The sequence below is a fragment of the Acidovorax sp. NB1 genome (genome assembly GCF_005405905.1).
Lineage (GTDB): Bacteria > Pseudomonadota > Gammaproteobacteria > Burkholderiales > Burkholderiaceae_C > Acidovorax.
Genome location: NZ_BJHU01000057.1, coordinates 1 through 56,012, shown reverse-complemented (window position 1 = coordinate 56,012; position 56,012 = coordinate 1). Strand labels below are relative to the sequence as shown.

General features: G+C 66.7%; 52 protein-coding genes (1 of these 52 running past the window's edge). 30 read left to right on the top strand and 22 right to left on the bottom strand.

The genetic code is table 11. The annotated features are described in order from the left end of the window. From AvAM_RS22960 to AvAM_RS22945, 4 genes are all read left to right on the top strand, one after another. Positions 1-1,168, top strand: partial view of a Re/Si-specific NAD(P)(+) transhydrogenase subunit alpha gene (locus AvAM_RS22960; RefSeq protein ID WP_137749228.1) — the 3' portion only. It extends 434 nt beyond the left edge of the window; 1,168 of the gene's 1,602 nt are visible here — the last part of the coding sequence; the start codon falls outside the window, past its left edge; it ends in the stop codon at positions 1,166-1,168. Positions 1,169-1,202: 34 nt separating this feature from the next. Next, positions 1,203-2,615 (top strand): Re/Si-specific NAD(P)(+) transhydrogenase subunit beta, encoded by a 1,413-nt coding sequence (gene pntB, locus AvAM_RS22955; RefSeq protein WP_137749227.1) that lies wholly within the window; start codon positions 1,203-1,205, stop codon positions 2,613-2,615. Between the two features lie 95 nt (positions 2,616-2,710). Continuing rightward, positions 2,711-4,390 (top strand): long-chain-fatty-acid--CoA ligase, encoded by a 1,680-nt coding sequence (locus tag AvAM_RS22950; RefSeq protein ID WP_137749226.1) that lies wholly within the window; start codon positions 2,711-2,713, stop codon positions 4,388-4,390. A 127-nt stretch (positions 4,391-4,517) separates the two neighbouring features. Next, positions 4,518-5,273 (top strand): 5'-methylthioadenosine/adenosylhomocysteine nucleosidase, encoded by a 756-nt coding sequence (locus tag AvAM_RS22945; RefSeq protein WP_137749225.1) that lies wholly within the window; start codon positions 4,518-4,520, stop codon positions 5,271-5,273. Between the two features lie 196 nt (positions 5,274-5,469). On the opposite strand, the gene corA is transcribed toward AvAM_RS22945, so the two are convergent. From corA to AvAM_RS22920, 5 genes are all read right to left on the bottom strand, one after another. Next, positions 5,470-6,456, bottom strand: coding sequence for a magnesium/cobalt transporter CorA (corA, locus tag AvAM_RS22940; protein WP_137749224.1), 987 nt, complete (start codon positions 6,454-6,456; stop codon positions 5,470-5,472). A gap of 186 nt (positions 6,457-6,642) precedes the next feature. Then, positions 6,643-7,404 carry a uracil-DNA glycosylase family protein gene (locus AvAM_RS22935; RefSeq protein WP_137749223.1) on the bottom strand — a complete coding sequence of 254 codons (762 nt, stop codon included), beginning with the start codon at positions 7,402-7,404 and terminating at the stop codon, positions 6,643-6,645. 58 nt (positions 7,405-7,462) lie between these two features. Then, positions 7,463-7,966, bottom strand: coding sequence for a ribosomal protein S18-alanine N-acetyltransferase (rimI, locus tag AvAM_RS22930; RefSeq protein WP_137749222.1), 504 nt, complete (start codon positions 7,964-7,966; stop codon positions 7,463-7,465). After that, on the bottom strand, positions 7,963-8,700 hold the full coding sequence (tsaB, locus tag AvAM_RS22925; RefSeq protein WP_137749221.1) for a tRNA (adenosine(37)-N6)-threonylcarbamoyltransferase complex dimerization subunit type 1 TsaB: 738 nt from the start codon (positions 8,698-8,700) through the stop codon (positions 7,963-7,965). Before tsaB ends, rimI begins: the two co-directional genes overlap by 4 nt. 47 nt (positions 8,701-8,747) lie before the next feature. Next, entirely contained in the window at positions 8,748-9,743 is a 996-nt protein-coding gene (locus AvAM_RS22920; protein WP_137749220.1) for a DMT family transporter, read from the bottom strand. A 76-nt stretch (positions 9,744-9,819) separates the two neighbouring features. Between AvAM_RS22920 and dacB the strand changes: the two genes are divergently transcribed. The 3 genes from dacB to AvAM_RS22905 all read left to right on the top strand — a co-directional run bounded on the left by dacB (position 9,820) and on the right by AvAM_RS22905 (position 13,032). Further along, positions 9,820-11,280: a D-alanyl-D-alanine carboxypeptidase/D-alanyl-D-alanine-endopeptidase gene (gene dacB / locus AvAM_RS22915; protein ID WP_137749219.1), complete on the top strand. Its 1,461-nt coding sequence runs from the start codon at positions 9,820-9,822 to the stop codon at positions 11,278-11,280. A gap of 53 nt (positions 11,281-11,333) precedes the next feature. After that, complete coding sequence (locus tag AvAM_RS22910; protein WP_137749218.1) at positions 11,334-11,603, top strand: SemiSWEET transporter; 270 nt, start codon at positions 11,334-11,336, stop codon at positions 11,601-11,603. A gap of 130 nt (positions 11,604-11,733) precedes the next feature. Beyond that, positions 11,734-13,032 carry a lipase family protein gene (locus tag AvAM_RS22905; RefSeq protein ID WP_137749217.1) on the top strand — a complete coding sequence of 433 codons (1,299 nt, stop codon included), beginning with the start codon at positions 11,734-11,736 and terminating at the stop codon, positions 13,030-13,032. Positions 13,033-13,154: 122 nt separating this feature from the next. Here the strand turns inward: AvAM_RS22905 and AvAM_RS22900 are convergent, their stop codons facing one another. The 4 genes from AvAM_RS22900 to purE form a co-directional block, all read right to left on the bottom strand. Then, complete coding sequence (locus AvAM_RS22900) at positions 13,155-14,108, bottom strand: SGNH/GDSL hydrolase family protein (protein ID WP_137749216.1); 954 nt, start codon at positions 14,106-14,108, stop codon at positions 13,155-13,157. 107 nt (positions 14,109-14,215) lie between these two features. After that, positions 14,216-15,232 carry an L-threonylcarbamoyladenylate synthase gene (locus AvAM_RS22895; RefSeq protein WP_137749215.1) on the bottom strand — a complete coding sequence of 339 codons (1,017 nt, stop codon included), beginning with the start codon at positions 15,230-15,232 and terminating at the stop codon, positions 14,216-14,218. A 2-nt stretch (positions 15,233-15,234) separates the two neighbouring features. After that, complete coding sequence (locus AvAM_RS22890; RefSeq protein ID WP_137749214.1) at positions 15,235-16,404, bottom strand: 5-(carboxyamino)imidazole ribonucleotide synthase; 1,170 nt, start codon at positions 16,402-16,404, stop codon at positions 15,235-15,237. Continuing rightward, on the bottom strand, positions 16,401-16,895 hold the full coding sequence (gene purE, locus AvAM_RS22885; protein ID WP_137749213.1) for a 5-(carboxyamino)imidazole ribonucleotide mutase: 495 nt from the start codon (positions 16,893-16,895) through the stop codon (positions 16,401-16,403). Before purE ends, AvAM_RS22890 begins: the two co-directional genes overlap by 4 nt. A gap of 149 nt (positions 16,896-17,044) precedes the next feature. On the opposite strand from purE, the gene trxA reads away from it, so the two are divergent. Together trxA and AvAM_RS22875 are read left to right on the top strand one after the other, a co-directional pair. Then, positions 17,045-17,953, top strand: coding sequence for a thioredoxin (trxA, locus tag AvAM_RS22880; RefSeq protein WP_137749212.1), 909 nt, complete (start codon positions 17,045-17,047; stop codon positions 17,951-17,953). Positions 17,954-17,984: 31 nt separating this feature from the next. Beyond that, positions 17,985-18,836, top strand: coding sequence for an META domain-containing protein (locus AvAM_RS22875; RefSeq protein ID WP_137749211.1), 852 nt, complete (start codon positions 17,985-17,987; stop codon positions 18,834-18,836). 96 nt (positions 18,837-18,932) lie between these two features. Here the strand turns inward: AvAM_RS22875 and AvAM_RS22870 are convergent, their stop codons facing one another. Next, positions 18,933-19,856: a phosphoribosylaminoimidazolesuccinocarboxamide synthase gene (locus tag AvAM_RS22870; protein ID WP_137749210.1), complete on the bottom strand. Its 924-nt coding sequence runs from the start codon at positions 19,854-19,856 to the stop codon at positions 18,933-18,935. A 243-nt stretch (positions 19,857-20,099) separates the two neighbouring features. On the opposite strand from AvAM_RS22870, the gene AvAM_RS22865 reads away from it, so the two are divergent. The 4 genes from AvAM_RS22865 (at position 20,100) to hprK (ending at position 23,662) form a co-directional block, all read left to right on the top strand. Then, a complete protein-coding gene (locus tag AvAM_RS22865) occupies positions 20,100-21,332 on the top strand; it encodes an MFS transporter (protein ID WP_137749209.1) in 1,233 nt (410 codons plus the stop codon). 244 nt (positions 21,333-21,576) lie between these two features. Beyond that, positions 21,577-21,912 (top strand): ribosome hibernation-promoting factor, HPF/YfiA family, encoded by a 336-nt coding sequence (gene hpf, locus AvAM_RS22860; RefSeq protein WP_137749208.1) that lies wholly within the window; start codon positions 21,577-21,579, stop codon positions 21,910-21,912. Between the two features lie 291 nt (positions 21,913-22,203). Continuing rightward, positions 22,204-22,671, top strand: coding sequence for a PTS sugar transporter subunit IIA (locus AvAM_RS22855; RefSeq protein ID WP_137749207.1), 468 nt, complete (start codon positions 22,204-22,206; stop codon positions 22,669-22,671). A gap of 34 nt (positions 22,672-22,705) precedes the next feature. Next, positions 22,706-23,662 (top strand): HPr(Ser) kinase/phosphatase, encoded by a 957-nt coding sequence (gene hprK, locus AvAM_RS22850; RefSeq protein ID WP_063461725.1) that lies wholly within the window; start codon positions 22,706-22,708, stop codon positions 23,660-23,662. A gap of 176 nt (positions 23,663-23,838) precedes the next feature. Here hprK and fur read toward each other — a convergent pair whose 3' ends face one another. Then, entirely contained in the window at positions 23,839-24,258 is a 420-nt protein-coding gene (fur, locus tag AvAM_RS22845) for a ferric iron uptake transcriptional regulator (RefSeq protein WP_137749206.1), read from the bottom strand. Between the two features lie 88 nt (positions 24,259-24,346). Between fur and AvAM_RS22840 the strand changes: the two genes are divergently transcribed. From AvAM_RS22840 to lptE, 6 genes are all read left to right on the top strand, one after another. After that, a complete protein-coding gene (locus tag AvAM_RS22840; RefSeq protein ID WP_137749205.1) occupies positions 24,347-24,910 on the top strand; it encodes an outer membrane protein assembly factor BamE in 564 nt (187 codons plus the stop codon). Positions 24,911-24,973: 63 nt separating this feature from the next. After that, positions 24,974-25,813 (top strand): 4-hydroxy-tetrahydrodipicolinate reductase, encoded by an 840-nt coding sequence (gene dapB / locus AvAM_RS22835; RefSeq protein WP_171012380.1) that lies wholly within the window; start codon positions 24,974-24,976, stop codon positions 25,811-25,813. Between the two features lie 13 nt (positions 25,814-25,826). Then, the gene (locus AvAM_RS22830; protein ID WP_137749203.1) at positions 25,827-26,594 is read left to right on the top strand and encodes a MotA/TolQ/ExbB proton channel family protein; all 768 of its coding nucleotides are present in this window, start codon (positions 25,827-25,829) and stop codon (positions 26,592-26,594) included. Then, on the top strand, positions 26,591-27,043 hold the full coding sequence (locus AvAM_RS22825; protein WP_137749202.1) for a biopolymer transporter ExbD: 453 nt from the start codon (positions 26,591-26,593) through the stop codon (positions 27,041-27,043). Before AvAM_RS22830 ends, AvAM_RS22825 begins: the two co-directional genes overlap by 4 nt. A gap of 97 nt (positions 27,044-27,140) precedes the next feature. After that, positions 27,141-29,864, top strand: coding sequence for a leucine--tRNA ligase (leuS, locus tag AvAM_RS22820; RefSeq protein WP_137749201.1), 2,724 nt, complete (start codon positions 27,141-27,143; stop codon positions 29,862-29,864). Between the two features lie 4 nt (positions 29,865-29,868). Continuing rightward, positions 29,869-30,372 (top strand): LPS assembly lipoprotein LptE, encoded by a 504-nt coding sequence (gene lptE, locus AvAM_RS22815; RefSeq protein WP_137749200.1) that lies wholly within the window; start codon positions 29,869-29,871, stop codon positions 30,370-30,372. 50 nt (positions 30,373-30,422) lie between these two features. Here the strand turns inward: lptE and AvAM_RS22810 are convergent, their stop codons facing one another. From AvAM_RS22810 to AvAM_RS22775, 8 genes are read right to left on the bottom strand one after another with little or no spacing between them, the layout of a single operon-like run. Continuing rightward, on the bottom strand, positions 30,423-31,940 hold the full coding sequence (locus AvAM_RS22810; protein WP_137749199.1) for an amidohydrolase family protein: 1,518 nt from the start codon (positions 31,938-31,940) through the stop codon (positions 30,423-30,425). A 1-nt stretch (position 31,941) separates the two neighbouring features. Further along, positions 31,942-32,904: a MurR/RpiR family transcriptional regulator gene (locus tag AvAM_RS22805; RefSeq protein ID WP_137749198.1), complete on the bottom strand. Its 963-nt coding sequence runs from the start codon at positions 32,902-32,904 to the stop codon at positions 31,942-31,944. Between the two features lie 2 nt (positions 32,905-32,906). Further along, positions 32,907-34,190, bottom strand: a complete 1,284-nt coding sequence (locus AvAM_RS22800) for an amino acid deaminase (protein WP_137749197.1) — start codon at positions 34,188-34,190, stop codon at positions 32,907-32,909. Beyond that, positions 34,187-35,209 (bottom strand): ABC transporter ATP-binding protein, encoded by a 1,023-nt coding sequence (locus AvAM_RS22795; RefSeq protein WP_171012379.1) that lies wholly within the window; start codon positions 35,207-35,209, stop codon positions 34,187-34,189. Before AvAM_RS22795 ends, AvAM_RS22800 begins: the two co-directional genes overlap by 4 nt. Further along, positions 35,206-36,270 (bottom strand): ABC transporter ATP-binding protein, encoded by a 1,065-nt coding sequence (locus tag AvAM_RS22790; protein WP_137749196.1) that lies wholly within the window; start codon positions 36,268-36,270, stop codon positions 35,206-35,208. The genes AvAM_RS22795 and AvAM_RS22790 overlap by 4 nt, the downstream gene beginning before the upstream one ends. Beyond that, complete coding sequence (locus tag AvAM_RS22785) at positions 36,267-37,130, bottom strand: ABC transporter permease (protein ID WP_137749195.1); 864 nt, start codon at positions 37,128-37,130, stop codon at positions 36,267-36,269. The genes AvAM_RS22790 and AvAM_RS22785 overlap by 4 nt, the downstream gene beginning before the upstream one ends. After that, positions 37,127-38,077: an ABC transporter permease gene (locus tag AvAM_RS22780; protein ID WP_137749194.1), complete on the bottom strand. Its 951-nt coding sequence runs from the start codon at positions 38,075-38,077 to the stop codon at positions 37,127-37,129. Before AvAM_RS22780 ends, AvAM_RS22785 begins: the two co-directional genes overlap by 4 nt. A gap of 18 nt (positions 38,078-38,095) precedes the next feature. Beyond that, entirely contained in the window at positions 38,096-39,706 is a 1,611-nt protein-coding gene (locus tag AvAM_RS22775; RefSeq protein ID WP_137749193.1) for an ABC transporter substrate-binding protein, read from the bottom strand. A 117-nt stretch (positions 39,707-39,823) separates the two neighbouring features. On the opposite strand from AvAM_RS22775, the gene AvAM_RS22770 reads away from it, so the two are divergent. After that, positions 39,824-40,213: a RidA family protein gene (locus tag AvAM_RS22770; protein ID WP_010466576.1), complete on the top strand. Its 390-nt coding sequence runs from the start codon at positions 39,824-39,826 to the stop codon at positions 40,211-40,213. Between the two features lie 3 nt (positions 40,214-40,216). Further along, entirely contained in the window at positions 40,217-41,176 is a 960-nt protein-coding gene (locus AvAM_RS22765; protein ID WP_137749192.1) for a sugar kinase, read from the top strand. A 156-nt stretch (positions 41,177-41,332) separates the two neighbouring features. Here AvAM_RS22765 and rocF read toward each other — a convergent pair whose 3' ends face one another. Then, positions 41,333-42,286, bottom strand: coding sequence for an arginase (gene rocF / locus AvAM_RS22760; protein WP_137749191.1), 954 nt, complete (start codon positions 42,284-42,286; stop codon positions 41,333-41,335). A gap of 209 nt (positions 42,287-42,495) precedes the next feature. Here rocF and holA point away from each other — a divergent pair, with 209 nt between their 5' ends. Continuing rightward, positions 42,496-43,551 (top strand): DNA polymerase III subunit delta, encoded by a 1,056-nt coding sequence (gene holA, locus AvAM_RS22755; protein ID WP_137749190.1) that lies wholly within the window; start codon positions 42,496-42,498, stop codon positions 43,549-43,551. Between the two features lie 44 nt (positions 43,552-43,595). Further along, positions 43,596-45,113: a caspase family protein gene (locus tag AvAM_RS22750; RefSeq protein WP_137749189.1), complete on the top strand. Its 1,518-nt coding sequence runs from the start codon at positions 43,596-43,598 to the stop codon at positions 45,111-45,113. A 72-nt stretch (positions 45,114-45,185) separates the two neighbouring features. Here the strand turns inward: AvAM_RS22750 and AvAM_RS22745 are convergent, their stop codons facing one another. Continuing rightward, entirely contained in the window at positions 45,186-45,470 is a 285-nt protein-coding gene (locus tag AvAM_RS22745; protein WP_137749188.1) for a hypothetical protein, read from the bottom strand. A gap of 63 nt (positions 45,471-45,533) precedes the next feature. Between AvAM_RS22745 and AvAM_RS22740 the strand changes: the two genes are divergently transcribed. From AvAM_RS22740 to gshB, 7 genes are all read left to right on the top strand, one after another. Continuing rightward, the gene (locus AvAM_RS22740; RefSeq protein WP_137749187.1) at positions 45,534-46,814 is read left to right on the top strand and encodes a glutamate-5-semialdehyde dehydrogenase; all 1,281 of its coding nucleotides are present in this window, start codon (positions 45,534-45,536) and stop codon (positions 46,812-46,814) included. A gap of 61 nt (positions 46,815-46,875) precedes the next feature. Continuing rightward, positions 46,876-48,330 (top strand): Trk system potassium transporter TrkA, encoded by a 1,455-nt coding sequence (gene trkA / locus AvAM_RS22735; protein ID WP_137749186.1) that lies wholly within the window; start codon positions 46,876-46,878, stop codon positions 48,328-48,330. Positions 48,331-48,529: 199 nt separating this feature from the next. After that, entirely contained in the window at positions 48,530-49,996 is a 1,467-nt protein-coding gene (locus AvAM_RS22730; protein WP_137749185.1) for a TrkH family potassium uptake protein, read from the top strand. A gap of 88 nt (positions 49,997-50,084) precedes the next feature. Then, positions 50,085-51,380, top strand: coding sequence for a glutamate--cysteine ligase (gshA, locus tag AvAM_RS22725; protein WP_063461747.1), 1,296 nt, complete (start codon positions 50,085-50,087; stop codon positions 51,378-51,380). A 212-nt stretch (positions 51,381-51,592) separates the two neighbouring features. Beyond that, on the top strand, positions 51,593-53,461 hold the full coding sequence (locus AvAM_RS22720; RefSeq protein ID WP_137749184.1) for a potassium transporter Kup: 1,869 nt from the start codon (positions 51,593-51,595) through the stop codon (positions 53,459-53,461). Between the two features lie 142 nt (positions 53,462-53,603). Continuing rightward, complete coding sequence (locus tag AvAM_RS22715) at positions 53,604-54,791, top strand: benzoate/H(+) symporter BenE family transporter (protein WP_137749183.1); 1,188 nt, start codon at positions 53,604-53,606, stop codon at positions 54,789-54,791. Positions 54,792-54,842: 51 nt separating this feature from the next. Next, positions 54,843-55,799, top strand: a complete 957-nt coding sequence (gene gshB, locus AvAM_RS22710) for a glutathione synthase (protein ID WP_137749182.1) — start codon at positions 54,843-54,845, stop codon at positions 55,797-55,799. Between the two features lie 26 nt (positions 55,800-55,825). On the opposite strand, the gene AvAM_RS25825 is transcribed toward gshB, so the two are convergent. After that, a partial coding sequence (locus AvAM_RS25825; RefSeq protein ID WP_212742298.1) for a hypothetical protein occupies positions 55,826-56,012 on the bottom strand: 187 nt, incomplete at its 5' end.

Below are 56,012 nucleotides of genomic sequence, written 5' to 3'. Positions count from 1 at the left end.
CGCAGGTGTCAGCGGTTACCGCGCCGTGATCGAGGCGGCCAATGCCTTCGGCCGTTTCTTTAACGGCCAGATCACGGCCGCAGGCAAGGTGCCACCGGCCAAGGTGTTCATTGCGGGCGCTGGCGTGGCGGGCCTCGCGGCCATTGGCACGGCGGCCAACCTGGGCGCCATCGTGCGTGCCAACGACACACGTGCCGAAGTGGCCGACCAGGTCAAGTCGCTGGGCGGTGAGTTCGTCAAGGTGGACTATGAGGAAGAAGGCTCGGGCGGTGGCGGCTACGCCAAGGTCATGAGCGAGGGCTTCCAGGCCGCGCAGCGCAAGATGTATGCGGATCAGGCCAAGGACGTGGACATCATCATCACCACCGCGCTGATCCCGGGCAAGCCTGCGCCCAAGCTCATCACCGCCGAGATGGTGCAGAGCATGAAGCCCGGCAGCGTGATCGTGGACATGGCCGCCGAGCAAGGCGGCAACTGCGAGCTGACCGTGCCCGGTGAGGCAGTGGTGCGCCATGGCGTGACCATCGTCGGCTACACCGACCTGGCCTCGCGCCTGGCCAAGCAATCGTCCACGCTGTACGCCACCAACCTGCTGCGCCTGACCGAAGAGCTGTGCAAGGCCAAGGACGGTATCGCCGTGGTCAACATGGAGGACGATGCGATTCGTGGCCTCACCGTGGTCAAGGATGGCGCCATCACCTGGCCCGCACCGCCACTCAAGCAGGCTCCACCGCCCGCTCCCAAGGCAGCAGCGGCACCCGTGGCCGCCAAGAAATCCAGCCATGGCCCGGGTGAACCCATGTCCGCCAAGGCGCTGACCATCGTGTTTGCCGTGCTGGCCGTGCTGTTCTGGACCATCGGTGCCTACGCGCCGGTGGCCTTCCTGGGGCACTTCACGGTGTTTGTGCTCGCCTGCTTTATCGGCTACATGGTGGTGTGGAACGTCACGCCAGCGCTGCACACGCCGCTGATGAGCGTGACGAACGCCATCTCCAGCATCATCGCCATCGGTGCGCTGGTACAGATCGCGCCGCCCGACGCAGGTGTGAACGGCCGACCTGACAGCCTCATCCTGTGGCTGGCGTTTGCGGCCCTGGTGCTCACGGCCATCAACATGTTCGGCGGCTTCGCGGTCACGCGCCGCATGCTCGCCATGTTCCGCAAATAAGACACAACGACAAGAACAACGAGGAGCACAGAACATGTCCCAAAGTCTCGCCACCGTCGCCTACCTGGGCGCGGCCATTTTGTTCATCCTGAGCCTGGGCGGGCTCTCCAACCCCGAAACCTCTCGCCGGGGCAACCTGTTTGGCATGGTCGGCATGGCGCTGGCCGTGCTGGCCACCGTGTTCGGCCCGCGCGTCAGCCCTTCGGGCATGGCCTGGATCGTTGGCGCGCTGGTGGTTGGCGGCGGCATTGGCCTGTATGCGGCCAAGGTCGTGAAGATGACCCAGATGCCCGAGCTGGTCGCGCTCATGCACAGCCTGGTGGGCCTGGCGGCCTGCCTGGTGGGTTTTGCCAGCTACGTCGATACCTCCATTCAGTTGCAGGGCGCCGAAAAAATCATCCACGAAGTGGAGATTTATGTGGGCATCCTGATCGGTGCCGTCACGTTCAGCGGCTCGCTGATCGCTTTCGGCAAGCTCAACGGCAAGATCGGCGGCAAGCCGCTGTTGCTGCCCGGCCGCCACTGGCTCAATCTGGCGGCGCTGCTGGTGGTGATCTGGTTCGGCCGTGAATTCCTGCGCGCCGAAACAGTGGAGCAAGGCATGGTGCCGCTGATGGTGATGACGGCGATTGCGCTGCTGTTCGGCGTCCACATGGTGATGGCCATCGGCGGCGCCGACATGCCGGTGGTGGTGTCCATGCTCAACAGCTACTCGGGCTGGGCCGCCGCCGCCACGGGCTTCATGCTCAGCAACGACCTGCTCATCGTGACCGGTGCGCTCGTGGGCTCTTCGGGCGCCATCCTGAGCTACATCATGTGCAATGCCATGAACCGCAACTTCATCAGCGTGATCGCGGGTGGTTTCGGCTCGGGGGCTGGCACACCGGCCAAGAAGGGCGAGGCCGCCGAACCCCAGGGCGAGGCCGTGCCTGTCAGCTCTGCCGAGACGGCCGAGCTGCTGCGCGAGGCCAAGAGCGTCATCATCGTGCCCGGCTACGGCATGGCCGTGGCCCAGGCGCAGCACACGGTCAACGAAATCACCCAGACCCTGCGCGAGAAGGGCGTCCAAGTGCGTTTTGGCATCCACCCGGTGGCCGGTCGCATGCCTGGCCACATGAACGTGCTGCTGGCCGAGGCCAAGGTGCCCTACGACATCGTGATGGAGATGGACGAGATCAACGAGGACTTTCCGGACACCGACGTGGCCATGGTCATCGGCGCCAACGACATCGTGAACCCCAGCGCGCTGGACGACCCCACCAGCCCCATTGCGGGCATGCCGGTGCTCGAAGTGTGGAAGGCCAAGACCTCGATCGTGATGAAGCGCTCCATGGCCTCGGGGTATGCGGGTGTGGACAACCCTCTGTTCTACAAGGACAACAACCGCATGCTCTTCGGCGATGCCAAGAAAATGCTTGACGAAGTGCTCGCCGCACTCAAGGGCTGACAGGCATAATTCATCTATGAAAAAAGCACGACCGTGCTGAAAATGGCGGCACGGTCCATTCACCGCCACTAAAAATTTACCAGGAGACAAAACACATGACCGACCGCCCATGGCTGGCCGCCTATCCGCAAGGGGTACCTGCCGACATTGACACCTCGCAGTACACCTCCCTTGTCGCCCTCATGGACGAGGCGTTCAAGAAGTACGCTGGCCGCGTGGCCTACAGCTTCATGGGCAAGGACGTGACCTATGCCCAGACCGACTCGCTCTCCAGCGCGTTTGCGGCCTACCTGCAGAGCCTGGGCCTGGTCAAGGGCGACCGCGTGGCGATCATGATGCCCAACGTGCCGCAGTACCCCGTTGCCGTGGCCGCCGTGCTGCGCGCGGGGTTTGTGGTGGTCAATGTGAACCCGCTGTACACCCCGCGCGAGCTGGAGCACCAGCTCAAGGACTCGGGTGCCAAAGCCATCGTCATCATCGAGAACTTCGCAGCCACGCTGGAGCAATGCATTGCGCACACGCCCGTCAAGCATGTGGTGCTGTGCGCCATGGGCGACCAGTTGGGCCTGCTCAAGGGCACGCTGGTCAACTACGTGGTGCGCAACGTCAAGAAGATGGTGCCCGCCTACAACCTGCCAGGGGCCGTGCGCTTCAACCAGGCCGTGGCCCAGGGCACGCGCAGCACGCTCAAGAAGCCCGACATCAAGCCCGATGACATCGCACTGCTGCAGTACACCGGCGGCACCACGGGCGTGAGCAAGGGGGCGGTGCTGCTGCATCGCAACATCCTCGCCAACGTGCTGCAGTCCGAGGCCTGGAATTCGCCCGTGATGAGCAAGGTGCCTGCGGGCGAACAGCCCACGGCCGTGTGCGCGCTGCCGCTGTACCACATCTTCGCGTTCACCGTGAACATGATGCTGTCCATGCGCACCGGCGGCAAAACCATCCTGATCCCCAACCCGCGCGACCTGCCTGCGGTGCTCAAGGAGCTGTCCAAGCACACCTTCCACAGCTTCCCGGCCGTCAACACACTGTTCAACGGCCTGGCCAACCACCCCGACTTCAATACCGTCAACTGGAAGAACCTCAAGGTGTCGGTGGGTGGTGGCATGGCCGTGCAGGGGGCGGTGGCCAAGCTCTGGCTCGAAAAGACCGGCTGCCCGATCTGCGAAGGCTATGGCCTGTCCGAAACCAGCCCCTCTACCAGCTGTAACCCCGTGACGGCCACCGAGTACACCGGCACCATCGGCGTGCCGCTGCCCAGCACCTCCATGAAGCTGTTGGACGATGAGGGCCGCGAAGTCACCACGCTGGGCGAGCCGGGCGAAATCGCCATCAAGGGCCCGCAGGTCATGGCGGGCTACTGGCAGCGCCCCGACGAAACCGCCAAGGTCATGACCGACGACGGCTACTTCAAGTCCGGCGACATCGGCATCATGGATGCGCGCGGCTTCTTCAAGATCGTGGACCGCAAGAAGGACATGGTGCTGGTCAGCGGCTTCAACGTGTACCCCAACGAGGTCGAGGAAGTCGTGGCCAACTGCCCCGGCGTGCTCGAATGTGCCGTGGTGGGCGTGCCCGACGAGAAGACCGGCGAGGCCGTCAAGCTCGTGATCGTGAAGAAGGACCCGGCGCTCACCGAGGCGCAGGTCAAGGAGTTCTGCCGCCACGAACTCACGGGCTACAAGCAACCCAAGGTGATCGAGTTCCGCACCGAGTTGCCCAAGACCCCCGTGGGCAAGATCCTGCGCCGCGAGCTGCGCGACAAGAAATAACGGGCCTGGCGGCGCGCAGGGTTTTGCGCGCCACAATCCCCGGGCGGCTTCGGCCGCCTTTTTTCATGGCCGCGCCGCAAGGGGCGGTGGCTGCACGCCGTTGCCCCCTGATCCGAAAGGTTGTTGTATGAGTACCGCCATCCTGAGCGCACTGACCGAAGAGCAAAGCTCCCTGGTTGGGCGCCTTGCCCACCCGCAGCGTGTGACGCACGCGGGCCGCGCCTTCTGGCGGGGCGAGCTGGACGACCGGCCGGTGGTGCTGGCGCTGTCGGGCATTGGCAAGGTGGCCGCTGCCACCACGGCCACGGCGCTGATCGAGCATTTTGGCGTGGCGCGCATCGTGTTCACCGGGGTGGCCGGGGGCGTGGGGGACGGGGTGAATGTGGGCGATGTGGTGGTGGCGCAGGACTACATCCAGCACGACATGGACGCCTCGCCCCTGTTCCCGCGCTGGGAGCTACCGGGCTATGCCCGCAGCCGCCTGCCTTGCGATCCGGCACTGACTGCTCTGCTTTTGGAAGCGGCAAACGCTTGTGTGGCAGGCGCAAGCAGCCAGTTTGGGCTGAAATCAGCGCCCGGGCAACGTGCACACCAGGTGCACCACGGCCTGGTGGCCAGCGGCGACCGTTTTGTCTCGACCGCTACCGAGTCCGCGCAACTGCGCGCCGCGCTGCAGGGGGCTGGGCACGATGTGCTGGCCGTGGAAATGGAAGGCGCCGCCGTGGCCCAGGTCTGCCAGGACTATGGCCTGCCCTTCGCCGCCGTGCGCACCATCTCCGACCGCGCCGACGACACCGCCCACGGGGACTTCGCCCTGTTCGTGCAGACCGTGGCCAGTCGCTATGCCGAGCACATGGTGCTGGCACTGCTGCAAAAGCTATAGATTTAATAGCTTAAAAGGCAATATGGTCGCGCGGAGAAGCCGATTTTTGCTTAAGTTTCCTGCCAAGAACGCGCCTGCGAAAGCTTGACTGGACCACGCGAAGGGCGTGCCCCACGCCAGCGCCACCGAGGAACCGGCTTTGCCGGGCCTCGGGTGGCGTCCCCCTCGGGGGAAGGCGCGCAGCGCCACAGGGGGGCTACTTCAACCAGCCGCGCTTGCGGAAGTACCACATGGGTCCGAGCGCGCTCGCCAGCATCAGGCCCAGCGCGTAGGGGTAGCCCAGTGACCAGTCCAGCTCGGGCATGAACTTGAAGTTCATGCCGTACACGCTGGCGATCAGCGTCGGGGGTAGCAGCGCCACACTGGCCACCGAGAAAATCTTGATGATCTTGTTCTGGTTGATGTTGATGAAACCGACCGTGGCGTCCATTAAGAAGTTGATCTTGTCGAACAGGAAGGCCGTGTGGTTGTCCAGCGACTCGATGTCGCGCAGGATCTGGCGGGCTTCCTCGAACTGCTCGGCGTTGAGCATCTTGGAGCGCATCATGAAGCTCACCGCGCGCCGCGTGTCCATCACGTTGCGGCGGATGCGGCCGTTCAAGTCTTCCTGGCGGGCAATGGCGCCCAGCACCTCGCCAGCAAGGGCGTCGGTCACGTCGCCGGCCAGCACTTGCTTGCTGACTTTCTCCAGCTCGTCGTAGATGTTTTCGAGCGTGTCGGCCGAATACTCGGCGTCGGCATCGAAGAGCTTGAGCAGCACTTCCTTGGCATCCTCGATGAGCCCGGGAGCGCGGCGCGCGCGCATGCGCAGCAGGCGGAACACCGGCACGTCTTCGTCGTGGATGGAAAACAGCACGCCCCGGCTCTTGAGATTGGCGTTGTGCTGGTTCAGGATGAAGGCCACGCGCACCGAGCGGGGGTCTTCATCGTCATCGATCAAGAAGTCGCTGCGGATGTGCAGCTCGCCGTTGTCTTCTTCGTAGAAGCGGGCGGATTCCTCAATGTCCTCGTCCATCGCATCTTCGGGGATGGACAGGCCATAGTGCTGCTTGATCCAGCGTTTTTCTTCGAGCGTGGGGGCTTCCAGGTCCACCCAGATCGGCTGGAACTTGGTCAGCTCTTCCAGGGACTCGATTTCTTCCTGGAACAGCCGGCCATTGGCGAGCGTAAAGATGTTGAGCATGGGCTCACTCCCTTGTTGTGTGGCATCTGCGGTGGGGGTTGTGGGGTGCTTTCAGCCCCACGGCAGGCCGGGGAGCGGAAAGCTACCAACTCGGGTAGGTTTCCAAGGAGCTGTCTCCGTAAAAAAAAATGGGCAAGTCGCGGATTATGGCACCGTGAGGGCGCCGGGCGGCTGCGCAGAGCGGGATCACAGAGCGCCAGCGCCACGCACCAGCGCCAGGGCGTGGCACAGGTCCGCCCAGGCGGCGGCCTTGGTGTCCTGCGAGCGCAGCAGGAAGGCCGGGTCATAGGTCACAACCGCAGGGCAGCCCGCCAGCTGGTGCGGGCCCGCGCGCAGACGGCCCAGCGGCTCGGTGCGGCCCAGCGCCGCGCGGGCGGCCACATGGCCCAGCACCAGCACCATGGCGGGTTGCAGTGTGGCGACGGCATCGGCCAGGGTGGTGGGGATGTGGGGGCTGGCTTCAGCGCCGGGGGTAGAACGCTCCAGCGCCGCGAAATAAACACGCGGGTGCTTGTGCAGCTGCATGGCGCGCAGCATGTTGTCCAGCAGGCGCCCCGCGTCTCCGCCCAGAGGGTCGGCAGGTGTCAGGCTTTCGGCCACGATCAGCCAGCCACGGCCCAGGCCGTTGGGCGTCTGGGCCGGGTCGGCTGAGGGGTAGAGCGCCTGGGGCGTGTGCAGCTGCAGTGCTGGAGTGGTGGAGCCCCCTGCTGGCGGGGGTACCGGGGCGGCACTGGGGGGCGGCGTGCGCAGAGGGGCAACAACCGGGGACTCTGCGCTGCGAGGTGGCACGGCCATGGCCACGGGCGCAGGAGAGGGCGCTTGGACCGCCACAGCGCTGGTGGCCGGGGCGGGTGGGGTGATCGGAGCCTCTGCCGGTGGCGGCCCCCATACGGTGACCCCCATTTCTTGCAGCATGGCGCGTTGTCGCGCATCGAGGTGAAGGCTCATACAGGCAGGCAGTCGGTGGGTTCTTGGCAGGCGGGGGCAAGTGGGGCGCAGGTGGGGTTTATAGCCCCAGGCTCATGACCACCGCGTCTTCGCGCTGGCCCTGGTCGGCCGGGTAGTAGCGTTTGCGGTCGCCCACGCGGCGAAAGCCGTGGACCTGGTAGATGGCCTGGGCGCGCAGGTTGCTCGCGCGCACCTCCAGCCACAGCCACTGCGCGCCGCGCCCGCGCGACCACAGGGCCAGTGCGTCGAGCAGCACACGGGCCCAGCCCTGGCGCTGGAACTCAGGGGTGACGGTGATGTTGAGCAGGTGCACCTCATCCACCCCCATCATGGCCACGAAGTAGCCCAGCAGGTGGTCTCCCGCCATCAGCACCTGCGCCTGGTAGCCCGAGGCCAGGGCGTCGGTGAAGTTGCCACGCGTCCAGGGGTGCGAGTAGGCGCGCTGCTCCACCGCCAGCACGGCGTCGAGCCGGTCCAGCGTGAGCGCTTCAAAACGCGCCTCGGGGCGGGCCGAGGCCGTGTCGTCTGCGGCGGTGGAAGAAGAGGTGGGCAAGGCGCTCATGGGGTGCTCGGGGGCGTGGCCATGGCCTGGGCGGCGCGCAGGGCGGCCCGCTCGGCGGTGGTTTGCGCCACTTTATCGCGGATGTAGCGCGGCAGCGCGTCGCTGGCGGGCACGGCTGCACCTGCCGCGATCAGCGCGGGCGCCAGGCGCAGCAGGGCGGCGGCCGTGGGCAGGGCGGCGACATGGCGGGCACCGGGCGCCAGCCGCTCGCCGTAGGGCGCTAGTGCGTTGCCGGCCACCGTCCAGTCTGCGGGCGCCTGCACGGATTCGGGCTTGCCCAGGCCAAAGTCGGCGTCGGTCACCCATGGGCCACCTGCCGCCTGCAATCCCGGCACATATCGGCAGCGCGTGTGGTAGACCTCGTCCATGCGTGCATCCAGCACGGCCACGACCTGGGTGCAGCCATGCTGCGCACGGGCTTCTTCGGCCACGGCCAGCAGGGTGTCCACCGGCAGCACGGGCACCCCCTGGCCGCCGCGTGCGCCAAAGGCCAGCCCCTGGGCCACGGCGCAGGCCGTGCGCAGGCCGGTGAACGAGCCGGGGCCACGCCCGAAGGCGATGGCATCCAGCGTGTCGAACGACAGGCCCGCCTGCGCCATCAGGGCACGCACGGTGGGGATCAGCGTGGCCGATGCCTGCGCGCCACCCGGCCCCTGGTGCTGCCAGACGCCATCGCCGTGCTGTACGGCAATGGAGAGGGTGTCGGTGCTGGTGTCGAAGGCGAGCAGATTCATGAGCCGGGAGAGTCGTTGTCAGGGGCGTGTGCAGGGTTCAGCAGGGGTCAGTGCGCGGCGCGGCGCGCGGCCGCAGCGGCCGTGGCTGTAGTCGCCTGGCTGGTGCGCAGCACCCCCACAAGGATACCGGCGGTCACCAGCAGCAATCCAGCGATGAGGTTCCAGTGCATCGGCTCGTCCAGAAACAGCACCGCCCCGATGGCCGACAGTCCGGGCACCAGTGCCGTGATCATGGTGGAGCGCACGGGGCCAAAGTGCTGGATCATGCGCGTGAAGGCAATGCCCGACACCACCACCGAGCCCCCGCCCTGGAACAGCATCTGAAAGGCGATTTCGCTCCAGGGGGCCTGCGCCAGGTGGCTGGTGACGGCCCCCAGCCCGGCCAGCAGGGCATAGGCGGGCACATACACGAGGCAGGCAAAGGCCGTGATGGCGATGGTGGCCTGCACCGCATCCACCGCATGGCGCCGCGCCAGCACACTGTAGGTGGCCCAGCACGACGCGGCAAGCATGAACAAGAGGTCGCCTTTCCAGACATCGCCGCCCGAAAAAGCGGCCAGCAGGCTGCGCCCGCCCACCAGCAGGTCGCCCGCCACGATCAGCGCCAGCCCGGCCGCGCGCTGCGGGGTGATGTGGTCGCGCAGCAGCCAGGCAGCCAGCAGCGCCGTCCACAGCGGCAGGCTGCCGGGCATGAGCACCGACGCATGGGTGGCCGGTGCGTGGAAGAACCCCGCATAGGCCAGCAGCGCATAAAGCAGGCCACCAAACAGGCCCAGCAGGGCGGTGGTGCGCAGGGGCAGGGGCGAGAGGCCCGCCAGGCTGGAGGGCGGGGCTGACGTGCCCAAAGCCTGCACGCGGCGCCGCACCATCCACCAGCCCCAGGGCAGCAGCACCATGCTGGCGCCGGTGATGCGCAGCAGCGCAATGTCCAACGGCGTGAGCGTGCGCTGGGCCGAGGCGCGGGCAATGACGATGAAGCCCGTCCAGATGGTGACCGTCACAACGGCCGCCAGGACGCCCATGGCACGAGGAGAAAAACGCATGCGGGGATTATCGGTGGCCGCCGCCCGTGGTGCTGGCGCATGGGGGCGGGTTGGTGCCGGGCGATAGACTCCCGCCATGCTGTCTGTTTCTGTTGTCTGGCGCCGCCCTGCGCCGCGTGCGGTGCTGTTGGGGGCCATGCTGTGGCTTGCTTTGGTAGGGAGCACGGGCGCCCAGGCCCCTGCGCCCAGCCCCTTGCCCGCCGAGGTGGAGGCAGCCCTGGGCCGGGCCCGGCTACCGCGCGATGCGCTGTCGGTGCTGGTGGTCGAGGCGCAGGGCAGTGCGCGCACTGCGCCCCGCCTTGCGCACCGCGCGCAGGTGCCGGTCAATCCGGCATCGGTGATGAAGCTGGTGACCACTTACGCAGCACTGGAGCAGCTGGGCCCGGCCTATGTCTGGAACACCCCGGTCTATCTGCAGGGCGCGGTGCAGGACGGCAGCCTGCGCGGCAATGTCTACATCCAGGGCCAGGGCGACCCCAAGCTCGTCATGGAGCGCCTGTGGCTGCTGATGCGGCGCCTACAGGGCCAGGGCATCCAGGTCATTGTGGGCGACATCGTGCTGGACCGTACCGCGTTCGAGGTGCCCGACCATGACCCGGCGCGGTTTGACGGCGAGCCGCTGCGCCCCTACAACGCGGCGCCCGATGCGCTGCTGCTCAACTACAAATCGTCGGTGGTGACCTTTGTGCCCGATGTGGCCGCCGGGCTCGCGCGCATCCAGTACGACCCGCCGCTGGCGGGCGTGCAGCGTCAGGCGACCGTGGCCCTGGCGGCGCCAGGCACTGAGTGTGGTGACTGGCGGGGCGCCCTGCGGGCAGAGCTGTCTGACCCTGCCAAGGTGAGTTTCCAGGGGGTGTTCCCGGCGGCGTGCGGCGAGCGCGTGTGGCCCGTGGCCGCCGCCGACCCGCGCGGCTTTGCGGCGCGCGCGGTGGAGGGCATGTGGCGCGAACTGGGGGGCAAGCTCACGGGCGCGGTGCGCGATGGCAAGGTGCCTGCGGGCCTCAAGCCTGCGTTCGTGGTCAACTCACCTGCCCTTGCAGAGGTGGTGCGCGATGTCAACAAGTACAGCAACAACGTGATGGCCCAGCAGGTGTTTTTGACCCTGGCGCTGCAGAAGAACGGCGTGGCGAGCTTTGACGGCGCGCGCGAGGTGCTGCGCCAGTGGTGGCTGGCCCGCGTGGGGGATGTGGAGCTGCCGCAGGTGGACAACGGCGCAGGCCTGAGCCGCGATGCGCGCCTCACGGCCCAGGCGCTGGCCCGCATGCTGCAGGTGGCCTGGGCGTCCCCGGCCATGCCCGAGCTGCTGGCCTCGCTGCCCATTGCGGGGGTGGACGGCACGCTGCGCCGCAGCCAGAGCCGGGCTGGCACGGCCCACCTCAAGACGGGCAGCCTGCGCGATGTGATGGCGGTGGCGGGCTATGTGCACGCTGCCAGCGGGCGCCGCTATGTGCTGGTGGCGGTGGTCAACCACGCCAACGCAGGGGCCGCGCGGCCCGTGTTCGACAGCCTGATCGACTGGACCACACGCGACCAGTGAAGTGGGGGATTGCAGGAATAATCGGCGCAGCCCCCTCTGCCGCCCCGTCCACCATGCCCCTCCACGAACTCATCGGCTACCTGGCCGCCGCCCTCACCACCTGCAGCTTCGTGCCCCAGGCGCTGCACACCTTCCGCACGCGCGATGTGAGCGGGATCTCCCTGGGCATGTACAGCGTGTTCACGGCAGGGGTGGCGCTGTGGCTGGTCTACGGGCTGTCGCTGGCGGCCTGGCCGATTGTGGTGGCCAACGCCATCACGCTGGCGCTGGCCGGGACGATTCTGGGCATGAAGGTGCGTTACGGCATGCGGGGCTCCCGCTGATGGGGCGTGGTGGGCCTATGCCTGTCGCCTAGGCGTCTTGGGCCCCTGTTTCACGCGTTATCCCCTATGGATGCTGCAGCGCAGGTGCGCGCACCATGCATCGTTTTTCACTGACCCGAGGGACCCATCCATGAATTACTTCCGTCTTACCTGTGTTGCGGCTGCCGCGCTGGTGCTTGTTGCCTGCGGGGGCTCCGACGATCCGGCACGTGGCTCGCTCATTGACCCGCCCGCCACGCTGGCCACGTTGACTGCGGCGCAGATCGACGCTAGCACCGCCAGTGCGGGCTTGCAGGCCCTCACCGGCAAGGCCAAGTGCGACGTGAAGGTGGTGGCACTGAACTACGCCACCGTGGGGGCCAAAAGCGGCGAAAACACCAACGCCTCGGGCGTGATGCTGGTGCCCGGCGGCAGCTGCACCACAGCGGCACCGCTGCTGGCCTATGCCAAGGGCACCGATGTGCAAAAGCCCCGCACCCTGGCCAATCCGCAGGACTCCGAAACCTTCTTGCTGGCGGCCATGTATGCGGCCCAGGGCTATGCCGTTGTGGCCACCGACTACCTGGGCTTTGCCAAGTCCACCTACAGCTACCACCCCTATCTGCATGCCGACTCCGAGGCCACGTCCGTGATCGACTCGGTGCGCGCTGCGCGCAATGCGGCCAGCACCGTGGGGGCCACCCTGTCGGGCAAGGTTATGTTCACGGGGTATTCGCAGGGCGGCCATTCGTCGATGGCCGCACACCGCGCCGCCGAGCGCGACCATGCCTCCGAGTTCAACGTGGTGGCAGGCGCCCACCTGGCGGGCCCCTACAACCTGTCGGGTTCGCTGCGCATTCCGGATGCGATTGCGGGCGTGCAGTTCTTCGTGCCCTACCTCGTGACCTCGTGGCAGAAGGTCTATGGCAACGTGTACACCGATGTGAAGCAGGTCTTCAAGGCTCCGTACTCGGGCTACATCGAGAACCTGCTGCCCAACCCCACGATGACCTACACCACGCTGGTCACCTCTGGCACCCTGCCTGCGGGCACGCCCAATCAGGCGCGTGATGCCCTGTTCCAGTCCGACTTCATCACGGGCTCGCAGACCAGCACCACCCACCCGCTCTACCTGACCGCCAAAAAGAACGACCTGCTGGGCTGGAGCCCCAAGGCACGCGTGCTGCTGTGCGGCGGTGCAGGCGACCCCACGGTGCCACCTGCCGTGCACCAGGCCGTCATGAAGGCCGACTTCGACAGCCGGGGGCTCACCAACGTGAGTTCTGTGGATGTGGACGCTGCCATCCAGGCCACCTTCGGCCCGGGCGGCAAGGCGCCGACTGACCCCACCTCGGCGGCCTTTGCCACCTACTACGGCTCCTACCACGGCACCTACGAGCCCCCGTTCTGCCACGCTCAGGCGCGTGCCGTGTTCGATACGGTCAAGTAAGCCGCTGCCACGGGCCCATCCGGGCCCCTTGGTGCACAATAAAAAAGCCGACCCTGGGGTCGGCTTTTTTGTGGGCGACAGCCCTGGCACATCCACACACGGCGGCCCGGGCATGCAGTCCGTTACCAGCGCGCGCGCAGGCGGTCGTAGGCGTAGGTGCCGAACTGGCGCTGTGCCGACGGGGTCAGGTACACAGAGTCGGCAAACACATACGACACCTGGTTGGCGCCCGACAGCAGCGTGGAGCTGTTGCACAGGGCCGAGTTGACCTGGCCTGCGCCAATGCCGATGCCGTTGGTGGTGTCTACCGAAGTGCACACGGCCGTCGTGGCGTTGTTGAAGCCATAGTTGCCAGGCACGCTGGTGTACAGGTTCACGTAGTAGGCCGAGTCCACGTACAGCACGTTGGCGCCCAGGTCCACGATGCCCACCAGCAGGCCATCATTGAAACGGCTGCTGGCATCGGTCAGCAGGGCTTCGCGGCCAATCGACTTGGCCCAGGGGCTCTTGCTCAGGTCGTAGGTGCCGGTCACCACCACATACTTGGCGCCTGCTGCGACCAGGCGGCGCACCTGGGCGGCCAGGTCTTCGCCCGCCTTGCGTGCAGCGGCCACCATGGCGGCCTCGGTCTGGGTGCCTGCGGTCACGGCGGCCATGCCGGCGATCACGTCACTGACACCGCCGCTCACGATCACCAGGTCGGAGCCGGTAAAGCTGCCACCGGCCAGGAAGGCGTCGATCTGCTCGGTGATGGTGCGGGTGCTGGCGTTGCCTGCGGCGTCGGGCTTGGCACTCACGCGGGCGTTGCCGGCGGCGTAGCTGGTGCCACCAGCGGATGCGGCGGTGAGGGTCTTGCCGTAGTTGGCGACCACCTGCAGGGTCCAGTTGTTGACGCTGCCGTCGTTGACTGTGTAGCGCGAACCGTTTTGTCCCACATCGCTCATGGCATCGCCAAACGCGATGAAGCGTTGGGGCGTGATGGCCGATTCAGTGGTGCTGGAACCGCAGGCCGCGAGCAACGCGGCCGATGCACATGCGGCGACCATGACGGTGCGGCGCATCCAATTTGCTGCCATGTATTTCTCCAGAAAAGTGGGGGGTAGTTTAGCGGGGCAAAGTCAACGCATGTAAAGCGGCCCGAACCGGGGGTGGCGACGCAGTCGCTCCGTGCGCGGCAGCTCCGTCACGCGGCGGCTGCGCGCTGCAGGCGGTCGCGCACGCCTTCCCAGTCCGGGCTGGCGGGCGGGGCCTCGATCCAGATCAGCTTCACACCTTCATCGTCAAAGCCGCGCAGCACGGCAAACAGCTGCTGGGCAGTGGCCGCGGCATCGTCGGGCATGCGCCGCAGCACAAGCCGGGACGAGTGCGAGCGCAGCGCAGAGCGGGCATAAATGGCGATGTGGGCCGCCTCAGCGCCCAGCAGGTCCAGGCTGGTCTGCAGGGCCTTGGCATCCATCAGCCGCACCTTGGCGGCGGGGGCATAGTGGGCTTCCAGCGTGCCCGAGGCGCGGGGCGTGAGGGCGGGCAGGTCCTCCTTGGACAGCGGCGTGATGCCGCAGGCCGCAGCGATCTGCGCGCGTGTGATGGCGCCGGGGCGCAGCAGCACGGGCACGCCGCGGGTGCAGTCCACGATGGTGCTTTCAATGCCCACGCCGCAGGGGCCGCCGTCCAGCACCAGCAGGTCGGCGCCCAGCTCGTCCTGCACATGCTGGGCGGTGGTGGGGCTCACGCGGCCAAAGCGGTTGGCGCTGGGGGCGGCCACCCCCCACACGGGCGGGCCGCCCTGGTCGGTGCCGTTGGCCGGGGCGGCACAGGCCTCCAGCAGGGCGTGTGCGACCGGGTGGGCCGGGCAGCGCAGTCCCACACTGTTTTGCCCACCCGTGGCCGCCGTGGCCACGCCGGGCAGGCGGGGCAGGATCAGGGTCAGTGGCCCGGGCCAGAAGGCATCGACCAGCTTCTGTGCAAAGCCGGGCACCTCGCTGGCGAAGTGCGCAATGCCCTGGGCATTGGCCACATGCACGATGAGCGGGTGGTCGCTGGGTCGCCCCTTGGCCGCGAAGATCTGCGCCACCGCCGCATCACTGCTGGCGTCGGCGGCCAGGCCATACACGGTTTCGGTGGGCAGGCCCAGCAGTGCGCCGCTGCGCACCGCGCGGGCTGCGGCGGTGATGGCCGAGGGGTCGTTGCCGTCAAGGATCATGGTCAAAACGCGGCGATGCCCAGCAGGGCGGCTGCCTTCAAGGCGGTGGCGCGTGCGGCCTCGGGCGTGGCGGCGGTCACGTTGAGGTGGCCCATCTTGCGGCCCCGCTTGGCGTCGCGCTTGCCGTACAGGTGCAGGTGGGTGCCGGGCAGGGCCAGCACCTGGTCCCACGGGGGTGTCTGTTCGGTGTCGCCCTGGGAAAACCACAGGTCGCCCAGCAGGTTGAGCATGACGGCGGCGCTGTGCTGGCGCGGCTGCGTCAGCGGCAGGCGGGCCATGGTGCGCACCTGCAGTTCGAACTGCGACACATCGCAGGCGTTCTGGCTGTAGTGGCCGCTGTTGTGCGGGCGCGGGGCGATCTCGTTGACCACCAGGCTGCCGTCCTGCAGCACAAAGAACTCCACACACAACACGCCCGCGTATTGCAGGCCTTCTGCTACAGATTTCGCAGCTGCTACCGCTTGTGCAACAAGCGCAGAAGGCAGATTTTCTTCGTGAACCTCGGTCACGGCGAGGATGCCTTCGCGGTGCAGGTTGCGCTGCACTGGCAGGTGCACCATGGCGCCATCGTGGCCCCGGGCCACGATCACCGAGCATTCGAGCGCCAGCGGCAGCATTTTTTCCAGCACGCAGGGCACGCGGCCGACGGCGTCCCAGGCGGCGGCCAGTTCGGCGGCGGTTTTCACCCGCACCTGGCCTTTGCCGTCGTAGCCCATGCGGGATGTTTTCAGGATGCCCGGCAGGAGGTCAGCAGGCACTGCTGCCAGCTGCCCGGCCGTCTCAATCACCGCGTAGGGCGCGCACGGCACGCCGCAGCCCACAAAGTGCGCTTTCTCGCGGGCGCGGTCTTGCGCCACCGACACGGCGCTGGCGGCGGGCGATACAGGGCGCTCTGCGGCCAGCGTGGCCAGTGCGGCGGCGGGCACGTTCTCGAATTCGGTGGTCACCGCGTCCGACAGGCGGGCCAGCTCGGCCAGGCCCTGTGCGTCTTCGTAACCCGTCTGGATGTGGTGGTGGCTCACCAGCCCGGCGGGGCTGTCGGGGTCGGCGTCGAGCACGGCGGTGAAGTAGCCCATGGCCTGGGCCTGGTGCACAAACATGCGGCCCAGCTGGCCGCCGCCGAGCACGCCCAGCGTCGATCCCGGCAGGAGGGGCTTGGTGCTGGCGCTCATGCGGCGGGCGGCAGGGTCATGTTGCGGGCCACTTCCGTCTGCTCTGCGCGGAAGGCTTCGAGCCGCTGGCGCAGCTCGGGGCTCTCGCTGGCCAGCAGGGCCACGGCAAACAGCGCGGCATTGGCTGCACCTGCCGTGCCGATGGCAAACGTGGCCACGGGGATGCCCTTGGGCATCTGCACGATGCTGTGCAGAGAATCGACGCCCTGCAGGTGGCGGCTGGCCACGGGCACGCCCAGCACGGGCACGGTGGTCTTGGCGGCGATCATGCCGGGCAGGTGGGCGGCACCGCCCGCGCCCGCGATGATGGCCTTCAGGCCCCGGCTGGCGGCGGCCTCGGCGTAGGCGAACATGTCGTCGGGCATGCGGTGGGCCGAGACCACGCGGGCCTCGTGGGCGATGCCGAACTGTTCAAGAATCTGCACTGCATGCTGCATGGTGTCCCAGTCGCTGCTGGAACCCATGACCACGCCGATCTGGATGGGTTTCATGGTGGTTGGGGGTGCGCGGCAGCGGGCCTGGCCCGCCGCACCGCTGTAGGTGGAACCCGTGATTTTACTTTTTGCGCCTCCCTGGCTGGCGTGGGGCTGTTTCGATGGGCCAAAATAGCGCGCAAACCGCTTCACAGGCCCACACCACCATGATTGACGTCACCGTAGAGAACTTTGAAGCCGAGGTGGTTGCCGCCTCGATGAACGTGCCCGTGCTGGTGGACTTCTGGGCGCCCTGGTGCGGACCCTGCAAGTCGCTGGGCCCCGTGCTGGAAAAGCTTGAAACCGAATACGCCGGCCGCTTTAAGCTCGCCAAGATCGACTCCGACCAGGAGCAGCAGCTCGCCGGCATGTTTGGCATCCGCAGCATCCCCACTTGCGTGCTGCTCATGAACGGCCAGCCCGTGGACGGCTTCATGGGCGCTTTGCCAGAAGGCCAGGTGCGCGCCTTCCTCGACAAGCATGTGCCCACCGTTGAGGAAATGGCCGCCGAGGCCGAGGAAGAAGAAGCCCAGGAGGCCCTGGCCGACGGCGACACGGGCACGGCCCTTGAAAAACTGCAGCACGCGGTGGTGACCGACCCGGCCAACGACGATGCGCGCTTCGACTACGTCAAGCTGCTGCTGCAACTGCGCCGCGAGGACGATGCCAAGGTCGCCTTTGCCCCCGTCATCGCCAAGGCGGCCGGCTCGCGCAAGCTGGGCGCGCTCAAGGTCTGGATGGATGCTATTGATTTCGTAGCTGTTGGCGCTTATGGAGCAGGCGCAGAGGCCGATTTTGATACCAAAATTGCTGCCAACAAGCGCGATTTCGACACCCGCTACGCACGCGCCCGCTGGCTGATGGCCCAGCAGCGCTGGACCGACGCCATGGATGAGCTGCTCGAAATCCTCATGCGCGACAAGGCCTGGAACGAGGAGATCGCCCGCAAGACCTACGTGGCCATCCTCGAAGTCATCGAGGCCCCCAAGCCCAAGGTGGCCGAAGGCCAGATTCCGCCCGAGGACCCGGTGGTGGCCACCTACCGGCGGCGCTTGTCGAGTGTGGTGCTGAGCTGAACGCCCGCGCAGAGGTGATCGGGTGAATGGCATGCGGGCGTTCACCGGGCGGCAGTGGCTGTTTCGGCCCATCCCGGCGGGGCGCTGGCAGGGCGTGATGTGGTCCCACATGACTGCTGCAGCGCTGTGCTGCAGTCTCCTGGCAGGGTGTGCTGCCCGTCCACCTGCCCCCGACGCCATCGTGACGGGGGTGGCCCTGGCCCGGGAGCGTGTGGTGCTGCCCCCGGAGGCTGTGTTCGAGGCCACGCTGCTGGATGTCACTCACCCTGAACTGCCCCCGGTGGTGCTGGGTCGCCAGCGCAGCGCCCCTGCCGGGCAGGCGCCTTTTGCGATCTGGATTCCTTACCCTTCTTCGCGGTTTGTGCCCAAGGGCCGCTACGAGGTGCGCGCCACGGTAACCCTGGAGGGCCGCCTGGTACTGGCGACGGACAAGCGCCATCCAGTGCCGCAGGACGCTGCATTTCGCCGCGTGGATGTTCAGTTGCAGCGGTTGCTACCTCAAGCCGCCACGGTGGAAGCCAGTGTGCCCCTGGTGCTGACCTACTGGCGGCTGGTCGAAATAGAGGGCGAGGCTGTGGGTCGCCCATCCGAGGGGGCGGCGACCCCGCATTTGGTGTTGCAAGCGGACGAACCACGGGTCGCAGGCTCGGGCGGGTGCAACCGGTTCCTTGCGGACTACGCTTTGCAAGGCGCCCGGCTGCGTTTCGAGCGCCTGGTCTCCAACATCACGCTGTGTTTGCCCGCCAGCGGGGCGGAAACGCGATTCTTCGAGGCGCTGCTGGCGGTGCAGAGCTTCCGGCAGCAAGGATCGCAGCTGGTGCTGCGGGGCAGCGAAGGGCAGACGCTGCTGCGCTTCGAGTCGGCTGAGATATCCCTGGACTGACCACCATTGGGTGGAGGGATTGGGCGGAAGCTGGAAAAGGAACGGCTCCGAGCCCTTTGTTCCCTTTCTCCCTTTGTGGGGCTTGTCGGTCGCCGCTCAGCGGGCGGTCAGCCGCTCCAGCGCTTCTCGGTACTTCGCTGCCGTCTTTTCGATCACTTCCTGCGGCAGGCGCGGCGCGGGGGCGGTCTTGTCCCAGGGCTTGCCGCTCACCTTGGCCTGTTCCAGCCAGTCGCGCACAAACTGTTTGTCGTAGCTGGGGGGGTTGGCGCCTGCGGCCAGCGCGGCTTCGTAGCCTTCCACGGGCCAGTAGCGCGAGCTGTCGGGGGTGAGCACTTCGTCCATCAGCACCAGCGTGCCATCGGGCGCCAGGCCGAACTCGAACTTCGTGTCGGCAATGATCATGCCTTTGGTCAGCGCGATCTCGGCGGCAGCCTGGTAGATGGCGATGCTCAGGTCGCGGATGCGCGTGGCCAGGTCGAGGCCGATCATCTCCACGGTGCGCTCAAACGTGATGTTCTCGTCGTGCTCGCCCACGGCGGCCTTGGCGGCGGGCGTGTAGATGGGCGCGGGCAGCTTGGCGGCATTGGTGAGGCCTTCGGGCAGCGGCACGCCGCAGACCGCGCGGCTTTCCTGGTACTCCTTCCAGCCGCTGCCGGCCAGGTAGCCACGCACCACGGCTTCCACCGGGATGGGTTTCAGGCGCTGGACCAGCATGGAGCGGCCGCGCACTTGAGCCACTTCCTCGGGCTTGACCACGCTTTCGGGGGCGTCGCCCGTGAGGTGGTTGGGGCAGATGTGGCCGAGCTTGTCGAACCAGAACAGCGCCATCTGCGTGAGCAGCTCGCCTTTGCCGGGGATGGGCTCGCCCATGATCACGTCAAAGGCCGAGAGGCGGTCGCTGGCCACCATCAGGATGCGGTCGTCGCCCACGGCGTAGTTGTCGCGCACCTTGCCGCGTGCCAGCAGGGGCAGCGACGTGAGGGCAGAGGTGTGCAGGGCGTTGGAGCTGGGCTGGGTCATGGTGTCGGTGTGGGCGGTCGATATCCGCAGCGGGCAATCCGAAGAAGAACGGGGGTGAAGCGCTTGCGGGCCGAGCCCGGCGCAACCCGCTGATTTTACGCGCCGGACCCGGGGGCGCCTGCAAGGCCCTGGGGGTGGATGAAAACGGGGCGGGGCGTGTGTGGCCCTGGGGCGGCATGTGGTGCGCGCTTGGGGCACACTATGCGGCCCTGACTCTGACCGGGCCTGCTGTGGCCTTTGCCTGTGTCCACCACTTCTGCCCCTGCGCTCACTCCCCGCCGCGAACTCTGGCTGCTGCTGACCCTGGCGGGCATCCAGTTCACCCACATCCTCGACTTCATGATCATGATGCCGCTCGGGCCGCAGTTCACGCGGCTGTTCGCCATCAGCGACGCGCAGTTCGGCCTGCTGGTGTCGGCCTACACGCTGTCGGCGGGGGCGTCGGGGCTGCTCGCGTCCACCTACATCGACCGGTTTGGCCGTAAGCGCCTGCTGCTGGTGCTGTATGTGCTGTTCGGGTTGGCAACGCTGGCCTGCGGCGTGGCGCCCACCTATGGCACGCTGATGGCGGCGCGCATCCTGGCAGGGGCGTTTGGCGGCGTGTTGTCGGCCCTGTCGCAGACCATCGTGGCGGATGTGGTGCCGTTCGAGCGGCGCGGGCGGGCGATGGGGATTGTCATGACGTCCTTTGCGGTGTCCACGGTGGCGGGCGTGCCTCTGGGGCTGATCCTGGCCGAGCATGGGGGCTGGAACCTGCCCTTCATCGCCATCGCGATCCTGGTCGGGGTGCTGGCCCTCCAGGCGGCCCGCACCCTGCCGCCGCTGACGGCCCATGTGCAGGCGGCGGGTGGCCGCTCGGCGCTCTCGGGCATTGCACAGGTGCTGGCCGACCCGAACCACCGCTGGGCCTTTGTGTATTCCGCCCTGCTGGTGTCCACGGGGTTCACCGTCATCCCCTATATCACGATCTACATGCAGGCCAACGCCGGGGTGCGCCCTGACCAGATCCCGCTGGCCTATCTTTGCGGGGGCATTGCCACCCTGTTCACCGCGCGCTGGTTTGGCCGCTGGACCGACCGCTGGGGCAAGGTGCGGACTTTCCGTGCGCTGGTGCTGGCCTCGGTGCCTTGCCTGCTGGGTATCACGCTGTGTCAGGGGCTGCCGCTCTGGGGGGTGTTGCTGGTGTCCACCTTCATGTTTGCCTTCGTGAGCGGGCGCATGATCCCGGGGATGGCGATCGTCACCTCGGCGGCGCAGCCCGCCTTGCGGGGCACCTTCATGACCCTGAATGCATCGGTGCAGTCTGCCGCGATGGGGGTGGCGTCTTTTGTGGGCGGGGTGCTGATCAGCCGCGATGCGCAGGGCTTGGTGCAGAACTACTGGGTGGCGGCGCTGGTGGGGATTTCAGCAGGGGTGCTGTCGATGCTGGTGGTGGGGCGCCTGCATCTGCATGGGGCCAGCCCGGCGGCGCGCTGAAGGCCCAAGGGCGGTCGCTGGAGGGATGCCTGTGGCGCCTCAGCGAACTCGCTCATTGTGCGCGCTTTTTGGGGGCTTGGCACCTTGGCGGGCATAACCCAGCGGGTCGGGGCGGTATGGGATTGCTTTTCGGGGAGGGCGGGGGCATAGTGAACTCACGTCAACGGATGCATCCAAGTTCGCCGAGCCGCTTCTCTGATCCAGGGCGGCGTTTTTCCCACCGAGAGCTACAGGAGACTTATTTATGAACTTGACGATCAGCGGTCACCACCTCGAAGTTACCCCCGCCTTGCGCAGCTATGTCACCTCCAAGCTGGACCGGATCACCCGCCATTTCGACCAAGTTGTTGATGTCAAGGTACTGCTGACGGTAGAGAAGCAAAAGGAAAAAGAAAAGAGACAGCGAGCGGAATGCAACATCCACGTCAAGGGCAATGACCTGTTCGCCGAAAGCTCCCACGCAGACCTGTATGCAGCCGTGGACGAGCTGGTAGATAAGATGGACCGCCAGGTTGTGCGCCACAAGGACCGCTTGCAAGACCATCACCACGAAGCCGCAAAGCGCGAACTGCACGCTTGACGCGCCAGCCCTGAGCCTGGCACCGCAGCCGCCCCATCCGGGCGGTTTTTTGTTGCTTCAGCCCCTGTTACCCCATTGTTTCCCCATGCAAAAGCCAGCCAGAACGAGGAGCGCCGGGCGCACCAAGTGGTTTGCCGCGCCGCTGCGTTGGCCACAGGCCGCAGCACGCTGCGTTCGTGGACTTTCGCGCATCCATCCGTGTTGCGGGGACTGCGCATGGGTGAATAATGGGATGGCAGGCCCTGGTGCTCAGGGTTTTCGCCAATATGTGCATAATTGTTACCCTTGACCATGAACCGACTCGCCTCCATCCTGCCTTCCGCTCAAGTGCTCGTGAGCGTGGACGCCACCAGCAAGAAGCGTGCTTTTGAAGAAGCGGGTCTGCTGTTCGAAAGCCAGCACGGCCTCTCGCGGGCGCTGATCACCGACAGCCTGTTCGCACGCGAGCGCCTGGGTTCCACGGGGCTCGGTCATGGCGTCGCCATCCCCCACGGGCGCATCAAGGGACTCAAGGCGCCGATGGCGGCAGTTTTTCAGCTGCTCAATCCGATTGGTTTTGATGCGCCGGACGAGTTGCCGGTGGGGCTGCTGATTTTTCTGCTGGTGCCCGAAGCGGCCACGCAAAAGCACCTCGAAATCCTGTCTGAAATTGCCGAGCTGCTGAGTGACTCGGCTCTGCGCGAAAAGCTCAAGGCCTGCACCGATGCCGCCGAGCTGCACGGCATGATTGCAGGTTGGCAGTCCACGCAGGCGGCCTGAGCCCACCCCCGTTTTCCTTTTGCACTGACCTTCCGTGAAGCCCAATGTTGTCAGTGCCGACGTGCTTTTCGAGGAGTTTCGCGGCCTCCTGAAATGGGAATGGGTCGCCGGCCTGGGGGCGTCGGAGCGGCGGTTTGACGAAGTGGCCGTGCGTTCTGCGCGGTCCGGGGCCGATCTGGTCGGCTATCTCAACTACATCCATCCCTACCGCGTCCAGATTCTGGGTGAGCGCGAAATCGCGTACCTGAGCAACGCCTCGCCCGACGACTGCAAGCGCCGGATTGCGCGCATCGTGACGCTCGAGCCGCCCGTGCTGGTGCTGGCCGATAACCAGACCGCCCCCGATGCACTGGTGTCCATGTGCGAACGTGCGCAGATCCCGATGTTCTCCACGCACGAGTCGTCGGCGTTTGTCATCGACGTGCTGCGCGCCTACCTGTCCAAGCACTTTGCCGACCGCACCACGATGCACGGCGTGTTCATGGACATCCTGGGCCTGGGGGTGTTGATCACTGGCGAGTCGGGCCTGGGCAAAAGCGAGCTGGGCCTGGAGCTGATTTCGCGCGGCAATGGCCTGGTGGCTGACGACGCGGTGGATTTTTTCCGTATCAACCAGACCACCATTGAGGGCAAGTGCCCCGAGCTGCTACAGAACCTGCTGGAAGTGCGCGGCATTGGCCTGCTCGATATCCGCGCCATCTTTGGCGAGACGGCCGTGCGCCGCAAAATGCGACTCAAGCTCATCGTGCACCTGGTGCGCAAGGAGACGCTGGAGCGCGACTACGAACGCCTGCCTTATGAGCCGCTCACCCAGGACGTGCTCGGCGTGCCCGTGCTCAAGGTCGTGATCCAGGTGGTGGCCGGTCGCAACATTGCCGTGCTGGTCGAGGCTGCCGTGCGCAACACCATCCTGCAGCTGCGCGGCATCGACACCTACCAAGAGTTTGTGGAGCGCCACCGCCGCGCCATGGAGCGCGACACGGGGGGCTAGTCTGCGCTCTGTATTTGATAGCTGCTTACGCTTGATGGGCGCGCGCAAAGGCCGATTTTGATGCTAAAACGCGGGTGCGCACTGGCGCTCCCCAGGCCAGTGTCCCCGCGCAAGGGCCGCCCCGCCGCGCTGGGGGCGTCCCCCTTCAGGGGGATGGCGCGAAGCGACTCAGGGGGTTACCCTTTTTTTGCGCAATCGGCGCACTGGCCGTACAACGCCATCGTGTGGTCCTGCACCAGCCAGCCCTTGGCCTTGGCCACGGCATGCTGGCGTTTTTCGATCTCGGCGTCGTAGAACTCCTCCACCTTGCCGCAGGACGTGCAGATGAAGTGATCGTGGTGCTGGCCCTCGTTGAGTTCGTACACCGCCTTGCCGCTCTCGAAGTTGCTGCGGATCAGGATGCCCGCCTGCTCGAACTGCGTGAGCACCCGGTACACGGTGGCCAGGCCAATGTCCGAGCGCTCCTCCAGCAGCACGCGGAACACGTCTTCGGCCGTCATGTGGCGCTGCGTGCCTTTCTGGAAGATCTCCATGATCTTCAGGCGGGGCAGCGTGGCCTTGAGTCCCGTGCTTTTGAGTTCGTCGATGTTGGTCATGGCATGTTCCTTCGGGTGCTGGCCCCCACCTCAAGGCCTGGGGGGCAGCCGCTACAATGCGGCGATCATATCCTCAGCCCTTTTACCCATGCCCGTCAAAGCCCGTTGCAGCGCCCGCCTGGGCCTGGTCCTGTTGATCGGCGCCAGCATGGCTGCCCTGGCCGGTTGTGGCAGCCTGGATGGCGCCAGCAGCCGCATCGCCGGCATCGTGAAACCCTATAAGGTGGACGTGGTGCAGGGCAACTTTGTGTCGCGCGAGCAGGTGCAAGCCCTGCAACCCGGCATGAGTCGCCAGCAGGTGCGCGAAATCCTCGGCACGCCCCTGGTCACCAGCCTGTTCCATTCGGACCGCTGGGAGTACGTGTTCACGCTCAAGCGCCCCGGTGAAGACATCCAGACCCGCAAGCTGACCGTGTTCTTCAAGGGCGATGTCCTGGAGCGCTCCGAAGGCGACGAAATGCCCTCGGAGACGGAATTTGTCGCCACGCTGGGCGGGCGCGATGGTGCCAAGGGCAAGGTGCCCACGCTGGAAGCCACGCCGGAGCAGCTGGCCAAGTACCCGCCTTCCGCAAAACCCGCCCAGGCCCCTGCGGCAGCGACCACTGCGCCAGCCCCCACCAGTTACCCGCCGCTCGACGCGCCTGCGCGCTGACGCCAGCGGCCCCGCAGCACAGGGGGTTGTCTCTGTGCAGCCACCCAACCGAACAGGATTTTCATGACAGGGACCTCAACCCCCGCCGCCGCCGTGACCACCCCTTGCCGCGTGGCTGTGGCCGGCGCGTCGGGCCGCATGGGCCGTATGCTGATCGAGGCCATCCGTGCCAGCGACGACTGCGTGCTGGCCGGTGCGCTGGACGTGGCCTCCAGCCCCGCCGTGGGCTCGGACGCCACCGCCTTTCTGGGCCATGCAAGCGGCGTGGCCATCACGGCCGACATTGCAACGGGCCTCAAGAATGCCGACGTGCTGATCGACTTCACCCGCCCCGAAGGCACGCTGGCCCATCTGGCCGTGTGCAGCCAGCTGGGTGTGAAGGCCGTCATCGGCACCACCGGCTTCACCGATGCACAAAAGGCCGAACTCGACGCCTATGCACAACGCACCGCCGTCATGTTCTCGCCCAATATGAGCGTGGGCGTGAACGTCACGCTCAAGCTGCTGCAGATGGCTGCCAAGGCCATGGCCACGGGGTACGACATCGAGATCATTGAAGCCCACCACCGCCACAAGGTGGACGCGCCCTCGGGCACCGCGCTCAAGATGGGGGAGGTGATTGCCGACGCCCTGGGCCGCGATCTCAAGGACTGCGCCGTGTACGCCCGCGAAGGCGTGACGGGCGAGCGCGACCCCTCCACCATCGGCTTTGCTGCTATCCGGGGTGGCGACATCGTGGGCGATCACACCGTGCTGTTTGCCGGCATTGGCGAGCGCATCGAGGTCACCCATAAGTCTTCCAGCCGCGCCACGTATGCGCAGGGCGCCTTGCGCGCCGTGCGCTTCCTGGCCGCGCACAAGACGGGCATGTTCGACATGTTCGACGTGCTGGGTTTGAACTGACCCGCCGACTCCCATGGACGCTCTTCACTGGTGGCGCCAGGGCGATGCCGTGACGCAGGGAGCGGCCTTGGTGCTGCTGGCCATGTCGGTGGCGAGCTGGGTGGTCATCGTGTGGAAGCTGCGGCTCATGCGCCAGGCCGTGACCGACGTGGCGCGCTGCACGGCGGCGTTCTGGCAGGCGCCTTCCATGGACCTTGCTGCGCAGCGTTTGCAGTCTTTTGACCGCTCTGCGCTTGTCCTGCCTCTGGTGATTGCTGCAAATTCGATAGCAAGCCCGGCTGTTCAAGATATTCCGGCCTCGCTGGCCACGGCGGGCAGCCTGTCGCAGCGGCTCACGCGGGTGCTGCGCGATGCCCTGCACGATGTGCTGGGGCGCCTGCAGTTTGGCCAGGTGCTGCTGGCCACGGTGGGCTCCACGGCGCCGTTCGTGGGGCTGCTGGGCACCGTGTGGGGCATCTACCATGCGCTCACCGCCATGGCGGGGGCGGGGCAGATCACCATCGACCGGGTCTCTGGCCCCGTGGGCGAAGCCCTGGTCATGACCGCTGCCGGGCTGGCCGTCGCCATCCCTGCGGTGCTGGCCTACAACGTGTTTGGCCGCCTGATTGGCCGCATCGAGGCCGACCTGGAAGGTTTTGCGCGCGACCTGCGCGAGCTGCTCATCGACACGGCGCCCGTCCAGAGTTTGGCGGGCTCCACAGAAGGTCTGGGCAACGCGAGCCGACCCGCCGCCGGGCCGTCCCAAGATGGGCCAGCCCCCTTGGGGAGCGTGGGGGCATGAGTTTCGGGCGACTCGAACGCACCACCGGGCCGCAGCCCATGAGTGACATCAACATGACGCCGCTGGTGGACGTGATGCTGGTGCTGGTGGTCATCTTCATCCTCACGGCGCCGCTGCTGGCCAGCTCGATCCGGCTGGACCTGCCGCGCACCGAAGGTGCCACGCCCGGCACGGCCCCGCAATTCGTCACGCTGGTGGTCGATGCCTCGGGCCAGGCGTTTCTGGATGACCAACCCCTGTCGCAGGCTGCGCTGGCCGAGCGCCTGCGCCGCATTGGCGCTGAGCGCCCGGACACCGAGGTGCAACTGCGCGCAGACGCTGCCGTGCCCTATGGCCGTGTGGTCGAAGTCATGGGCGCGGCCCACCTGGCCGGGCTGCAGCGCATCGGATTTGTGGCCGAACCAGCGGCAAGTCCTGCCCCACCCGCGTCTCCTGCCCCATCGCGCTGACGCGCCCGGACCGGTGGCCCGCCGGGGCAGGGCCCTGACCGCCTAAAATCCCTGCAGCGCGGCCAGCGGCTGCACTCTTCTCTCACCCCGAGCCCCCATGCAAGACAAATACTCTCCCCAAGACGTCGAGCGCGCCGCGCACGACCACTGGACCGCCACCGACGCCTACCGCGTGACGGAAGACACCAGCAAGAAGAAGTTCTACGCCTGCTCGATGCTGCCCTACCCCAGCGGCAAGCTGCACATGGGCCACGTGCGCAACTACACCATCAACGACATGCTCACGCGCTACCTGCGCATGAACGGCCACAACGTCTTGATGCCCATGGGTTGGGACGCCTTCGGCCTGCCCGCCGAGAACGCAGCGCTGAAAAACGGCGTGCCACCCGCGAAGTGGACGTACGAAAACATCGCCTACATGAAAAAGCAGATGCAGGCCATGGGCCTGGCCATCGACTGGAGCCGCGAAGTCGCCACCTGCGACCCAGAGTACTACCAATGGAACCAGTGGCTGTTCCTGAAAATGCTGGAAAAGGGCATCGCCTACCGCAAGACCCAGGTCGTGAACTGGGACCCGGTGGACCAGACCGTGCTGGCCAACGAGCAGGTCATTGACGGCAAGGGCTGGCGCACCGGCGCCACGGTCGAGAAGCGTGAGATCCCCGGCTACTACCTCAAGATCACCGACTACGCCGAAGAACTGCTGGGCTTTGTGACCGGCGACAAGCTGCCCGGCTGGCCCGAGCGCGTGAAGCTGATGCAGGAGAACTGGATCGGCAAGAGCGAAGGCGTGCGTTTTGCGTTCACGCACGACATCGCGGGCGACGGCGGCGCGCTGATTGGCGACGGCAAGATGTACGTGTTCACCACGCGTGCCGACACCATCATGGGCGTGACCTTCTGCGCCGTGGCGCCCGAGCACCCCCTGGCGGCCCATGCCGCCAAGACCAACCCCGCGCTCAAGGCCTTCATCGAAGAATGCAAGAGCGGCGGCACCACCGAGGCCGAGCTGGCCACGCAAGAGAAGAAGGGCGTGCCCACGGGCCTGTTCGTCACACACCCCCTCACCGAAGAAAAGGTCGAGGTCTGGGTCGGCAACTACGTGCTGATGGGCTATGGCGACGGCGCCGTGATGGGTGTGCCCGCCCACGACGAGCGCGACTTTGCTTTCGCCCTCAAGTACGGCATCGAGATCAAGCAAGTCGTGCTGGTCGATGGCGAGCACTTTGACTACCACCAGTGGAATGACTGGTACGGCGACAAGCAGCGCGGCGTGACCATCAACTCCGACAGCTTCAGCGGCCTGAACTACAAGGACGCGGTGAACGCCGTGGCCCATGCGCTGGAGCAAAAGGGCCTGGGCGAGAAGAAGACTACCTGGCGCCTGCGCGACTGGGGCGTGAGCCGCCAGCGCTACTGGGGCACGCCGATCCCGATCATCCACTGCGACGAGCACGGCGCCGTGCCCGTGCCCGAAAAAGACCTGCCCGTGGTGCTGCCGCAAGACTGCATTCCCGACGGCTCGGGCAATCCGCTGCACAAACACGAAGGCTTCCATGCCGGCGTGACCTGCCCCGTGTGCGGCAAGCCCGCCCGCCGCGAGACGGACACCATGGACACGTTTGTGGACAGCTCGTGGTACTTCATGCGGTATTGCGACCCCAAGAATGCCGACGCGATGGTGGCGGACGGTACCGCCTACTGGATGCGGGACCAGCAACATGCCACCGGCGGCAGCGGCATGGACCAGTACATCGGCGGCATCGAACACGCCATCCTGCACTTGCTGTACGCCCGCTTCTGGACCAAGGTCATGCGCGACCTGGGGCTGGTCAAGGTGGATGAGCCCTTTACCAAGCTGCTCACGCAGGGCATGGTGCTCAACCACATCTACAGCCGCCGCACCGCCAAGGGCGGCAAGGACTACTTCTGGCCGCACGACGTGGAGCATGTGCTGGATGAGGGCGGCAAGATCATCGGCGCCAAGCTCAAGAACGAAGCCACCAGCGGCGACGGCATGCTGCCCGTGGGCACGCCCATCGACTACGAGGGCGTGGGCACCATGTCCAAGTCCAAGAACAACGGCGTGGACCCGCAGGACCTGATCGAGAAGTACGGCGCCGACACCGCCCGCCTGTACACCATGTTCACCGCCCCGCCCGAAGCCACGCTGGAGTGGAACGACGCGGCGGTGGAAGGCAGCTACCGCTTCCTGCGCCGCGTGTGGAACTTCGGTCTCAAGCTCGCCGCCATTGACCGCGATGCCGCCCTGGCCAGCGTGGCCGGCGCCAAGAGCCTGCAGGACGTGCAGTTTGGCAAAGAGGCCAAGGCCCTGCGTCTGGAGATCCACAACGTGCTCAAGCAGGTGGACTACGACTACCAGCGCATGCAGTACAACACCGTGGTCTCCGGCGCGATGAAGATGATCAACGCGCTTGAGGACTTCAAGGCCACCGACTCGGCCGGTGCCCAGGTGGCGCTGATCGAAGGCTTTGGCATCCTGCTGCGCTGCCTGTACCCCGCTACGCCCCACATCGCGCACAGCCTGTGGCAAGGCCTGGGCTACGCCGGTACGCTGGGCGACCTGCTCGACGCCCCCTGGCCACAGGTCGATGCCGGCGCCCTGGTGCAGGACGAGATCGAACTCATGCTGCAGGTCAACGGCAAGCTGCGCGGCTCCATCCACGTGCCTGCGCAGGCCGACAAGGCCGAGATCGAGCGCATTGCGCTGGCCAGCGAGGCCTTCACGGCGCAGGCTGCCGGTGCGGCGCCCAAGCGCGTGATCGTGGTGCCCGGTCGTCTGGTGAACGTGGTGGTCTGACCCCATGAACAAACGCACCCTGCTCAGCCTGGCCCCGGTGGCCCTGTTGTCTGCCTGCGGATTCCGGCTGCGCGGCGTGCCGGAGTTCGGGTTTGGCTCGCTCTACATTGCAGCCCCCGCCAGTTCACCCCTGGCGCGGGAGCTGCAGCGCACGCTGGAGGGATCGGGCGGCCAGCTGCAGCTGCTGCGCGACCCGGCGGCCATGCCCACGGCCGAGGCCATTCTGGACCTGCTGCAGGAGCAGCAGGAGCGTGCGGTGGTGGGGCTCAATGCCTCGGGCCAGGTGCGCGAACTGCAGCTGCGCCTGCGCATCAAGTTCCGCCTGCGCACCCCGGCAGGCGCAGAGCTGATCCCCGAGACCGAGCTGCTGCAGCAGCGCGACATCAGCTACAACGAAACCATCGCCCTGGCCAAGGAGGCCGAAGAGGCGCTGCTCTACCGCAACATGCGGACCGACCTGGTGCAGCAGCTCATGCGGCGCCTGTCGCTCACCCGTCCCGCCAAATAATTGAAGTAAAAGTAGCCCTCTGCGCGCGACAGGTATGCCCTTTAAGCTATTTATTTGATAGCAATTGCGGCTGAATCGCGCTGTGGAGCCGCCGCCTGCGACCCGCCGTGCCGCCGCACAAAGCGACCCGCCCGCGCCCCGGTGGCGCGCTGCGTGGCGGTGTAGCTCAGCACACCATTCACCCACACCTGCTCGATGCCCTCGCTGAACTGCTGGGGCTGCTCGAACGTGGCCAGGTCGCGTACCCGCTCTGGGTCAAACACCACCACATCGGCCATGTGGCCCGCCTGCAGCAGGCCACGCCCGCCCAGGCGAAAACGCTGGGCCGACAAACCCGTCATCTTGTGCACCGCTTCTTCCAGCTGCAGCAGGCCCTTGTCGCGCCAGTAGCAGGCCAGCACGCGCGGAAACGCGCCCCACAGGCGTGGGTGCGGGCGCTCGTCGTGTGGCAGCCCGTCCGATCCGATCATGGACAGCGGGTGCGCAATCACGCGCTCCACATCGTCCTCGCGCATCTGGAAGTAGCAGGCCCCGCCGGGCTTGAGGCGCACGGCGGCCTCTTGCTGGGGCACGCCCCACTCGCGCGCAATGTCGGCCAGGTAGCGCCCGGCCATCTCAGGGTGCGGCTGGCTGCCGGTGATGAGGATGTCGATGATGCCGTCCACCAGGTCCTCGCGCAGCACCGTGGAGCCTGCGGTGTAAGGGTAGACGTCCATCGCAATCTCTTGCTGCTGGGCCAGCCGGTCGATCAGCGGCAGCGTCTCGCGCGTGCGGCCCCAGTTGGCGGGGCCCGCGCATTTGTGGTGCGAGATCACCAGCGGCAGGCCCGACTGGCGCGCGGTGAGCGCCGCCTCCTGCAGCGCTGGCAGGATGCCCGCCAGCTCGTCGCGGATGTGGGTGGCATACACGCCGCCGTGGCGCGCTGCCACCGAGGCCACGGCCACCAGCTCTTCGACATCGGCCGCATAGGCCTCACTGTAGAAGATGCCCGATGACAGGCCCAGCGCCCCGGCGGCCATCGCTTCTTCCATGTCAGCGGCCATGGCGGCGCGCTCGTCGGCGGTGGCCGTCTGGCGCAGGTCGGCCAGGTGGCGCATGCGCAGGGCCGTGTGGCCCATCAGCGCGGCCACGTTCACGGCGGGCTGGGCGGCGTCCACGGCGCGCGCGTAGTCGGTCATGCTGGCGTGGCGAAACTGCAGGCGCCCCAGCAGCGAGAGGGGGGCGAGCGGGCTGTCGGTCACCACCGGCGCCAGCGAGATCCCGCAGTTGCCCACGATCACGGTGGTGATGCCCTGCGAGAGCTTGGGCAGCATGGCGGGTGCGTCCAGCACGGCGGCGTCGTCGTGTGTGTGCACGTCGATGAAGCCGGGGGCGATCACCCGGCCGGTGCAGTCCACCTCAGTGAAGTTTGCGCTGGCCCGCGCACGGGCCAGGGCGGTGGGGTCGATCTGGCCGTGCGGGGCCAGGGCGGTGATGTGGTCGCCTTCGATCAGCAGATCACCCACCCAGCCGGGGCGGGGGGTGCCATCCACGATGCGGCCATTGCTCAGCAGCGTTGCGTGCGCCATGTCATTCCTCTGCGGCCCGGCCGCGCGATGGTTCCGGGGCTTGGCTGGCGGCGCTGGAAGGGTTCTGGCCCGCGTGGCTGTCAAAGGCACCGACGTACTCGGCGCTGTCAAAACCGTGTTTGTGCAGCAGTTGCTTGAATTGCTGCAGCCCGCGGGTGGCCACGGGGCCCAGTCTTTGCGCCAGGCGCACGGTCAGGATCTCGATGACCACCAGGTGGGCCAGATAGGCCTCGGTGCCTACGCGCATCACAGCGTCTTGCGGCACCGACACGGCCAGCACCAGGTCGGCCACTTCGGCCAGCGGTGTGCCGGGCTGGGTCAGTGCCACCACGGTGGCGCCTTGCGAGCGGGCAAACCGTGCCGCCTCCAGCGCATAGGGCATGCGCCCCACGTGCGAGATGACGAAGGCCACGCCATCGGGCCCCAGCGTACTGGCCGACACGAGTTGCTGGTGCGCATCAAAAATCGCGTTGGCCGTGCAACCCAGGCGGAACAGGCGGCTTTGCAGTTCGCTCGCCATGAAGGTCGATGCCGCACCGACCGAGTAGCAGTCGATGCGCCGCGCCTGCGCCAGCCGCTCGGCCACCTGGTCAAGCACCTCGGCATCGAGGTTGCGCCCCAGCTCGGTCAGCGACGAGACGGCGGCGTGCACGATCTTGCTGGCCACGTCTTGCGCCGTGTCATCGGCCAGCACGCTGCGGTGCAGGTGCGAGCCCGAGACGGCCAAGTCCTGCGCCAGGGCGACCATGAATTCGCGCACCGAGTCGTGGCCAAAGCTGCGGCAGGTGCGCACGATGGTGGGCATGGAGACTCCCGCTTGCTGCGCCAGTTGCTCCACGGTGGCGACTACCGCGGCGCGCGGGTCGTCCAGCACCACGCGCACCACGTTGCGCTGCGCCTCGGGCAGTTCGGGCTGGCGCTCGCGCAGTTGTTGCAGCAGGCTGGTAGGGGTAGCTTTGGACATGGTCAAAAACGGGTGCTGATGGCGCGGGTGATGGTGCCTTCGTCGTCCACGACGGGCAGCCAGCGCCATTTGTCAAAAGTGGTGCAGGGGTGCGAAATGCCCAGGGCCACCCGGTCGCCCACGGCGGGGGCGGGGCCTGTTGCGGGGTCGTAGCGCAGGTAGGCGTGGTGGTCGTTGAGCGCGCTCACCGTCCACCCGGTGGGGGTGCTGGCAGCGCGGCGCTCGTGGCGCGGCGCCCAGCGCACGGGCACGGGCATCTCCAGATCGTACGAGACATCACGCCGCCCGCCGCTGAGCAGGGCCAGCCCAGGCTCGGGCACCGATTGCACCAGGGTCCAGACTTCGAGCGCAGGGCGCAGCGAGGCGTCCAGCCCCTCGCGCTGCTCCACATGCTTCAAGAAGCGCTGGTAGTTGCCATGGTCGTGCGTGATGTAGCAGCCCGAGCGCAGCACGCCCAGCACGGGCTTGGACAAGCCCTGGGTGCGCAGCAGCGGGATGACAAGGTCGAACACGGCCGAGCCGCCTGCGGTGAGCAGGATCTCGGCATCGGCAAACAGGCCCTGCGCATCGCACGCGCGGGCCACTGCGGTCACGCGGCGCACCAGTGCCGTGACTTCGCGTGCATCGTGCTCGCTGTCGCAGCGGGCCACGCCGCCCTCGTAGCATTCCACGCCGCCCAGCTGCACGGCGGGCGATTGGGCGATGGACTGGGCCAGCGCCAAAGCCTCTTCCAGCGTGCGGCAGCCGGTGCGCTGGCCGGGCACGCCCATCTCCAGCAGGGTGTCCAGGCGTTTTTCTCCGCGCGCAGTGTGGCCGCGCCGCTCGGCCCAGTCTTCAATGCAGCGCAGCTGCGCCAGGCTGTCGATGAGGAACCACACGCGCAGGTCGGCGTGGCGCTGCAGCAGTGCGTGCAGGCCGTCCAGGTCGGCATCGCCCAGCACCTGGTTGGCGATGATGGCGCGGCGCGCACCGGCCTCCACCCCCACGCTGAGCTGGTACACGGTGGCAAAGGTCAGGCCCCAGGCGCCCGCCTGCAGCTGCTCTGCAAACAGCTCGGGCGACAGCGTGGTCTTGCCGTGCGGCGCCAGGGCCACGCCCTTGCGCTCGGCATAGGCCTGCATCCACGCCAGGTTGTGGGCCAGGGCACTTTCGCGGATGACGGCAATGGGCAAGGGCAGGTCGCCCGCCAGCACGTTCCAGCCGCGCTGGCCCAGGTCGGCGGGGCGGCAGGGCGTGGCGTGCAGGGGGTAGCCCTTGCAGCGGTGGTCGAGTAGGAAGTCGGTCATGGTGCGGGGTGTGTTGGTGCGGTTTTCCAGCAGGCGTGCAGGTGGCCGGGGGCCACTTCGCGCAGCTGCATGTCGGCGCTGGCGCAGCGCGCCTCGGCCTGTGGGCAGCGGGTGCGGAACACGCAGCCCGAGGGCGGGTTGGCCGGGCTGGGCAGGTCGCCTTGCAGCAGCGCAATGCTGCGGCGCTGGGCGGGGTCAGGGATGGGTGCGGCGGCCAGCAGGGCCTGGGTGTAGGGATGCTGGGGCGTGGCGTACAGCGCCTCGGTCGGGGCGATCTCCATCACCCGGCCCAGGTACAGCACCACCACGCGGTCGCACAGGTACTCCACCACATCCAGATCGTGCGAGATGAACAGCAGCGTCAGGCCCAACTGCTCTTTCAGCTCGCCCAGCAGGTTCACGACCTGTGCCTGGATGGACACGTCCAGCGCCGACAGTGGCTCGTCGGCCACGATGAACTGGGGCTCCACCGCCAGCGCACGCGCAATGCCAATGCGCTGGCGCTGCCCGCCCGAGAACTCGTGCGGAAAACGCTCTGCATGCTCGGGCCGCAGGCCCACCTGCTCCAGCAACTGGTGGATGCGCGGCAGGCGTGCAGCGCCCTTGGCCAGGCCGTGCGTATCCAGCGCCTCGGCCAGCACATCGCGGATGCGCATACGGGGGTTCAGGCTGGCGTAGGGGTCTTGAAAAATGATCTGGATCTGCGAGCGCAGCGGCCGGTATTGCGACTGCGAGAGCTGGGCCAGGTCTTGCGGCGCAGCGCCGCCGTGGTAACGCATGGCGCCGCTCGTCGGGTCTACCAGGCGCGTGAGCAGGCGGCCAATGGTGCTCTTGCCCGAGCCCGATTCGCCCACCAGGCCCAGGGTCTCGCCCCGGTGGATGGTGAAGTTCACGTCGTCCACCGCACGCACGGGGTGTGGGCCGCTGCCAAAGTGCTTGCGCAGGTGGGCAATTTCCAAAAGCGGTGCAGCGGTATCGGGTGGGGCCATGGTGGGGTGTGGGTTCAGGACGGCGTTCATGCGCTCACCTCGGCGGGTTCGGCGTGTTCCTCGCGGTGCAGGCAGCGCACCATGCGGCGTGGGCCAGCAGCCTCTAGCGCGGGCATGGCGTGGGTGCAGTCGGGTTGCTGGCGGGCGCAGCGCGGCGCAAAGGCGCAGCCGGGTGGCGGCGAAAGCGGGCTGGACACCTGGCCCGGTATGGCCACCAGTTGCCGCCTGCCGTGGGCGGGCGTGCCTGCGGCCAGGGCTTGCCGCCGGGCCACGCCGGGCAGGCAGGCCAGCAGGCCGCGCGTGTAGGGGTGCTCGGGCCGTGCGAACAGGTCGTGCACAGGTGCGGACTCGACAATGCGCCCGGCGTACATCACGGCCACGGCGTCTGCGTATTGCGCCACCACACCCAGGTTGTGCGTGATGAACAGCATGCTCATGCCGGTCTCTTTCTGCAGCCGCCCCATCAACGACAGGATCTGCGCCTGGATGGTCACGTCCAGCGCGGTGGTGGGCTCGTCGGCAATCAGCAGCGTGGGGTTGCAGGCCATGGCCAGCGCAATCATCACGCGCTGGCGCATGCCGCCCGAGAGCTGGTGCGGGTACTCGTGCACGCGCTGCGCAGCGGCGGGGATCTCGACCAGCTCCAGCATGCGGCGGGCATGGGCCAGCGCTGCGCTGCGGTCCATCTTCAGGTGCAGGCGGGCCGATTCGGCAATCTGCTCGCCCACCGTCAGCACCGGGTTCAGGCTGGTCATGGGTTCCTGGAAGATCATGGCCAGCTCGTTGCCGCGCAACGTGCGCTTCTCGGCCTCGGGCATCGCCAGCAAATCGACCTTGCGGCCGTCGCGCTGCACAAACCGGGCCTGGCCCGTGACCTGCGCTTGAGAAGTGCGGGCGTGCAGGCCCATGAGGGTGAGGCTGGTCACCGACTTGCCCGAGCCCGATTCGCCCACCAACGCCAGCGTCTCGCCGGGGTGGATGGCAAAGGACACATCGGCCACGCTCTGGATGCGGCCCGCATCGGTGGCGAACGAGGTGGACAGGCCGCTGACTTCGAGCCGCGGCGCGGCGCTCATCGTGAGGGAGGTCATACGGTCTTCTTCAGTTTGGGGTCGAGCAGGTCGCGCACGCCGTCGCCCAGCATCTGCAGCGACAGGGCCGTGAGCACGATGGCCACGCCGGGGGCAAAGATGGTCCAGAACGCCTTGTCGGCATAGTCCAGGCTGCCCGCAATCATGGTGCCCCAGGTGGGGATGTCGGGCGGCACGCCCACGCCCAGAAAGGACAGGCCCGCCTCGGCCAGGATGGCGTAGGCAAAGATGAACGTCACCTGCACCAGGATGGGCGACATCAGGTTGGGCAGGATGTGGCGCCACAGGATGAGGTGCGTGCGCACGCCCAGGGCGCGTGCTGCGTCCACAAACAGCAGCTCGCGCAGCACCAGCGTGGTGGCGCGCACCACGCGGGCCACACGCGGGGTGTAGACGATGACCAGCGCCAGCATCACGTTCCACAGCGACACGCCCAGGATGGACACGAGGGCAATGCCCAGCAGGATGTCGGGGAAGGACATCATCGCGTCCACCAAGCGCATCAGCGGGGCGTCGAGCTTGCGGAAGAACCCCGCCAGCATGCCCAGCAGCGTGCCCAGCAGTACGGCGCCCGCAGCGGTGACCAGGCCAATCAGCAGCGAGTAGCGCGCGCCGTGCACGATGCGCAGCAACACGTCGCGGCCCAGTTCGTCGGTGCCTGCCCAGTGCGCGCCCGAAGGCGCGTGCAGGCGCTCGCTGATGGACAGGGCGTTGGGGTCGGCGTCAGACACCCAGGGGAACACAACGGCAACGGTGGCCACCAGTGCAATCACGATGGCTGCAGCCAGCACCACCTTGCGGGCGAACAGGCGGCGCAGCACGGCCCGCAGGCGGTGCCAGAAAGAAGGGCTCGGGTTCATGGGGCTTCCAGGCGGATACGGGGGTCCACCAGCGTGTACAGAAAGTCGATGGCCAGGTTGATGAAGACGTAGATGGCGGCAATCACCAAGAGCGTGCCCTGGATCACGGGGTAGTCGCGCCGCAGCACGGCCCGCACCACCAGGTTGCCCACGCCGGGCAGGTTGAAGACGGTCTCGGTCACCACGGTGCCACCAATCATCAGCGCCATGGTCAGCCCCAGCACGGTGACGATGGGCACCAGCGCATTGCGCAGCACATGCTTGACCATGATGGTGCCCTCGGGTAGGCCCTTGGCGCGGGCGGTACGCACGTAGTCTTCGCCCAGGATGTCGAGCATGGACGCGCGCGTGAAACGGATGATGAGCGCTGAATTGAGCAGCCCCAGCACCAGCGCGGGCAGCATGAGGTGCGACAGCCGCTCGCCCAGCGTGGCCGTGGGGTCGCCATAGCCCGAGGCGGGAAACCACCCCAACTTGACCGCAAACAGCTGGATGAGGATGAGGCCCAACCAGAAGCTGGGCACGCTCGCGCCCAGCATGGCCACGCCGCTCACGGCCTGGTCAGTGGCGCTACCGCGCCAGACGGCGGCGGCCATGCCGCAGGGCACGCCCACCAGCGCGGCAATGCCCACGGCAAACAGCGCGAGGAACAGCGTGGGCTCGGCCCGCTCCAGCAGGGCCTGGGCCACGGGGCGCTGCAGAAACAGCGACTGCCCCAGGTTGCCCTGCAGCAGCTCGCCCACCCACAGCGCAAACTGCACGGGCAGGGGTTGGTCCAGCCCATACTGCGCGCGGGCCTGGGCAATGTCGGCGGCGGTGGCCTGGTCACCCAGCAGCAGCGCCACCGGGTCGCCTGAGGCCAGCCGCGTGAGGCAGAACACCAGCACTGCCACCAGGGCCAGCACCACCACGGCGCCGCCCAGGCGCTTCAACAGAAATCGCATCATGGTGCTGTCTGCCCCTGCTTACTTGGCCAGTCCCGTGTTCCAGAAGAACGGCCAGATGGCCGGTGTGTAGCCTTGCAGCTTGGCCGAGCGGGCCGACAAGCCATTGAACTTGCCCACTTCGATGAACGGCACTTCGTCGTACACCACCTGCTGCACCTTGCCCCACAGCGGGCCGCGCTTGGCAGGGTTGGTCTCCTGGTTGAAGGCAGCCAGCGCGGCCTTCTTGTCGGCCGAGTCCCACCAGCCTGGCGCGCCATCACCCAGCTGTGGCGGCGAGAGCATGGGCTCGGGGAACAGGCCCGAGTGGGTGAAGTACACGTCCCACAGCTTGGGGTCGTTGCGGCGCTGCACCAGCGTGGCCCAGTCCACCACCTGCAGCTCGGTCTTGAAGCCCGCCTTCTTGAGCTGCTCGGACATCACTAGCGCCATGTTGTAGTGGAACTCGTACTGGCGGCTGGCCATGATGCGCACGGGCTGGCCGCCGTAGCTGGCCTTGGCTGCCTGGTCCTTGGCGGCTTGCGGGTTGCGCTCGTTGTAGAGCTTGCTGCCAGCGTCCGAGTAATACGGCGTGCCCTTGGGGAAGAAGTTGGGCTCCACCACAAAGAATCGGTTGTCGCCAAAGCCTGCGGCCAGCAGCTCGCCCGTGCCCACGGCGGTCTGCACCGCGCGGCGCAGGGGCTGCGAGGCCAGCACGCCTTCCTTGGTGTTGAACACGATGTACGGAAAGCCAAAGTTCTTGGTCACGATGGGCACCACGGCGGGGGCGCCTTTTTCGACGCGGCCAATGGCCTCCACGGGCAGCAGGTCTGCGTACTGGAACTGGCCCGAGAGCGCGCCTTCGACGCGCGTATTGGCGCTGGGTACGGGCACAAAGCGCAGTTCATCGAGCAGCGCCTCGCGCTTGCCTGCGTAGCCGCTGGCGGCTTCCTTGCGGCTGGCGTAGCCGTCAAAACGCACCAGCACGGTGAACTGGTCGGGGCGGCGTTCCTTGAACTGGTAAGGGCCGGTGCCGATGAAGTCCTTGAGCTGGGGCGCAATGCTCTCCTTGGCCATGATGGCGGCCATGCCGCTGGGCAGGGCCAGCTGGGCTAGCAGCGGGGCGTAAGGATTTTTCAGCTTCAGTTCCACCGCCAGTGCGCCCTTGGCGGTGAGCGAGGCCACTTCCTTGCCCACGGCCTTGCCACGGGGGTTCAGCTCCATCCAGCGCTGCAGCGAGGCCACCACGTCCTCGGCCGTCATCTCGCGGCCGTTGTGGAACTTCACGCCCTTGCGCAGGGGAATGGTGTAGGTCAGCCCGTCCTTGGAGACGGTGGGCAGGCCCTCGGCCAGCATGGGGGCGATGGCCCAGTTGGCGTCGAAGGTGTACAGCGGCTCGTACACGTGCTGCATGATGGTGCCCACCAGGTCGGCGGTGCTCACCATGGGGTCCAGGCCCTGGGGCTCGCCCACCATGGCGAGGTTGGCGGCGCCGCCCTTGGATGGGGTGGCGGGGGCCGTTTGGGCCCAGCTGGCGCTGCAGGCCAGGGTGAGGGCGGCGGTCAGCGCCGCAGCGCCCAGCAGGTTGCGGCGGCCCCGCAGTTCAAGCGTTGGCAGCGGATGCTGCACCAGATTGGTTCCAGACGTTTGCATTGCACACCTCGAAGTAATAGGATTACACGAATAAGCACATTCGATGCCAGAATTGCGAACGAGATGGGCATTTCTGGAAGGAAGTGTGTAATATCTTTACTCAAAGGAGCGTTTTTCATGCCAGTAGAAACCCTCGGCCAAGCGCCGCTCGCGTCCGATCGCCTCGCACGCCCCCTCTCGCCCGCCACCCGTGCTGGCGACTTCGTTTTTGTCTCGGGCCAGGTGCCCACCGACGACCAGGGCCAGGTCGTTGTCGGCGGCATCGAGGCGCAGACACGCCAGGTGTTCCAGCGCGTCAAAGATGCTTTGGCCCTGGCCGATTGCACCCTGGCCGATGTGGCCAAGGTCAGTGTCTGGCTGGCCGATGCGCGCGACTTCGGCAGCTTCAACCGCGTGTACATGGAGTGTTTTGGCGACCACCGCCCCGCACGCTCCACGGTCGAGTCGCGCCTGATGATCGACGCCAAGGTCGAGATCGACGTGACGGCCTACAAGCCGCGCGGCTGAGCCATGACCACGGCCAAACAACCCGCGTGGGACGTGGTGGCGCTGGGCGAGGCGCTGGTGGAGTTCAACCAGACCCGCCCCGGCGAGCCGCAGTACCTGCAGGGCTTTGGGGGCGACACCAGCAACGCCGTGATCGCTGCCGCCCGCGCGGGCGCACGCACTGCATACCTTACGCGCCTGGGCAGCGATGCCTTTGGCCAGGCCCTGCTGGACCTGTGGGCGCGCGAGGGCGTGGACACCACGGCGGTGGAGCGCGATGCGCAGCACCCCACGGGCATCTACTTTGTGACGCACGGTGCAGCGGGGCATGAGTTCAGCTACCTGCGCGCGGGCTCGGCCGCGAGCCGCATGGCACCCGCGTGGCTGGCAGATGAATCGGTGGATGGGCCCGCTGCCGTGCTGCAGCAGTGCCGCATCCTGCATGTGTCGGGCATCTCGCTGGCAGTGTCAGCCTCGGCGTGCGACACGGCCTATGAGGCCATGCGCGTGGCCCGGGCCGCCGGTGCGCGCGTGGCGTTCGACCCCAACCTGCGCCTCAAGCTCTGGCCCCTGGCGCGGGCGCGGGCCTGCATCGCGCATGCGGTGTCGCTGTGCGACATCTTCCTGCCGGGGCTCGATGACATGGCCGCGCTGCTGGGCCTGCACGATGCCGATGCCATTGCCGACTGGGGCCACGCGCAGGGCGCCGCCACGGTGGTCGTCAAGCTCGGGGCCGATGGGGTGTTGCTGAGCAGCGCCGACCCCGCTGTGCCACGCCAGCGTGTGGCGGGCCGCAGCGTGGCGCTGGTGGATGCCACGGGGGCAGGCGACTGCTTCGATGGCAACTTGCTCGCGCGCTTGGCGCTGGGTGACGACCTGGCCGCTGCCGTGCGCTATGCCAACACGGCGGCATCGCTCACCGTGCAGGGTTTTGGCGCCGTGGCGCCGCTGCCTACCGCGCAGCTAGTGCAGGCGCTTCTGTAGCGCCGCGCCGCCGCGCTCACCCGTTCGGGCTGCGGCCTGCTGTCTGAACGGGTGGGGCGACGGGTTCTGAGAAAAAATGGCCGTTACCGCGCGACCATCATGCCTTTGTAGCTATCAAATTAATAGTTGATGTGTGTGTCGCGGCTGGGCCGCTCCTCACACCGGCCGTGTGCGCATCAGCGTGCTCTTGCCAAACAGCGACTCCACCAGGTCCACCGCCAGCACGGCGGTCTTGTTGCGCACGTCCAGGGCCGGGTTCAGCTCCACGATGTCGAGCGAGGCCAGGCGGCCGCTGTCGGCAATCATCTCCATGCACAGTTGCGCCTCGCGGTAGGTCGGGCCGCCGGGCACCGTGGTGCCCACGCCGGGCGCAATGTCGGGGTCCAGAAAATCCACGTCAAAGCTCACATGCAGGTGGGTGTGGGCGTCCATGCCCGCCAGTGCGCGCTCCATCACTTGGCGCATGCCCACCTCGTCGATGGCGCGCATGTCAAACACCTCCAGGCCCTGCTCGTGCACAAAGCGCTTTTCGCCCTCGTCCACGCTGCGGATGCCGATCTGGCGGATCTGCTCGGGCCGCAGCGCCGGGCCACCGCCGGGCATGGCCGCCAGCTGTGTCAGCTCGGTCGGGCCAAAGCCGCACAGACAGGCCACGGGCATGCCGTGCACGTTGCCGCTGGGGGTGAGTTCGCTGGTGTTGAAGTCGGCATGCGCATCGAGCCACAGCACGCGCAGCTTCTTGCCACTTTCGGCGCAGTGGCGGGCCACGGCGCTGATGCTGCCCAGGCCCAGGCTGTGGTCGCCGCCCAGCATGATGGGCAGGTGGCCCAGCTGCAGCTCGGCATACACGGCGTCGTACACCAGCCGGTTCCACTGCGCCACCTCGGGCAGGTGGCGGTAGCCGTCCACCGGGGGCTGCCAGGGGTTGGAGGGGCCGCTCAGGTTGCCCCGGTCAAACACCTGCAGCCCATGCAGCTCCAGTGCCGCCTGCAAGCCCGCCACGCGCAGGGCCTCGGGGCCCATGGATGCACCGCGTGCCCCGGCGCCGATGTCGGTGGGGGCCCCGATCAGGCTGGTGGGCTGGGCGCTGCGCAGGGTGTTGGGGGGCATGGTCAAAGGCTTTCTGGACGGGCAGGGTGGACAAGGGCCGCGGTGGGCCAGGCCGCAGCGCGGGCGGTGGCGCCCGGGCATTCTCGGGGCTTTGGGTGCCAATGAACAGTGCGCGGGCTGATCAGTCCGCCACGGCTTTTGTGCACTGTGCAGCCGCGCTCTGGCCATTTGCACAAAACCCGGTGGGGCGAGGCGATAAACTTTGCCGCATGCAAGTCGCCCTGGCCCAACTCTCTCAGCATCTTCAACGGGGCCTGTCGCCGCTTTATGTCTTGCATGGCGACGAGCCTTTGCTGCAGCAGGAAGCCGCCGACGCCATCCGCGCCACGGCCCGCGCCCAGGGCTACACCGAGCGCAGCAGTTACACCGTGGCGGGCGCCCATTTCGACTGGAGCGCCGTGCTGGCCGCCGGTGGCTCGCTCAGCCTGTTTGCCGACAAGCAGATCGTCGAGATCCGCATCCCCTCGGGCAAGCCCGGCAAGGACGGCAGCGTGGCCCTGCAGCAGGTGGCCGAATCCGCACGCGGCAACGACAGCACCCTCACGCTGGTGATGCTGCCGCGCCTGGACAAGGCCACACGCACCGGCGCCTGGTTTGCCGCGCTGGAAGGCTGCGGCGTCTCTATTCAGATCGACCCCATCGAGCGCGGCATGCTGCCGCAGTGGATCGCCCAGCGCCTGGCCGCGCAGGGCCAGCGCGTGGTGGCAGGCGAGGAAGGCCAGCGCACCCTGCAGTTTTTTGCCGACCGGGTGGAAGGCAACCTGCTGGCTGCGCACCAGGAAATTCAAAAGCTCGCGCTGCTGCACCCGGCGGGCGAACTGACCCAGGCCCAGGTCGAGGCCGCCGTGCTCAATGTGGCGCGCTACGACGTGTTCAAGCTCTCCGAATCCGTGCTGTCGGGCCACACCGCCCGCGTGCAGCGCATGCTCGACGGCCTGCAGGCCGAGGGCGAGGCCGAGGTGCTGGTGCACTGGGCGCTGGCCGAAGACATCCGCGCCTTGAAGCGCGTGAAAGACGCCATGAACGCCGGCCGCCCCCTGCCCATGGCTCTGCGCGAAAACCGCATCTGGGGCCCCAAGGAGCGCTTGTTCGAGCGCATCCTGCCCAAGGCCAGCGACGCCGCCCTGGCGCGCCTGCTGCAGTCGGCCCACACGGTGGATGGCATCGTCAAAGGCCTCAAGCAGCCCGATTGGCCGCAGGACGGCTGGCAGGCGCTGCAAAGGCTGGCGCTGCAGGTGTGCAGGTTGACGCAGGCGGCGCGGTAAAGTGATTCCCTGAATTTTCAACCCGTGTTGCAGGAGCGTTGCCGATGCCCCGTCCGATCTTCCGTATCCGGTCCTCCCTGCACATCGGCCTTGTGGCCCTGGCGCTGGCGGGGTTCTCTGCCGCAGCCCAGGCGCCGCTCGATGTCCGCATCGCGCTGGTCATCGGCAATGCGTCCTATCCGGGTGGTGCAGCGTTGTCCAATCCGCTCAACGATGCCCAGGCCATGGGCGCCCTGCTGCGCAAGGTGGGGTTCACGGTGGTGGAGGTGCGTGATGGGTCCCGCGCCCAGATGACCGATGCCCTGGAGCTGGTTTCTGCGGCGCTGCGCGGCAAGCAGGGGGTGGGGATGCTGTACTACGCGGGCCACGGGCTGCAGCTGGACTGGCGCAACTACATGGTTCCCGTGGATGCCACGCTGCGCACGGCGGCCGATGTTCCCGCCCAGTCGGTGGATGTCAGCGCGGTGATCGCGGGCTTCAAGGCGGCGGGGAACCGCATGAACATCGTGGTGCTCGACGCCTGCCGTGACAACCCGTTCCAGGGCGCGGGAACCAGTAAGGGGCTGGCCCAGCAGGATGCCCCGCCGGGAACCTTCCTGGCCTATGCCACCGCGCCGGGCAACGTGGCCGACGATGGCGAGGGCGGCAATGGCCTGTACACCGGTTTCCTGGTGCAGGAGCTGGCCAAGCCTGCGACCCGCATCGAAGACGTTTTCAAGCGCGTGCGCCTGCAGGTGCGCCAGAAAAGCGGGGGCCGCCAGATCCCCTGGGAAAGCACCAGCCTCGAAGACGATTTTTTCTTCAACGAACCCAAGCCGGCCTCCGTCGCCCCGCTGGAGAAAGCGCGCGAGGCAGCTTTCCCGCAGGAAAAGGCCGACTGGGACAAGATCAAGACATCGCGGGTTGCCAACGATTTTTATGAGTTCCTGAACAAATACCCCAGTGGCCTCATCAGCGAGACGGCGCAGGACAAGCTGCAACGTCTCGACGTGGCCAAGGTCACGGCAACGCCGGTGCAGGGCCGCGATGCCATCACCCGGCGCACCATCCGGGTGGGCGACACCACGGAATACGTCTACCGCGACCTGCTCACCCAGCTGGAGCAAAAGCGGGAGACCCTGAAAGTCACCTCGGTCACCGACGAGTTGATCGAATTCAACGGCGGCAAGGTCGTCTGGACTGTGGGCGGGGCGACCGTGAAAAACGACCAGGGCCTGGAGTTCGATCCGCCCGTGCAGACCCTGCCCGTGGGGGAGATCCAGCTGGGCAAGCGGTGGGCCACGCGGTCCAACTTCCTGGTGCCGAACCGCAATGTGCGTGGCTGGACGGAAGAGGACAGCTTTGTCGTGGGCTATGAGGAGGTCGAGGTGCCAGCAGGCCGCTTCAAGGCCTGGCGCATCGACACCAAGATGCGCACCGAGTCGGGGCTGTTTGCTCAGATCACCAACTGGGTGACTTCCGACGGCCGCTTGGTGAAGTACGTCCGCAAAGGCCGCACGCGGGATGGCAGGGATGCCAGCTGGATGCGCGAGATGACCCGCTTCGAGCCCGGTCCGGGCTGAGAAACCTTTACCAAAATGTGCTTCTGCGCTCGTCCATCAAGCGCTGGATGCTATAAAAAGAGTAGTAACGGCTCAGGCGGCGCCCAGCACCCCCCGCGCCTTCTCCGCCCACATCTGCAAATTCGCCACCAGGTCCTTCTGGCTGAACGAGCAGCTTTCCTCTGAAAACAGCGCGCTCGATTCCAGCCGGTCCAGCAGGTTCAGCAGTACCTCGCCATAGCGCGGGGGCAGGGTGGCGAGCAGGGCGGTTTGCTGGCGGGCCAGGGTGCTCAGGGCGGCGGCGGTGTGGTCGCCGCGTTCAAAGGCCTGCAGGGCTTCGGTCAGGGTGGCGAGCTGGGTGGGGGCGGTGTCGGTCATGGCCAAGGGGATGCGAGTAGGGCTAGGCCGCAAGGGTAAAGCCAAGTGCGGCAAAATCGCCAGATGAACGCCCTCCACGTCGCTGAATACACGCATTCTCTTGGTCTCCAGGCCAAAACGGCCTCTGCGCTGATGGCCAAAGCGCCAGCAGCTATCAAAAACAAAGCACTCAAGGCGCTGGCCCGGCTGCTGCGCGAGAACGTGGATGCGCTGCAGATCGACAACGCCAAGGACCTGGAGCGCGCCCGCGCCGCCGGGCTGGCCGAGCCCATGGTGGACCGCCTCAAGCTCAGCCCCAAGGTGCTGGAGACCTGCGCCGAAGGCTGCGAACAACTCGCCGCCATGCCCGACATCATTGGCGAGATCCTGGGCATGAAGCAGCAGCCTAGCGGCATCCGCGTGGGGCAGATGCGCGTGCCGATTGGTGTGTTCGGCATGATCTACGAGAGCCGGCCCAACGTGACCATCGAGGCCGCGTCGCTGTCCATCAAGAGCGGCAACGCCTGCATCCTGCGTGGCGGCTCCGAGGCGATTGACTCGAACAAGGCGCTGGCCAAGCTGGTGCAGCAGGCGCTGGCCGAGGCGGGCCTGCCGCAGGACGCAGTGCAGCTGGTGCAGACCACCGACCGCGAGGCCGTGGGCCAGCTCATTGCCATGCCGCAGTTTGTGGACGTGATCATCCCGCGCGGCGGCAAGGGCCTGATCGAGCGCATCAGCCGCGATGCCAAGGTGCCCGTCATCAAGCACCTGGACGGCAACTGCCACACCTATGTGGACGACCCCTGCGACATCGCCATGGCTGTCAAGGTGGCCGACAACGCCAAAACGAACAAGTACAGCCCCTGCAACGCGAGCGAAGGCCTCTTGGTGGCGCGCGGCGTGGCGGCGGACTTCTTGCCGAAGATCGGTGCCGTATACGCCGCCAAGGGCGTGGAGATGCGGGGCTGCCCCGAGTCGCTGGCCATCCTGCAGTCGGTGCCAAGTGCCAACCTGGTGCCCGCCACCGAACAGGACTGGAGCGAGGAATACCTGGCCCCGATCATCAGCGTGAAGATCGTGGCTGGGGTTGATGAGGCCATTGCCCACATCAACCACTATTCGAGCCACCACACCGATGCCATCCTGACGACGAACCATGTCCACGCCCAGCGTTTCCTGCGCGAGGTGGATTCGGCCAGCGTGATGGTGAACGCCAGCACGCGTTTTGCCGATGGTTTCGAGTACGGCCTGGGCGCCGAAATTGGCATCAGCACCGACAAGTTCCATGCGCGCGGGCCGGTGGGCCTCGAAGGGCTGACCTCGCTCAAGTACGTGGTGCTGGGCGAGGGCGAGGTGCGGGGTTGATTTGCTATTGTTTCGGTAGCTGCTAACGCATGCCAGTCGCGCGCAGGGGCTCTGTTTCTTTATGAAAATCATCATCCTCGGCGCGGGCCGTGTGGGCCAGAGCGTGGCAGACAGCCTGGTGTCGGAGCGCAACGACATCACGGTGATCGACACCGACGCCGCGCGCCTGCGCGACCTGGAGTCGCGGTTTGACCTGCGCGGGGTGGTGGGCAACGGCATCGAGCCCGCTGTGCTGGCCGAGGCAGGCGCCGAGGACACCGACCTGCTGATCGCCTGCGCCGCGCAGGACGAGACCAACCTGGTGTGCTGCAAGATCGCGCAGCTGATGTTCAACATCCCCAAGCGGATTGCGCGCGTGCGCTCCGGCGGGTTCCAGGGCGACGACCGGCTGGTGGGCCCCGAGGGCTTTGCGGTGGACCGCATCATCTGCCCCGAGGAGTCCCTCACCCGCTACATCGGCAAGCTCATCGACTACCCCGAGGCCATGCAGGTGCGCGAGTTTGCGGGTGGCCGCGCCTGCCTGGTGTCAGGCCGGGCCCGGCCCGGTGCGCCCATGGTGGGCCCCACGATTGGCGAGCTGCGCGAACGTGCGCCCGAGATGGCGATGCGCATGGTGGCCATTTACCGGCGCTTCGCCGACGAGCCCGACCGTTTCATCGCCTGCGACGGCGCGACCCGCATCGAACCGGGCGACGAGGTGTTTGTGCTGGCGGCCCATGAGCACATCGCCCAGGTGCTGGCGGCCCTGCACCGCCCGGTCTCGCAGCAGGCCCAGCTGGTGCGCCGCATCATGATCGCGGGCGGTGGCGGGGTGGGCTTGCGTCTGGCGCGGCAGTTGGCGCAGACGCCGGGGCGCTTCCACATCAAGATCATCGAAGACCATCCCGACCGCTGTGTGGAGTTGGCGTCGGCGCTTCCGTCCGACGTGCTGGTGCTGCAGGGCGACACCACCGACGAGGACCTGCTGGGCGACGAGGGCATCGAGGAGGTGGACCTGTTCCTCGCGCTCACCGATGACGACGAGGACAACATCATGTCGTGCCTGCTGGCCAAGCGCATGGGCGCGAGCCGCGTGCTGGCGCTCATCAACCGCCGCAGTTATGCCGACCTGATGCACGGCACGCAGATCGACATTGCGCTGTCGCCTGCGCAGGCCATGCTGGGCGAGCTGCTGGCCTATGTGCGCCAGGGCGACGTGCAGGCGGTGCACAGCCTGCGCCGGGGCGTGGCCGAGGCGCTGGAGATCGTGGCGCGCGGTGACCGCAAAAGCTCGAAGGTGGTGGGCCGCAAGGTCAGCGATCTGCAACTGCCGCGCGACGTGCACATCGGCCTGATCGTGCGCGGGCTGCCCGATGCCTCCGGCCCTGCTCCGGGCCCCCTGCGCGAGCCCGAGGTCATCATTCCGCGCAGCGCGACGGTGATCGAGAGCAACGACCATGTGGTGTTTTTCCTGCCCAACAAGCGGCTGGTGCGTGACGTGGAAAAGCTCTTCCGCGTGAGTGCGACGTTCTTCTGATGCACCCCCCTGAGTCGCTTCGCGCCTTCCCCCCGCTCTCGCCGCGCTGCGCGCTGCGGGCAGGGGGAGGCCGCCAGCGCACGCCAGCGAAGCGGAGCCTCTGCGGTGCGGCGGCCCTTGCGCGGCGGCCCGCGCCTGGGCTGCGCCAGTATCGACGGCTGCATTCGATGTCGGCCGCCACGGAGCATGGGCGCCCGTCATGACGGACATGTTTCCCGTTCTGCGCGTGCTGGGCATTCTGGTGATGACCTTCTCGCTGTCCATGGGCCTGCCGCTGGCGGTGTCGCTGTGGACGCGCGATGGTGTCTGGCATGTGTACCCGCTGTCCATGGGGGCCACCATGCTGGCGGGCGCTTGGCTGTGGTGGCGGCTGCGGCTGTTCCGGCAGGAGCTGCAGCCGCGCCACGGCGTGATGCTGGTGTCGCTGGTGTGGGCGCTGCTGCCCCTTTCGGCCGCGCTGCCGCTGATGCTGGCGGGGCACCACACCGGGCACCCGCTGTCGTTCACGCACGCGTATTTCGAGGCCGTGTCGGGGCTGACCACCACGGGCTCCACCGTGCTCACGGGGCTCGACGCGATGCCGGTGTCAGTGAATGTGTGGCGCACCTTTTTGCAGTGGATGGGCGGCATGGGCATCCTGATCCTGGCGGTGGCCGTGCTGCCGCTGCTGGGCGTGGGCGGCAGCCAGCTGTTCAAGGCCGAGGCGGCAGGGCCGCTGAAGGACACCAAGCTCACGCCGCGCATGACCGGCACGGCCAAGGGGCTCTGGGGCGTGTATGCACTGTTTTCGGTGTTGTGTGGCCTGGCCTACTGGGCGGGGGGCATGGCGCCGCTGGACGCGCTGATGCACATGTTCACCACCGTGAGCCTGGGCGGGTTGTCATCGCATGACCTGAGTTTTGGGTACTTCCAGTCTCCCTTGCTGGAGGCGATCTGCATCTTCTTCATGCTGGTGGCCAGCTGCAATTTTGCGCTGTACTTTGTGGCGTTTCGCAAGGGCCACTGGGGTGGTTTCTGGCGCGACCCGGAGCTGCGGGCCACGCTGTTTGCGCTGATCGGCGGCGGGCTGGTGGTGGCGCTGCTGCTGTGGGCCAAGGGCGTGTATGCGCCGCTGGAGGCATTGCGCCACGGCATGTTCAACCTGGTGTCGCTGGCCACCACCACCGGCTATGCCACGGTGGACTACCTCGCCTGGCCGGTGTTTGCACCCGTGTTCATGCTGCTGCTGTCGGGCGTGGCCACCAGCGCAGGTTCCACGGGCGGCGGGATCAAGATGGTGCGCATGCTCATCCTGGTCAAGCAGGCGCGGCGCGAGATGAACCGCCTGGTGCACCCGCGTGCCGTGCAGCCGGTGTGCCTGGGCGGCGGCGTGGTGGACAACCGGGTGATTTTTTCGGTGCTGGCCTTCATGCTGGTGTATGGCGGCACGGTGTTTGGCCTGAGCATGGTGATGCTGCTGACCGACCTGGACCCGGTGACGGCGTTTTCGGTGGTGCTGGCCAGCGTCAATTGCGCGGGCCCCGGCCTGGGCAGCGTGGGGCCGGCTTCCAACTACGCGGTGCTGACTGATTTCCAGATCTGGGTGTGCACACTGGCCATGCTGCTGGGGCGGTTGGAGATTCTGAGTTTCATGGCGTTGCTCACGCCCGCCTTCTGGCGCCGTTGATGCGGCTGGTGCGCTGCCCGCCTTGCGAAAAGGGAAGGCGGCCCCAAATCCCTACAATTCGTCCGCAATTTGCTTCCCGAGGGCACTTATGGTTCCGCATCTCATCACGGCCCTCACGGGGCCGATCAACGAACTCGAACAGCGCATTCTTGACTCGATGCCCGCCATCGAACGCTGGTTCCGCCTGGAATGGATGGAGCACACGCCGCCGTTCTACACCTCGGTGGACATCCGCAACGCGGGCTTCAAGCTGGCTCCGGTGGACACCAACCTCTACCCCGGCGGCTGGAACAACCTGACCAAGGAGATGCTGCCCCTGGCCGTGCAGGCCGCCATGGCCGCCATCGAGAAGATCTGCCCCGAGGCGCGCAATCTGTTGATCATCCCGGAGAACCACACGCGCAATACCTTCTACCTGGCCAATGTGGTGCAGCTGCAGCGCATCTTCAACATGGCAGGCCTGAACGTGCGCGTAGGCTCCATCAGCCCCGAGATCAAGAAGTCCACGCTGATCGAGCTGCCCAACGGCGACTCGGTGACGCTGGAACCCGTGGTCCGCAACAAGGGGCGCCTGGGGCTCAAGAATTTTGACCCCTGCACCATCCTGCTCAACAACGACCTGTCGGCCGGCGCGCCCGGCATTCTGGAAGACATCCACGAGCAGTACCTGCTGCCCCCGCTGCACGCGGGCTGGAGCGTGCGCAGGAAGAGCACCCACTTCAAGAACTACGAAGAGGTGGCCAAGCGTTTCGGCAAGATGCTGGGCATCGACCCCTGGCTCATCAACCCCATGTACAGCCAGTGCGACGGCGTGGACTTTGCCGAAGACAAAGGCATGGACAAGCTGCAGACCACGGTGGATGCACTGCTGACGAAGGTGCGCCGCAAATACAAGGAATACGGCATCAACGAAAAGCCGTTTGTGATCGTCAAGGCCAACAACGGCACCTACGGCATGGGCATCATGACCGTGCGCGATGCCAAGGAGCTGGATGCGGTCAACCGCAAGACCAAGAACAAGATGGCCGTCATCAAGGACGGCCAGCCGGTCAACGACCTCATCATCCAGGAAGGCGTGCTGACGCAGGAGCGCGTGCATGAGGCCGTGGCCGAGCCCGTGGTCTACATGATGGACCGCTACGTGGTGGGCGGCTTCTACCGCATGCACGCCGAGCGCGGCGTGGACGAGAACCTGAATGCGCCTGGCGCGAGTTTTGTGCCGCTGGCCTTTGAGCACAGCACCCACATGCCCCAGCCCGGCGTGCGCCCGGGGGTGAGTGCGCCCAACCGCTTCTATATGTATGGGGTGGTGGCGCGCCTGGCGATGCTGGCGGCCAGCTACGAGCTGGAGGCGACCAATCCGGACGCCGAGGTGTATGACTGAAAAGGGGTGGCGCCCCTTGAGGCGCTTCGCTGAATCTCTCCTGAGGGGGCGACGTCGCCTGGGTCCTGCCATGCCCGCGCCCGCCTGCCAAGGGCGAGTTGCTGCGTTGCAACATGGGGTGCTGCCCCCAGGCGCTTGATCTGGCTCAGGCGCACAATAGCGTTCCCAAAAGTAACAGAACCCCGGCGGCCTGCGCATGCCGGGTGCGGTCAGTGCAAAGCTCCAAATCCTCGCTCGCAGCGCTCACGCTGGGCGCCATCGGTGTTGTGTATGGCGATATCGGCACCAGCGTGCTGTATGCCGTCAAAGAGGTGTTCGGGTCGGGCCATGTGCCTTTCACCCCGGACAACATCTACGGCATCCTCTCGATCTTTTTCTGGACGCTCACCGTCATCGTCTCGCTGAAGTACGTGGTGCTGGTGCTGCGCGCCGACAACCACGGCGAAGGCGGCCTGATCGCGATGCTGGCCCTGGCTTCCCAAGCCGTCAAAGACAAGCCCCGGCTGCGCGGCGTGCTGCTGGCGGTGGGCATCTTCGGCACCTCGCTGTTCTATGGCGACGGGGTCATCACCCCGGCCATCTCGGTGCTGTCGGCGGTCGAGGGGCTGGAGGTGGTGTCGCCTCACTTCAAGCAGTACGTGATCCCCATCACCCTGGTCGTGCTGTTTTGCCTGTTTGCCGTGCAAAAGCGCGGCACCGGGGGCATCGGCAAGTTCTTCGGGCCCATCACCCTGGTGTGGTTCGTCAGTATTGCGCTGCTGGGGGTGTCGCACATCGTGGGCCATCCTGAGATCCTCTGGGCGCTGAGCCCGCACCACGCGCTGGGCTTCATGTGGGCCAACCCGGGCACCAGCTTCATCATTTTGGGCGCGGTGGTGCTGTGCGTGACGGGCGCCGAGGCGCTGTATGCCGACCTGGGCCACTTCGGCAAGCGGCCCATCCGCCTGGCCTGGTTCAGCGTGGCCATGCCGGCGCTCACGCTCAACTACTTTGGCCAGGGCGCGTTGCTGCTGGCCGAGCCCGAGGCCGTGAAGAACCCCTTCTACATGATGGCCCCCGACTGGGCGCTGATCCCGCTGGTGGTGTTGGCGACCATGGCCACGGTGATCGCATCGCAGGCGCTGATCACCGGTGCCTTCAGCGTGACCAAGCAGGTCATCCAGCTCGGCTACCTGCCGCGCCTGAACATCCAGCACACCAGCGTGCGCGACACGGGGCAGATCTACATGCCGCTCGTGAACTGGGGGCTGTTTGCCGCCATCGTGCTGGCCGTGGTGATGTTCCGCTCGTCCAGCAACCTGGCCGCCGCCTATGGCATTGCCGTGACGCTGGACATGCTGATCACCACCACGCTCACCTTCTTCGTGATCCGCTACGGCTGGCGCTACCCGCTGGTGCTGTGCATCGCAGCCACGGGCTGCTTCTTTGTGGTGGACCTGGCGTTTTTTGCTTCCAACCTGCTCAAGCTGTTCCAGGGCGGCTGGTTCCCCCTGCTGATCGGCGGTATCGTGTTCGCCTTCATGATGACCTGGAAGGAAGGGCGCCGCCTGCTCAACGACAAGCTGCGCGCCGATGCGATCGACCTGAAGGACTTCCTGGAGTCGGTCTTCATCAGCCCGCCCACGCGGGTGGACGGCACGGCCGTCTTCCTCACGGCCGAGACGGGCGCTGTGCCCAATGCGCTGCTGCACAACCTCAAGCACAACAAGGTGCTGCACCAGCAGAACCTCTTTGTGACGGTGCACAACCACGAAACGCCCTGGATCGGCCTGGACAAGCGCCTGCAGGTCGAATCGCTGGGCCACGACTGCTGGCAGGTGGTGATCCACTACGGTTTCAAGAACGACCCCGACGTGCCGCGTGCTCTGGAGCTGCTGCGCGGCCGGGGCTGCGAGCTGGAGGCCATGACCACCAGCTACTTCCTCTCGCGCGACACCGTCATCCCCACCATGGGTGGCGGCATGGCGCCTTGGCGCGAAAAGCTGTTTGCCCAGATGCACCACAACGCCAGCGGCGCAGCCGATTTTCTGCACCTGCCGAACAACGCGGTGGTCGAGCTGGGGTCTAAGATCGAGATTTGAGCGGATTGTTTGGGCTTTTTAGGCCTTCTGCGCGCGACCATTAAGCAAAGTTTGCTATTGAAAATATAGCTAAATGATGGCTGGCGCAGAAGCCCCACCCCCGTGCAGGGCGTGGTGGGGGCGCGGTGCCAGAATCCAGCCCATGCAATTTTTCAAAGACCTGAGCCTCTCGACCTTTGTCGCGGGGTTCGTGGCGGTGCTGGTGGGCTTCACCAGTTCAGTGGCCATCGTGTTCCAGGCGGCGCAGGCGTTTGGCGCCACGCCCGCGCAGGTCACCTCATGGATGTGGGCGCTGGGCCTGGGTATGGGCCTGTGCTCGCTGGTGCCTTCGCTGATCCTGCGGCAGCCCGTCATGGTGGCCTGGTCCACCCCCGGTGCGGCCGTGCTGGCCACTGCAGGGCTGGCCGGGGGTTTCAGCATGGGCGAGGCCGTGGGGGCGTTCATGGTGAGTGCGGTGCTCATCACCCTGGCGGGCGTGACCCGATGGTTCGAGCGCGTGATGAACCGCATCCCGATGGAGATCGCTGCTGCCTTGCTCGCCGGTGTGCTGGCGCGGTTCGGCCTGCAGGCATTTGCCGCCGCCCAGACGGCGCTGCCGCTGGTGCTGCTCATGCTGCTGGTGTACCTGCTTAGCCGCCGCTGGCTGGCACGTTACGCCGTGGTCATCACGCTGGCGGCGGCCGTGGCGTATGCGGCCTCACAGGGGCAGATGGCCTGGGGGGCGGTGCAGCTGGAGCTGGCCCTGCCGGTGTTCATGGCGCCCGAATTCAGTGTGGCGGCTCTCATCAGTCTGGCGATTCCGCTGTTCGTGGTCACTATGGCTTCGCAGAACCTGCCGGGGGTGGCGGTGATCCGCGCGTCGGGCTACAACCTGCCGGTGTCCCGCCTCATCACCCTCACCGGGCTGGCCACCCTGGTCCTGGCCCCGTTTGGTGCCTTTGCGCTGAACTTCAGTGCCATCACCGCCGCCATGTGCATGGGCCCGGAGGCGCATGAAGACCGCAGCCGCCGTTACACGGCAGCAGTGTCCTGTGGTGCCCTGTACGTGGCGATCGGGTTGTTTGGCGCGGTCATCACCGGGCTGCTGACGGCTTTTCCCAAGGAACTGGTTGTGGCCATCGCCGGGCTGGCGCTGCTGGGCACCATTGGCAATGGCCTGGCAGCCGCCTTGCGGGACGAGCCCCACCGGGAGGCGGCGCTCATCACTTTCCTGGTCACGCTCAGTGGCGTGGTGGTGGCGGGGGTGGGCTCGGCCTTCTGGGGCGTGGTCGCGGGCAGCATTGCTTTATTTGTGCAACAGTACAGGCGTTCATCGGCGGGGCGTGTCTAGTCCCCTCCGCTGCCTGGGCCACCGGCCCATCCACTTTTCTGATCCGACACCATGAAACTGCTTTTCATTGCCGATCCGCTGCACAGCTTCAAGATCTACAAGGACACCACCTTTGCCATGATGCGCGAGGCGCAGCGGCGCGGCCACACCCTGGCGGTGTGCGAGCCGCAGCATGTGACCTGGCAACGCGGGGGCAAGGTCACGGCCCGGGTCCGGGACATCCATCTCACGGGGGATGCGGACCACTGGTATGACGCCCAGGCGGAGCGCAGTGCTGTGCTGGCAGATTTCGACGCGGTGCTCATGCGCAAGGACCCTCCCTTCGACAGCGAATATTTCTATGCCACCCACCTGCTGGAGCAGGCCGAGCGCGAAGGCGCCAAGGTGTTCAACAAGCCCCGGGCCTTGCGCGACCACCCCGAAAAACTGGCGATCATGGAGTTTCCCCAGTTCATCGGCCCCACGCTGGTCACGCGCGATGCGGCAGACATCCAGCGCTTCCATGCCGAGCACCAGGACATCATCCTCAAGCCCCTGGACGGCATGGGCGGCATGGGCATCTTCCGCGTCGGTCCCGATGGCCTGAACCTGGGCAGCATCACCGAAACCTTGAATCGCCATGGCGCGCAGAGTGTGATGGTGCAGAAGTTCCTTCCCGAGATCGTCGATGGGGACAAGCGCGTGCTCATCATCGGCGGCAAGGCCGTGCCCTTCTGTCTGGCCCGCATCCCGCAGGGCAGTGAAGTACGCGGCAACCTCGCGGCTGGCGGCAAGGGCGTCGCCAGGCCTCTGTCTGCGCGAGACCGGGAGATCGGCGAGACACTGGGGCCCATCCTGTTGTCGCGGGGCCTGCTGCTGGCGGGGGTGGACGTGATCGGCGACTGCGTGACCGAGATCAATGTCACCAGCCCCACCTGCTTCCAAGAGATCTTCGACCAGACAGGGTGTGATGTCGCTTTCTTGTTTGTGGATGCCCTGGAAGCGGCCGTTGCGGCCCATCGGGGCTGAATTGGCTGGAGGGAGGTGGTTTCTTTTCAAACCGCCTCAACCCATGCTATAGTCGAGGGCTTCGCTTCTGAAGCACTTGTTTTGGCAATCTGATTGTCTGGTGCGGTGCTCGGTAGCTGGTGGTGATGCTCTTTGGGGTTGTGCTGCTGGTGATCGAAGAGGTTGAAGAAAAGTTTTGTCTTTGTGTCTGGGTGCTTAAAAACTCGGTATAGA

Excerpts from the sequence above, each read along its gene's own strand:
- tsaB (WP_137749221.1), bottom strand. The coding sequence starts at position 8,700 with ATGAATCTGCTCGCCTTCGACACCAGCACCGACACCCTCTCCATTGCC.
- AvAM_RS22875 (WP_137749211.1), top strand. The coding sequence starts at position 17,985 with ATGCGGGCGTTCACCGGGCGGCAGTGGCTGTTTCGGCCCATCCCGGCG.
- leuS (WP_137749201.1), top strand. The coding sequence starts at position 27,141 with ATGCAAGACAAATACTCTCCCCAAGACGTCGAGCGCGCCGCGCACGAC.
- AvAM_RS22780 (WP_137749194.1), bottom strand. The coding sequence starts at position 38,077 with ATGATGCGATTTCTGTTGAAGCGCCTGGGCGGCGCCGTGGTGGTGCTG.
- AvAM_RS22765 (WP_137749192.1), top strand. The coding sequence starts at position 40,217 with ATGACCACGGCCAAACAACCCGCGTGGGACGTGGTGGCGCTGGGCGAG.
- hpf (WP_137749208.1), top strand. The coding sequence starts at position 21,577 with ATGAACTTGACGATCAGCGGTCACCACCTCGAAGTTACCCCCGCCTTG.
- dapB (WP_171012380.1), top strand. The coding sequence starts at position 24,974 with ATGACAGGGACCTCAACCCCCGCCGCCGCCGTGACCACCCCTTGCCGC.
- AvAM_RS22805 (WP_137749198.1), bottom strand. The coding sequence starts at position 32,904 with ATGTCCAAAGCTACCCCTACCAGCCTGCTGCAACAACTGCGCGAGCGC.
- AvAM_RS22770 (WP_010466576.1), top strand. The coding sequence starts at position 39,824 with ATGCCAGTAGAAACCCTCGGCCAAGCGCCGCTCGCGTCCGATCGCCTC.
- lptE (WP_137749200.1), top strand. The coding sequence starts at position 29,869 with ATGAACAAACGCACCCTGCTCAGCCTGGCCCCGGTGGCCCTGTTGTCT.
- AvAM_RS22775 (WP_137749193.1), bottom strand. The coding sequence starts at position 39,706 with ATGCAAACGTCTGGAACCAATCTGGTGCAGCATCCGCTGCCAACGCTT.
- AvAM_RS22910 (WP_137749218.1), top strand. The coding sequence starts at position 11,334 with ATGCCCCTCCACGAACTCATCGGCTACCTGGCCGCCGCCCTCACCACC.
- AvAM_RS22950 (WP_137749226.1), top strand. The coding sequence starts at position 2,711 with ATGACCGACCGCCCATGGCTGGCCGCCTATCCGCAAGGGGTACCTGCC.
- AvAM_RS22730 (WP_137749185.1), top strand. The coding sequence starts at position 48,530 with ATGACGGACATGTTTCCCGTTCTGCGCGTGCTGGGCATTCTGGTGATG.
- AvAM_RS22745 (WP_137749188.1), bottom strand. The coding sequence starts at position 45,470 with ATGACCGACACCGCCCCCACCCAGCTCGCCACCCTGACCGAAGCCCTG.
- AvAM_RS22855 (WP_137749207.1), top strand. The coding sequence starts at position 22,204 with ATGAACCGACTCGCCTCCATCCTGCCTTCCGCTCAAGTGCTCGTGAGC.
- AvAM_RS22905 (WP_137749217.1), top strand. The coding sequence starts at position 11,734 with ATGAATTACTTCCGTCTTACCTGTGTTGCGGCTGCCGCGCTGGTGCTT.
- AvAM_RS22740 (WP_137749187.1), top strand. The coding sequence starts at position 45,534 with ATGAACGCCCTCCACGTCGCTGAATACACGCATTCTCTTGGTCTCCAG.
- AvAM_RS22825 (WP_137749202.1), top strand. The coding sequence starts at position 26,591 with ATGAGTTTCGGGCGACTCGAACGCACCACCGGGCCGCAGCCCATGAGT.
- AvAM_RS22890 (WP_137749214.1), bottom strand. The coding sequence starts at position 16,404 with ATGAGCGCCAGCACCAAGCCCCTCCTGCCGGGATCGACGCTGGGCGTG.
- AvAM_RS22920 (WP_137749220.1), bottom strand. The coding sequence starts at position 9,743 with ATGCGTTTTTCTCCTCGTGCCATGGGCGTCCTGGCGGCCGTTGTGACG.
- trxA (WP_137749212.1), top strand. The coding sequence starts at position 17,045 with ATGATTGACGTCACCGTAGAGAACTTTGAAGCCGAGGTGGTTGCCGCC.
- AvAM_RS22795 (WP_171012379.1), bottom strand. The coding sequence starts at position 35,209 with ATGAACGCCGTCCTGAACCCACACCCCACCATGGCCCCACCCGATACC.
- AvAM_RS22750 (WP_137749189.1), top strand. The coding sequence starts at position 43,596 with ATGCCCCGTCCGATCTTCCGTATCCGGTCCTCCCTGCACATCGGCCTT.
- AvAM_RS22800 (WP_137749197.1), bottom strand. The coding sequence starts at position 34,190 with ATGACCGACTTCCTACTCGACCACCGCTGCAAGGGCTACCCCCTGCAC.
- purE (WP_137749213.1), bottom strand. The coding sequence starts at position 16,895 with ATGAAACCCATCCAGATCGGCGTGGTCATGGGTTCCAGCAGCGACTGG.
- AvAM_RS22945 (WP_137749225.1), top strand. The coding sequence starts at position 4,518 with ATGAGTACCGCCATCCTGAGCGCACTGACCGAAGAGCAAAGCTCCCTG.
- AvAM_RS22810 (WP_137749199.1), bottom strand. The coding sequence starts at position 31,940 with ATGGCGCACGCAACGCTGCTGAGCAATGGCCGCATCGTGGATGGCACC.
- rimI (WP_137749222.1), bottom strand. The coding sequence starts at position 7,966 with ATGAGCGCCTTGCCCACCTCTTCTTCCACCGCCGCAGACGACACGGCC.
- AvAM_RS22870 (WP_137749210.1), bottom strand. The coding sequence starts at position 19,856 with ATGACCCAGCCCAGCTCCAACGCCCTGCACACCTCTGCCCTCACGTCG.
- rocF (WP_137749191.1), bottom strand. The coding sequence starts at position 42,286 with ATGCCCCCCAACACCCTGCGCAGCGCCCAGCCCACCAGCCTGATCGGG.
- dacB (WP_137749219.1), top strand. The coding sequence starts at position 9,820 with ATGCTGTCTGTTTCTGTTGTCTGGCGCCGCCCTGCGCCGCGTGCGGTG.
- trkA (WP_137749186.1), top strand. The coding sequence starts at position 46,876 with ATGAAAATCATCATCCTCGGCGCGGGCCGTGTGGGCCAGAGCGTGGCA.
- fur (WP_137749206.1), bottom strand. The coding sequence starts at position 24,258 with ATGACCAACATCGACGAACTCAAAAGCACGGGACTCAAGGCCACGCTG.
- AvAM_RS22840 (WP_137749205.1), top strand. The coding sequence starts at position 24,347 with ATGCCCGTCAAAGCCCGTTGCAGCGCCCGCCTGGGCCTGGTCCTGTTG.
- AvAM_RS22790 (WP_137749196.1), bottom strand. The coding sequence starts at position 36,270 with ATGACCTCCCTCACGATGAGCGCCGCGCCGCGGCTCGAAGTCAGCGGC.
- gshB (WP_137749182.1), top strand. The coding sequence starts at position 54,843 with ATGAAACTGCTTTTCATTGCCGATCCGCTGCACAGCTTCAAGATCTAC.
- AvAM_RS22935 (WP_137749223.1), bottom strand. The coding sequence starts at position 7,404 with ATGAGCCTTCACCTCGATGCGCGACAACGCGCCATGCTGCAAGAAATG.
- corA (WP_137749224.1), bottom strand. The coding sequence starts at position 6,456 with ATGCTCAACATCTTTACGCTCGCCAATGGCCGGCTGTTCCAGGAAGAA.
- gshA (WP_063461747.1), top strand. The coding sequence starts at position 50,085 with ATGGTTCCGCATCTCATCACGGCCCTCACGGGGCCGATCAACGAACTC.
- holA (WP_137749190.1), top strand. The coding sequence starts at position 42,496 with ATGCAAGTCGCCCTGGCCCAACTCTCTCAGCATCTTCAACGGGGCCTG.
- AvAM_RS22900 (WP_137749216.1), bottom strand. The coding sequence starts at position 14,108 with ATGGCAGCAAATTGGATGCGCCGCACCGTCATGGTCGCCGCATGTGCA.
- AvAM_RS22715 (WP_137749183.1), top strand. The coding sequence starts at position 53,604 with ATGCAATTTTTCAAAGACCTGAGCCTCTCGACCTTTGTCGCGGGGTTC.
- AvAM_RS22830 (WP_137749203.1), top strand. The coding sequence starts at position 25,827 with ATGGACGCTCTTCACTGGTGGCGCCAGGGCGATGCCGTGACGCAGGGA.
- pntB (WP_137749227.1), top strand. The coding sequence starts at position 1,203 with ATGTCCCAAAGTCTCGCCACCGTCGCCTACCTGGGCGCGGCCATTTTG.
- AvAM_RS22895 (WP_137749215.1), bottom strand. The coding sequence starts at position 15,232 with ATGATCCTTGACGGCAACGACCCCTCGGCCATCACCGCCGCAGCCCGC.
- AvAM_RS22785 (WP_137749195.1), bottom strand. The coding sequence starts at position 37,130 with ATGAACCCGAGCCCTTCTTTCTGGCACCGCCTGCGGGCCGTGCTGCGC.